Source organism: Burkholderia sp. Bp9142, from assembly GCF_003853415.1.
Lineage (GTDB): Bacteria > Pseudomonadota > Gammaproteobacteria > Burkholderiales > Burkholderiaceae > Burkholderia.
In genome coordinates, this window is sequence record NZ_QTPP01000040.1 from 1 (window position 1) to 57,671 (window position 57,671).

Genomic DNA, 57,671 nt, shown 5'->3' on the forward strand with positions numbered 1-57,671 from the left:
GCCGGATATAGAGACGCAGCCCATCCTGTCTGTCAGAAACGCAAGAAAGCTGTTGCAAACGGGACGCGTTCATATAGACGCAATGAAACTGGCGGCGCGGGATTTGGTAAGAAACAGGGTGAAGGAGAAGCTGGCACGCGATGAGGTCGCTCTATCGATGACCATCCGTATGGTTCGTACGGTCGAGATCGTCGGGATTGCACAATCGGCCGGCTTCGACTCGTTTTACGTCGACCTTGAGCACAGCGGACTGTCGTTGGAAACGACGGCCCAGCTTTGCATGGCCGGTCTGGCCGCGGGTGTGGCGCCGTTTGTGCGCTTGCCCAACATCGCGCCGGATTTCATCGCACGCGTCCTCGACGGCGGCGCACTTGGTGTGATTGCACCGCATATCCAGTCGGCGCAGGAAGCGCAGCAGGTCGTCCGCGCCGCCAAGTTTCCGCCGCTCGGCGAGCGGTCGCATGGCGGAGTGTTGCCTCATGTCGGTTTTCGCCCGATCTCGAACGCGGAAGTCGGCGATGCGATGAACGAAGCAACGATGGTCGTGATCATGATTGAGACGGCTGAAGCGCTGGCGGCAATCGACGACATTGCGGCGATCGACGGAGTCGATCTTCTGTTCATCGGTACGAACGACCTGTGCGCGTCACTCGGGATTCCCGGACAATTCGATCACGAATCGATCCGCGATGCCTATTCTCGCGGTATCGCTGCGTGCCGGCGCCACGGAAAACATTTGGGAATCGGTGGACTCAATGCACATCCGAAGCTTGTTGCGCAGTTCGTCGAGATGGGCGCTCGATATATCTCGACGGGAACGGACATCTCGTTCCTGTTGAATGGCGCGACTGCGAAGGCCGCGGCAATGCGGGGCCAGTGACACCATATGCCGGCGCACACAGATGATTTGGGGCGCCGCCTTGCAGACAATACCCGGAAGGATCTGTTTCGATCATGAAGAAAGTAGTTGTATACAAGCCGTTGCCCGATGAGGTGATCAACTATCTGCGACAGCATGCGGAAGTCCAGATCGTTGACCCGAAGGAACCTGGGGCACTTATCGAGGCGCTGAAGGATGCCGACGGTGCGATCGGTACGGGCGTAAAGATGAACGCGGAGACGCTTGAAGGTGCGACGCGGCTCAAGGCACTGTCGACCGTATCCGTCGGATATGATGCGTTCGACGTCGACTATCTGAACCGCCGCGGAATCGTACTGGCGCACACGCCATATGTGCTGACAGAGTCCACCGCAGATACCGCGTTCGCGCTGGTTCTCGCCACCGCGCGCCGTATCGTCGAATTGGCCGACTGGGTGAAGGAGGGCAAGTGGACGAAGAAGATCGGTGAGGATCTGTTCGGGGTCGACGTGCACGGGAAGACGCTGGGGATCGTCGGTCTCGGGCGCATCGGTACCGCGATTGCGCGGCGCGCGGCAGCCGGTTTCGGCATGAAGGTCGTTTATGTGGACCGTGTTCCGAATACCATTGCCGAGAAGGAATATGGCGCGAGGAAGGTCGAACTTCAGGAACTGCTCGAGACGTCGGATTTCGTTCTTCTGCAGGCGCTGCTGACGAACGAAACGCGCAATCTGATTGGCTCGGAACAACTCAAGGCGATGAAGCCCAGTGCGATTCTGATCAATGCTTCGCGAGGGCCGATCGTTGACGAGGCTGCGCTGATCGAAGCGCTGCAGAACGGGACCATTCGCGGTGCCGGTCTCGATGTCTACGTCGAGGAACCGCATCCGGTGGATTCGCCGCTGCTGAAGATGAAGAACGTTGTCGCATTGCCTCATATCGGATCCGCGACATACGACACGCGGCAGGCAATGAACTGGAACGCGGCGGAGAACCTGATTGGCGCACTCGACGGAACGTTGAAGAGCAATATGGTCAATCCGCAGGTTCTGAGCCGCTGAATCCAGCCATTTGGTTCACTGCATAGAAATATAGACTCCCCGGGTGGGCCTTGGTTTGCCCACTCGGCGGCGATATAGCGGGCGATCCAAGTTCTCCAAGTCAACACGTTGCTACGAGGACATGCGTACAGCGTATCTGTCACCCGCGGTCAACGACCGTGAACGGACCAGCGCCGCTGTCGAGTCTTCGAGGCGTCAAGCAGCCATGATTACCGCAGTGCGCGGCGAGATTGATAGATGAATACTTCCAATGTCGAATCCGACAGGGCGCGACCATTGCTGGGCTGTATCGCCGACGACTTCACCGGCGCGACAGATCTTGCGAATATGCTGGTCAAGAGCGGCATGCGTACCGTGCAGACGATTGGCGTGCCGACTGACGGCGCACCCATTGACGCAGATGCGATCGTTGTCGCGCTGAAGTCGCGCACGATTCCCGCTGCCGACGCCGTCGCGCAATCTCTCGCCGCCCATGAATGGCTGCGCACGCAAGGCTGCCGGCAATTCTTCTTCAAGTACTGCTCGACGTTCGACTCGACCGACGTGGGCAATATCGGGCCAGTCGCCGACGCGCTGCTCGACGCGGCCGGCGACGGCTTTGCGATCGCATGTCCAGCGTTTCCCGAGAATGGCCGCACGATCTTCCGCGGTCATCTGTTCGTCGGCGACGTGTTACTGAGCGAATCGGGGATGGAGAACCATCCGCTTACGCCGATGAAGGAGGCGAACCTCGTGAGCGTGCTGCAGCGGCAGACCCGGTCGAAGGTGGGTCTGATCCGCTACGACACGATCGCGCAAGGCGCGGCCGCCGTGCGTGCACGCATCGACGCGTTGCGCGCGGACGGTGCGCGCTTCGCGATCGCCGATGCATTGTCGGATCACGACCTGCACGTGCTCGGCGAAGCGTGCGCAGGCCTGTCGCTCGTTACCGGCGGCTCGGGCGTCGCGCTTGGCCTGCCGGAGAACTTCCGTCGCGCGGGGCTATTGCCCGAGCGCGACAACGCGGCATCACTGCCGAGTTTCGAAGGTCTGTGTGCGGTACTGGCCGGTAGCGCATCGAAGGCAACCAACGCCCAGGTCGCGGCGTGGCGCGCGAGTCGGCCAAGCTTTCGCGTCGATCCGCTCGCAGCTGCGCGTGGCGAACCCGTCGTCGAGCAGGCGCTCGCATTCGCCAGCTCGCATTTGCCGCAACCCGTGCTGATCTATGCAACCGCGACGCCCGACGAAGTGCAGGCCGTTCAGCAAGCGCTCGGCGTCGACCCAGCGGGCCATCTCGTCGAGAGCTTGCTTGCTGCAATCGCGAAGGGGTTGCGCGCTCTCGGCGTCCGCAAGTTCATTGTTGCCGGCGGCGAAACGTCAGGTGCGGTTGTGCAGGCGCTCGACGTGAAGTCGCTGCAGATCGGCGCGCAGATCGATCCGGGCGTGCCGGCAACCGCAACGATCGATACGCCTGCGATTGGCCTTGCGCTGAAGTCTGGCAATTTTGGCACGGTGGACTTTTTCGACAAAGCGCTGCGCGCACTGCATGCGTAATGCCCGACGGATCGATCCGCATCGATTCCGACGGACATTACCGGTTGCGCGTCTGACGCGTTCTAGATAGCGGTATCTTGACGATGCCGCATCGACTCGGGGGCGCGTCGCGCCAACAATACTAACGTTGGATGAATGGATTGCCCGGCGCGCGCGTTGCCGCTGCGAGAAATACGCTCTTGGTCTCGAGAAATTCGTGTACCGCCTCGATTCCGTTCTCTCTGCCCATGCCGGATTTCTTCATTCCGCCGAAAGGCATCGTGACGCTGTAGGTTCGATAGGTATTGACCCATACTGTTCCGGCCTTGAGTGCCCTTGTCATGCGAATGGCCCGTCCGATATCACTAGTCCACACCCCTGCGACGAGACCGTAGATGACGCCGTTTCCGTGCGTTACGGCTTCCGACTCGTCGTCGAAGCCGATGACCGACAGTACGGGGCCGAATACTTCCTCCTGGGCGATACGCATGTCGTTCGTCACACCAGTGAATATCGTGGGTTCGATGAACTGCCCGCCCGTCAATCCGGGGCCCGTGGCCGGGCGGCCGCCGAGAATGCATTGCGCGCCCTCGGTTCGGGCGATGTCGATATACTCCAGCACCTTCTTGTATTGCGGCGGCGTAGCGATAGGGCCGACACTGGTTTCCGCTGCCATCGGGTCGCCCAGTTTGATCGCCCGTGCATGTGCGACCAATCGTTCAACGAACGCGTCCTTGATGGAGTTCTGAACCAGCAAACGGGATCCTGCGATGCACATTTGCCCCGCCGCGCCGAAGATGCCCGAGACGACGCCGATGGCGGCAGCATCGAGATCGGCGTCCGCGAACACGATGTTCGGCGACTTACCGCCCAATTCCATCGATACGCGCTTCATTGATCGTGCAGCGGCCTCATAGATCCTTGCGCCCGTGACGTCGGAGCCGGTGAAGGAAATCGCGGCGACATCCGGGTGCTGGACGAGCTCGGCGCCGACCTCGTGACCCAGTCCGGTGACGACGTTCAGAACGCCGTCGGGAAGACCGGCTTCCTTGGTCAACTGGGCGAATTCGAGCGAGCTTGCGGAGGCGAACTCCGACGGCTTGACGACTACCGCGCACCCGGCGGCCAGCGCGGGAGCACACTTCAATGCGAGAAACTGGAGTGGCGAATTCCAAGCGGTCAATGCGGCCACGACGCCGATGGGTTCGCGAACGGTATAGGCGAGCAGGTCGGGTTTTTCGACCGGCATGACCGATCCCTCGATCTTGTCCGCGAGCCCGCCGTAGTAGTACCAGTACTCCGGAATCGTCTTCAGTTGGCCCTGCATCTCGGCGAACACTTTGCCGTTGTCCCGGGTTTCGATCTCGGCCAACCGGTGCGCGTGCTGTGCAACGAGATCGCCGATTCTACGCATGATCCTCCCGCGTTCCGTCGCGGACATTCGGCTCCACGGGCCAGTGTCCATCGCGCGATGCGCAGCTCCGATGGCAAGTGCGGCATCTCGTGCGTTCGCACGCGGGATACGGGCCCAAGCAACGCCGCGGTAGGGATCGACGGTGTCCAGCCATTCACCGCTTGCGGGCTCGACGTGCGCACCATCGATCCACAGTTGATACGTTTTCATTTCGGGGCTTCTCCTTGCGTCGCCTGGCACGCGTCTTCGGCGTTGGTTGAACGTTCTGCCGCGAGAAATTCGGCATCGCATCCGGTCGCGCTTCTTCGGGCGAAGTAAATAAAGGGGGATCGGCGATTTTGGTGAGGCCGGCGCGTAAAGTCGAGTTCGTTCTTCTGACTGCGTGGTCAATATTGCTGACCGCCCGGGGCTCGGTACGTGCGGGTTCCCACCGAGAGCAAATGCGTTAGCTGCGCTTACCGTGGAGACAATCAAAATCGACTGTACATGCAGATAGGCGGCGAGCAAACTTTCCGGTAAACGATGGCGGTACGCCCAGCCTAGAGGTGGAGACGCTCCCTGCGAGTCGAATTGCATCGGCATGAAAATGCGCATGAAGCGGCAGAGTGACGCCCCATCGATCGCGGACGTCATCGAAGCAGTACCGCGCACCTTGTCAACCACGCGTCATTTTTACTTTCAGAGCATCGTCGATGTCCAACACACCTGATATCTGCCACAATTTTGCCGACAACGTAGCGAACACTCGTTTCGAGGATCTGTCGCCCGACGCGATCGACGGCGCGAAAAAGAGCATTCTCGACACGTTGGGCGTAACGCTCGCGGCGAGCGGAATGGAACCGGCAGTCGGTCGCCTCGTCGAGATGGTGAAAGAGAACGGTGGGCGGCCGGAGTGTTCGATTCTCGGCTTCGGCGGACAGGTGCCGGCGGAACAGGCTGCATTCGCGAACGGCGCGATGGCGCATTGCTTGGATTTCGATGATCAGACGCCTTGGGGGGCGCATTCTGCCAGCTCGATCATTCCGGTCGTATTTGCGCTGGCGCAACGCACCGGCGGTGTGTCGGGACGTCAACTAATTACCGCAGTCGCGTTGGGCCAGGATTTGTTTGTCCGGTTGCGTTGCAACGTGGGTTGGCAGCAAGGGTGGAATCTGTCCTCGATGGTCGGCGTATTTTCGGCGACGGCGGCCGCCTCGTCCATACTCGGACTGTCCCGCGAAGAAACGGCGCATGCGCTGGGCATCGCGAGCATGCAATCGTGCTGCACGATGGAGGTGATTCTCGGCATCGGCAGCGACTTGCGCGGCATGTATGCGGGCTTTACCGCTAAAGGCGCGTTGGTTGCCGCGTTGTTGGCTCAGCGCGGTATTACCGGCATCGATTCGCTGTTCGAGGGCACGGCCGGTATCTTCAACACGTACTTCGGTGGCAAGTACGATCGCGACAAGATGCTCGAAAATCTCGGCGAGCAGTATCTGGGTGGAACGACGCTCTACAAGGCTTGGCCGGCGGTTGGCAATTCCCATACGTACATCCACGCGACGATCGAGTTGATGAAGCAACACGGTCTTTCCGCGGACGATATCGAAGAGATTCGCGTGTTCGTTGGCGACTTCACGCATCGTATGTGTATGCCCCTCGAACTGCGCCGGGCGCCGAGAACACTCGTGGACGCCAAGTTCAGCCTGCCGTTCCTGGTCGGGATCGCCGCGGCAAAGGGCAAGATGCAGATATCGGATTTCAGCGTTACTGGCCTGTGGGACCCGGATGTTCTGGCGATGGCGCAGAAGGTGGTGCCCGTCGAGGACAAGAACCAGGACTGGAAGATGAAGTTGCCCGATGGCCGGGTGGAAATCGTGACGAGAGATGGCCGCAAGTTCGACCGTATCGGCGACAACATTCCCGGTAGCCCGGAGGCGCCGCTTACCTGGGATCAGCTGTCGGAGAAATTTCGAGCGTGCGCTTCGGTTGCGGCAGTGCCGCTGTCGGCGGACGGTATCAGTGCCGCTCCGGCCCTGGCTCGCCATCTCGAGACGCTCGATGATGCGACCGAATTGATGAAGGCGTTGACCTAAGGTCGAATATCATGCGCGGCTCGGCGACATAGCCGACCGCGCATTCGGCCATGGGCGTCGTAGTTCTGGCTGGGTTTACTTCGAGAGCTCGGTGATGATTTCGATCATTTTGTCGAGAATCGGGTCGTTCTGCCGTTTTACCCATCCGAAGATGAAGCGGGGGGAGTAGTCGACGTTGGCGAGCGGCACGACGACGACGTTGCTCGGATAGCTGAAGTTCTTTCCCATCACCGCAAGTCCGATCCCCATTCCGACCGAGATCAGATTCATTTGGGAGGTGATCGTGCTGACTTCCTGGACGATCTTCGGTTCGAATCCTGCCGTCTGACAATACGTGTAAAGCTGACCGTAACTGAGGTTGACGCTCGAGCGCGGTACTGCCACGAATTCTTCGTCGGCCAGTTCCTCGAGAGTGACCGACTTCTTGCGCGCTAGCCGATGCTCTTTCGACACCGCGACGCCGAGTGCGCTCGTCTGAATGCAAAGTGAATCGAGGACGATCCCTTCGCGTGCCTGATTGATTTCAGTGCGTCGCTTGCCGGGGGTGGGGCTAGGCCCGAGATGCATGAAGCCCGCGTCGATTTTGCCGTCGGCGAGGGCTTTCGGCTGCAGCGTCGTCGACATCTCGACGAGCGACAGCGTAACCTCCGGATATTTTTCGTGGAATTCCTTGATCGCCGCGCGGAAGATCGAGTGCATGAGGGTAAGCGATCCGTAGCCGATTTTCAGCGTGCCGGTCTTGCCTTGCCCCACACGCTTGGTCAGGATGACGGCCTCATTCAGCTCGTCCATGACACGCGTCAGATACGGAAGCAAGGTACGTCCAGCGGCAGTGAGCTTAACCGTATGCGCAAGTCGTTCGAAGAGCTGCGTACCCAGTTCGTCTTCGAGGTCTGCAATGATTTGCGATACCGCGGGTCGCGTGATGTGCAGACGGACCGCGGCGCGGCCGAAATGCTCTTCCTCGGCCGCCGCGATGAAATAGCGTAGGTGCCGAAGTTCCATTGTTGTGTGTCTCCTCGCAGTGCGGGCAGTGAGTATGGTGGATGAACGTGCCCAGACGAAGAGCAGCGATCCAGCCCTAATTATAGCGAGACATAGGGTCATATGGCGGGGGCGCCCAAGCAACGCCGTCATATCGCCGTTCGCGCCGTTTCGCTGGTCGGTTAGTCTCGCTTACCGGCACTCCATAATAGCTAACTTGACCCTGAGTCGGGGCGCTTTCAAACTTTGAACCTGATGCTGACGATGTCGCGCTGCTCCTGATTCAGCTTCGAACAGGGGCGGGAGCGGCATCGAGAGATGCTGCATGAGCGACGTTCGTCTCGACTCGCGGCGCTCGGCGTGTGCGTGGTGATGAGTGGGAGTTAGAGATGGGCGCTTCTGGCAGATCTTTGCGCGCAATCATCGAACGATGGATGGGAGCGTCGGTAAGCGTGCGTATCACGCATTTCAGCCACTCACCGGACAGGCGACGCAGATTCGTTCGTGTCGAGGTGACGTCGGATAGTGGGCCTGTTGCGCTTGTCTTCTTTCGTCACGACGACGGTCGATGGTACGTATTTCCACCGGATCGCAAATTGCCTTCGATGATGGCCGCGTAGTGGTCGAGCGGTCGCGCTTCAACGCCTTCATCGGGTGACGATTGTGCGTTGCCGAAGGAGGGCGGTGCATCGATGCATAGAAGTGTGCGACGGGGCCATTAGCGAGCCGATCGAAGGCACGCGATTTCGTTGCCCGGAAATAGAAAAATAGAACGTAGAGATCGACGAAATCGCCATATGTGTGGATAGAGCGAATTTGATATGGATGCACGGTGAGGAATCGCGCATCCGGAAAATGAATCATCAGGAGGTAGGAATGAGATCGTACGAAAAGTGTTATATCAATGGAGAGTGGGTTCATCCGGTCGCACCTCGCGAATGGACGTTGGTCAATCCTGCAACTGAAGAACCGTTTGCAACGGTCGCATTGGCGGGCGCAGGTGAAGTCGATGCCGCGGTGAGGGCCGCACGCGCTGCGTTCAAGTCATTCGGTACGACGACGAAAGCCGATCGCGTCGCACTGCTGGAACGAATCATCGATCACTTCACGAGGCGTGAACAGGAACTGGCGGAAACCGTCACGCTTGAACTCGGTACGCCGGTCAGTCAGAAGATTCATGCGCCTGCCGCGCTCGCATCGTTCAAGCAAGCGTTGTCGACGCTTCGAGAGTACGAATTCGAAACGCATCTCGGACCGAACCTCGTGCGACGCGAGCCTATCGGCGTATGCGGGTTGATCACCGCATGGAATTGGCCGCTTCAGTTGCTCGCGACCAAATTGGCCTACGCGCTGGCCGCGGGATGTACCGTGGTGCTCAAGCCGAGCGAATACACGCCGCTCAGCGCGATTCTCCTCACGGAGATTCTCCACGACGCGGGTGTGCCGAAGGGCGTATTCAATCTCGTCGTCGGCGACGGGCCGACGGTCGGCAACGCGATCAGCAAGCACATGGACATCGACATGGTGTCGTTCACCGGGTCAACTCGCGCGGGTGTGATGGTGGCGGAAGCGGCGGCCCCGTCGGTCAAGCGCGTCGCACAGGAACTCGGCGGGAAGTCGGCGAACGTCATCCTCGACGACGCCGACCTCAAGGCAGCAGCCCAATGGAACGTCACGCGAGCGTTCTCGAATACGGGGCAGTCGTGTCACGCGCCGAGTCGCATCCTAGTCCATCGGGGCCAACTCGATGAAGTGGTGTCGCTGCTCGAAGATGCGGCGAAGACGGTACGCGTCGGTAACCCTCTGGATCCTGATGTTGCGATGGGTCCGGTGGTCAGCAAGGCTCAGTTCGATCGGGTCCAACAATATATCGCGATCGGGATTGAGGAAGGTGCTACGGTTTGTACGGGAGGTCTCGGTCGGCCGGACGGAATCGAGCGTGGTTACTTCGTCAAGCCGACGATCTTCTCCGATGTGACGCCCGACATGCGGATCGCACAAGAGGAAATTTTTGGTCCGGTGCTTGCCGTCATTCCATACGACTCGGAAGAGGAAGCAATCGAAATCGCCAACGGGACCGAGTATGGTCTCGGCGGATATGTGTTCTCGTCGAATCGCGAGCGAGGGCTGTCGGTAGGCCGTCAATTGCGCGCGGGTCGTGTGTTCCTGAACGGTATGGCGAGCAACACAATGGCACCGATGGGCGGCTACAAGCGCTCTGGGAACGGTCGCGAGATGGGCGTGTTTGGTCTTGAGGAGTATCTCGAGGTCAAGGCGATGATCGGCTTCGAGTAACCCATCAGTTCGACCTTGCACTTCGGTAGCCGGATGCGCGCTCATCACAAGTACGCGTCTTAACGATCACGACACCGGCACCGTCACCACATTCGACCGACGCGAGCGCTTGATTTCCCGAGTACGCGTCGGTTGTCAATTCTCCCGACTCAAGTGGCCTGCCTGGCAGCGAATGGCAAAACTGAAATGCCGCTTGGACCGGACGCAGACGGCGATTCCCGTTCGACCCACCGATGATGTTGACGGGCGTTTTGGACCTGGATGAAGCACATTGCTGAGGAGGAAGCGCGGAGGTCGAGCGGCAGCCTGATCAGGTAAGTGAAACTTACGTGTAGGTTGATCAAAACCAACTGTACACGTCGTAAGTCACTCGGCACACTTGTTGAAAACGAAGGCAGTTGCCGAAACGATGGGGACGAATCTTGAACGCCGAGCATGGCGAACGTCTGTCTCTACGATGCCCCGGACTGCTGAAACGGCGGCTCCGCAGCATGACGAGTACCAACCATAATTTCATTCTCGTCGTTGTTGCAGTAACGCGCATTGACGGCAATCAATTGATTGCCCCATGGCTGGCGTCGCGGCATTGATATGGATCGCGTTGCTCGTACACCGTTGCCGCGCAGCATGTTCGCCGACAGAATGTCGCGTCGGATCATAGCCTATCTAATACGAGTGCCCGATACGGGGGAGACATGCAGATACATCGTCGACGAGTTGCTGGCAGTTTATCCGGGACAGGCCGTGCTACTTGCGTCAACAATGCACTGTATCTCGCCCGCAGTCGGTTTGTTTTTTCCGTCGTCATCCGTGCATGTCCGTTCCTTGTGATCGGTCGCATGTCGGGCAACGTGAATCGAACAGAGCGGATATCAGTACACCTTACTGAGGAGCGAGACAAGTGATGATCAACAGGGTTAATGCGGGAGCGCGACTCGATCGCCTGCCGATCGGCACCTTCCACCGGCGCGTACTGTGGCTGGTCGGCATGGGGATGTTTTTCGATTCGTTTGACAACACATTGTCGAGCGCCGTGCTCGCGGCAATGTTGAGCAGTCACTGGTCGACGTTGCAGATGAATTCTGTGTTCATGTCCGCAACATTCGCCGGCCTCACGATCGGCGCAGCGCTCGCCGGATGGTTGAGCGATCGTTACGGCCGATTGTTCGCGTATCAGTTCAATCTGGCGATTTTTGGCGTAATGGCGCTCGCGTCGGCTTTCGCTCCGTCCATGGAGTGGCTGATTGCCATCCGCTTCGTGATGGGCATCGGGATGGGAGCCGAATATGTGATGGGCTACGGTCTGGTGATCGAGTTCGTTCCCCCGCAACAACGTGGCCGATACTTGGGGTTACTCGGAATGATCGCTGGCGCCGGCGTGTTCATCACGGCGCTGGTCGGCATGGTGGTGATTCCGTGGCTGGGCTGGCGTGCGATGTTCGTGATCGGTGGGATCGGCACATTGTGGGTTTGGTGGCTGCGCCGCCATCTGCCTGAGTCGCCGCGTTGGCTGGAGCGGGTGGGTCGCGGCGCCGAAGCGGAGGTGATTCTGCAGCGGATCGAGGCCGAAGCGGGAGTGACCGAACCGCTGCCGGCGTCTCAGCAGAGCGCAGCCTCCGAACCGCGCAACGTTCCCGTGTCGGTGCTGTTCACGCGTCCCGTGATTCGCCGCACGTTACTGGCGATTGTCGTGAACGTCACATGCCTGTTCGGCTCGTACAGCTTCACCGGCTGGATGCCGACATTCTTTGTCAGCCAGGGGATGAGCGTGACCAACTCGCTCGGGTTCCATGCGGCGATGATGGCTGGCTACGTCGTTGGCCCGCTCGTTTGTGCGTTGATTGCTGATCGTGTCGGGCGCCGTTGGGGGTTGGTGATGTTCGGCGTAATCTGCGCAAGCCTTGGCGCTGTATATCCGTTCCTGACATCGCCGCTTCCGATCGTAATCTGCGGCTTCTTCCTCGTTGCGTCGGTCGCGGTTTTCCTGACGCTCGGTCTTGGCGGTACGCCGGAATTGTTCCCGACGGAATATCGGTTCCGGGGCGGTGGCGTCGCGCAAATGATCGGCCGGCTGGGGCTGGTAGGCGCGCCTTTCATCGTGCTGGCATTGTTCCGACATTACGGCATCGCCGGCGTCGTGGGCGTGATCTCCGGCGTCTATTTGGCGATTGCGCTGCTCATGGCTGTCGCCGGCATCGAGACCAACCAGCGATCGCTTGAGGCGCTGGAGCCCGACGCGGAACCGGTCTCGCCGGACGCGGTACCGCATCCGGTTCCGAGAACCTGACCTTCCGGGGGGGGGGAGGCGCTCGCATCGACGGCAGAGCGAGGATTGTGATCGGCGCACCGCACCGGCAACGTGCCGAGCGCCACTGTTCAATTGGATGCTATTGAAAGGGAGGCAGAGGTACCATGCGCGGCATAGTTTTTCGCGGAGACTGCACGCTCGAGCTCGTCACCATTCCCGATCCGACGCCGGGCCCCGGGGAAGTCGTTCTCGAAATGAAGGCTTCGGGCATGTGCGGCAGTGATCTGCATTTCTACCGTCGTCCGCGCAATGCGTTGGCGCCGCCGATCATTGCAGGTCACGAACCGAGTGGCGTGGTAGTTGCTGTGGGGCCCGGTGTGACGAGTTCGCATGCGAGGATCGGTACGCGCGTGATGGTGCATCACTATCACGGTTGCGCCGGGTGCGAGGATTGCCGGGCCGGATGGCCGCAGATGTGCAGCACGACTTCTGCGGTGGTCTACGGGACGGATGCACACGGGGGCCACGCGCCGTACATGAAAGTGCCGTCGAGTACGTTGGTACCTCTCGACGATCGCTTGAGTTTCGCGGCCGGTGCCGCGATTTCATGCGGTACCGGCACCGCATGGGGCGCTTTTGAGCGCATGGGGCTAACCGGCCGCGATACGGTTGCGATCTTCGGCCAGGGGCCGGTCGGTCTGTCAGCAACCATCCTCGCGAAGGCACAAGGTGCGCGTGTCATCGCGCTCGATCTTGACGAGCGCCGTCGAAATCAGGCAACTGCATTCGGTGCTGAGCACGTTCTTGATCCGCGCGATGGCAACATGGCGGACGCGATTCGGGAGCTGACCGGCGGTAGGGGGGCAACTATGGCGCTCGAAACTGCCGGAGCTGCGCCGACGGGCCGGGACGCACTTGCCTGTGTGCGTCCATGGGGAACAGTGTGTCTCGTCGGCATCGGTGCGGAGATCAGCTTCTCACTTGCGAACGTGCTTCGCACGCAACTTCGCATTCTGACTTCGTGGACGATGTCGATTCAGGCGCAGAAGGCCTGCGCGGACTTCGTGGTCGAGCGCGGAATCGATCTTGACGCGCTCTTTACGGACCGGTGGACGCTAGACCAGGCCGACGAAGCTTATCGACGCTTCAATCGCCAAAGTGGCGGTAAGGGCGTATTCCTCATGTAGCGCGCTTTGGCGGCGGCACGACATCAGACGTGGTTGAACTTCTGAGTGCGCAGGCGGACGTCATTGTGAAAAAAAGCGCAACGGCAGCTGACTCTGGGCTGGAGCGCCGTTTTCTACAGACTCGAACCATCACAGATGCAGTTCGCTGCATCGCATCTTCAACGTGATCGAAAGCCCCATGAACCAGCATGTATCCACAATCGCTCTCGGCGATGCGACGAAGCGTTTCTTGTCTCGCGAGCAACATGAAATCTTTGTAAACGGGGAGATTGTCACGGCTACATCGGGTCGGACATTCGAGACGATCGATCCGTCCACTGGCAAGGTACTCGCGCGCGTCGCAGAAGGTGATGAACGGGATATCGATCTGGCAGTACGCGCCGCCCGAACTGCGTTCGAAGGTCCATGGAGCAACTGGACGCCGTACGAACGGCAGGCATTTCTGTACCGTATGCACGACACGATCGAGCGCCATTTCGACGAGTTGGCGGAAATCGAATCGATGGACATGGGTGCGCCGATATCACGCACGCGTAGCGCGAAGGGTTCAGTGCTGAAGATGATCCTGTTTTTCGCGTCGCAGTGCAGCAACATCACTGGCGAGACGCTACAGAACGGGCTGCCCGGAGAGGTGACGACATTATCGATGAAGGCGCCAGTCGGGGTCATTGGCGGCATCATTCCGTGGAACGGATCGCTTGTCAGCCAGTGGTGGTTGCTGGGAGCAGTGATTGCCACGGGGTGCACTGCCGTGCTGAAGCCGGCGGAGGACGCGTCACTGACAGTGTTACGCATGATCGAGTTGCTGCATGAGGCAGGACTTCCGCCCGGAGTCGTGAACGTCGTCACCGGTTTCGGAGGCGTAGCCGGTGAGGCGCTCGCGCGGCACCCGGGGGTCGACCGGATTGCATTTACTGGGTCGACCGTGACCGGTCGCAAGATCATCGAGGCGTCGGCCGTCAATATCAAGAGACTTCAACTGGAGCTGGGCGGCAAGTCACCCGACATCGTCTTTGCGGACGCTGATCTGGACAAGGCCGTGCCGGGTGCGGCGATGGGCGTGTTTTCAAATTCCGGGCAGATATGTTTTGCTGGTACGCGGGTGTTCGTCCAGCGTTCGATCGTCGACGAATTTTGCCGACGCGTAGCGGCCTTCACGCAGAGCCTCAGGATTGGACGCAGTCTCGATGCGGATGCGCAACTCGGACCGTTGATTTCAGCGCGCCAATTGGACCGCGTAATGAGCTATATCGAGATTGGAGCGCAAGAGGGCGCCCGGCTCGTCTGCGGTGGTGTGCGCGTTGGTGGAGATCTGGCGGGCGGGTACTTCATCACACCGACGGTGTTCGCAGATGTCGACAATGGAATGAGAATCGCACAGGAAGAGATTTTCGGACCGGTTCTGTCGATCATTCCGTTCGATACCACCGAAGAGGCGATCACTCTCGGCAATCAGTCGGAATACGGGTTGGGCGGAGCTGTCTGGACTCGCGATATCTCGACGGCGCTCAGGGTCGTGCGGGGGATTCACACAGGCGTGATGTGGGTGAATTGCTATGGGTTGATTGATCCGCTCGTCGGATTCGGTGGAACCAAGCACAGTGGATACGGGGCGAAGGGTGGCCGTGCTCATCTCGACACTTACTTGTACACGAAAACCGTCTATATCAATACGTAACGCAAAGGAGATTACGTGTACTACCAGTACCACGGCGGCGTCGAGCCGCTGGTTGTGCTTCCGTGCCAGCTTGCATCGAAGGCATTTCGCCGTCGGGGCCCGGTAAGCAAGCCTTACCAGGTAGTACGGAAAATTCGACTCGACCTCGATTGCCGACAGGCGCAGCATAACGAAATTGTCACGTAGATTCCGGCCGACGTTCCGTCGGCCGCCTGAGCGCAACGGAGGAGATACATGCGCGTTGGATATATTGGCTTGGGCGCCATGGGTGGCGCACTTGCGCGTCACCTCGTCGGGAAATTCCCGTTGACCGTGTTCGATCTCAGCCCGACGGTCGTGCAGAGTTTTGTAGATTCCGGGGCGACTGCAGCCGCGTCCCCCGCGGATGTCGCTCGAGCAAGTGACGTCGTGCTCTTGTGCCTGCCGCGAAGCTCGGACGTCCAGAAGGTCATCTTTGGAGCCGGTGGTCTGGCAGAGGGGTTGTCCCCGGGCAGTATCGTGGTAGATCAAACCAGTGGCGTGCCGAGCGAAACACGCGAGTTCGCTTGTCAACTAGCAGAGATGGGCGTCGCGTTGTTTGATGCACCGGTTTCCGGAGCGATGGCAACGGCAATCGCCGGGACGATATCGATCATTGCGTCGGGCCCGTCCGACGCATTCGACAAGGCGCTCCCGATCCTGAAGGCAATCAGCCCGAACGTCTTCCATTGTGGTCAGCGCGTCGGCAATGGCCAGACCATGAAGACAGTGAACAACATGATGAACGTCAGCTGTCGCTTGGCGACGCTCGAGGTCGTGGCGATGGGGCGCAAGTTCGGTCTGCCGCTTGAAACCATGACCGAAGCGATCAACGCGACGACCGCACGCAACTATACGTCTCAGGGGATGTTGCCGGCGATTGCGGAGGGGCGCCAGTCCACGAAGTTCTCGCTGGCACTGCAGGTCAAGGATATCCATCAGGCCATTTCGCTCGGTGCGGAGCAGGGGGTGCCCATGCCGATCGGCGGCGCGGCACGCGCGATACTGCAAATCGGATTGAACTCGCTTGGCAAGGACGCCCAGCTCGAGGAAATGATCGGTGTCATTCAATCCATGGCCGGGACGCAATTTGTCGAAAAGTCTGCCGACTCGCAAGCAAAGGAGGTGAAGTAATGAATATCGGGCTGGCAGGGACCGGCGTACTCGCGGCTTTCGTGTCGCGTCGGTTGGCAGGCAAATATCCAGTCTTTTTCGTTGACATCGCACATGGGGATTCGGATCCAGCAGTGGGTGTGGAGCGACTCGACAGTCTTGTCGCGCTGGGCGAACGTTCGGATGTCGTTCTGTTGGCCGCGGATTCCGAGACGCAGCTGGATGAACTGCTTTCGAAAAATGGATTGTTGGCAGGCTTGCGCGAAGGGAAACTCGTCGCAAACCTCGGGCAAGACGACCCGGATAGGGCACGCGAACGGGCGGTGAAGTTGGCCGGAAGTGGAATTGCGTTCGTCGATGCGCCGCTGCATACCGAGAACATGGAATCGATCCACGAAGCGTCTGCGATCTTGTTCGGCGGGGCGCCAACCGCATTCCAGTCTCTTCACACCATACTGGAAACCATCTGTCCGACGATCGTGCATTGTGGTGATGCGGGCAACGGGCACGCCACACGGTTGGTTGTTGCCGCTATCGCGGCTTGCAACCGGCTTATCACCTACGAATGCGCCGCGATGGGTGTCAGCAACGGCCTGACCATCGGCGACATGGCAACCGTACTGAACAAAAGTTCGGGCTATAACAGTGCGTCCGCGCGCGTGCTTCCGGCGCTTGCGTCGACCGGCCATACGGCCGATGCGACGCTGGGGGATTTTGCAAGCGACGTCACGTTGGCATCGGCGGTCGGTATGCGCTATGGCGCGCCGATGCTGATTGCCACACTTGTCCGTTCGATGCTGAATGCGGCATGCAACCGATTGGGCAATTCGGTCAGCATCGATGAGTTGGCCGCCGTTTGGGAAGCGGACGCTCGGCTGCCGGTTCCTCAACGCCTCTGACGGCAGAACGAGACCGCGGGCTGACGCGGAATAAAAATATCGCGGCGACGATGCCTGATGGACGCATCGCTGCCGCGTTCAAGTACTGTCAAGCGATGTTGTCGGAGGGCGCGCGTGGTGCCGAGTCGTCACCAATCGATACCATCGCCGCCGATTCGCTGCGAAGTGCGTTGAGAAAGTGCGAAACCAATGGGCTAGCGCGTTCAGCGTCCCAGATCGCACCGATGTCCGGGAATCGGATGGCGGGTTCGAGCCGCACTCGGTCCAACCCAAACGGTTTGTACAACTGGAGTTCGGAACCCAGCAGCGTCGACAGATAGTTGCCTCCATCCATCAGAAGCTGGGCTCGGATGGACGAACCAGCTTCAACACATGGCTTCGGTGCAGGAAGATGCTGTTCCGCAAATGCTGCATTGACGAGGGTCCGCATTTCCGCTCCCGATGGCGGAAGAATCCATGCTTGATCGAGGAGGTCGAGCCAACGTGGGGGCGCTTCTTCCAGGCATGGATGCCCACGCCGCGCAACGATCTGGATGCTGTCGGCGAGCAGCGGTTCGGTCGCGAATCCAGTTCCAAGTGCCTGGGCGCCGAGTGCGCCGATGATCACGTCGATGCTTCTGTTCGTCAGCATCTCGAGCAGCGTGGCAAACGGTGCTTCTACGACTGAGACGAAAATGCGTGGCCACGCTTCTTGGAGGCGGACGATAGTCTTCGGAAGCAATACGCGCGGCAGACCGCTGCCCACGTGCAGGCGACCATTCAATCCGGATTGCACCGCTTTCAGATCCGCGTCGGCACGATATACCTCACCGAGCATGCGCTCCGCGTGCGAGCGCAGCACTTCTCCGGCCCATGTCAGCTCTAGCCGGCGGTGTCGGACAAAAAGTGCATGGCCGATGACGTCTTCCAGATCGCTCAACCAGTGAGATAGCGCCGGTTGGGTCATGTGCAATTGCGCAGCGGCCGCCGTCATGCTTCCTGTCTCATGGAGCGCGAGGAATACCTCGAGATGGCGCAGTTTCAGTTTGCGCGCCCACGGAATGCTGTGAAGGGTGTTCTCCATCGATCTATGAACCTGGCCATGTGATTTCGTTTATGGACATATCCAGTTTATTCATTTCCATCCCGGCAGGCTAGCTTCGATAATCGTTCGCATACCAGACGAGCATGGCGGAGTACGGTGATCGATTGGATGGATGAGGTCGCCGCGATTACAAACAAAACGACGTACCGCGGGTCGCGATCGTCATAAGGAGACAACGTGAGTAGATCGAGCGCAAAGCGCACATTGAGTGCTGCATCCATTGGAAACTTCGGCGAAATCTACGATTTCGCTGTATTCGGATTCTCGGTTCCGTTCATCGCAACGCATTTCTTTCCTGGCACCAGCCCGGCGACCGCCATTCTCAAAACTTTTGCCGTTTATGCAGTTGCGTTCGTTGCGCGCCCTCTCGGGGGGCTGGTGTTCGGCTACTTGCTGGACAGGGTGGGGCGCGTCAAGGTGCTGGCAACGACGATCTGGCTTATGGCGGCCGGAACCGCGATGATCGGACTGTTGCCGACTTACGATGCGATCGGTATTGCTGCGCCGATTATCCTGGTACTCTGCCGGCTTGCCCAAGGCTTTGCAATGGGAGGGGAAACGACGGGGAGTACAAGTTTCATTCTCGAATCCGCCCCCGTCAAAGGTCGCGGGAGATGGGTGGGCATCATCTGGTTCTTCGCGCATTTGCCGAACGCACTCGTTGCGTTGATGTTGCTCGCGATGCAGGTGTTCATCGGTAAAGAAGCTTACCTGGATTGGGCGTGGCGCGTTCCGTTCGTCATCGGCGGCCTGATCGGCATCGTCGGATGGTGGCTCCGCAGCTCGCTGGACGATCCCGAGGAATATAAGCTCGCAACGCGCGGCAAACCGAGCACGAGTCCACTTCGTGCAATGACCCGTTCCGGCTGGAAGTCGATGATGTATGTGGCAATGATTCAGCCCGTCCAGACGGTCGGATCCTATTTGTTGCTCGGCTTCATGTACACCTTTCTCGTCAGGGAGACCGCTCTGGACTCGACGTCCGCGCTTCTGTCGAATGCCGGTGCGATCGTGGTGTTGGCCGTTTTCATTCCTGTCGGCGGCGCGTTGAGCGATCGTTTTGGCCGGAAGCCGATACTGTCAGCGGGTGCGCTTTTCATTGCGCTCGTGGCCTATCTTTCCATTCGCCTTGCCGCCAACGGAACGTTCTTCGATGCAGTCGTCGGACAGATGCTTGTCGCGATCGGTGTCGGCATTTACAGCGGCGCTTGCTTCGTGACTGCAGCCGAGTTTTTTCCGACTCATTTTCGAGCAACCGGTCATGCGATCTCGTACCAGGTCATCGTGGCTGCAATGGGTGGAACGACGCCGCTGATTAGCACGTGGCTCGTGCGCACGCTTGGATCGCCGTTGGCCCCCGGGTGGTACGTCACGGCCGTTGCCGTCGCTTGCTTGATTTTGATTCAGTTTGTACCGGAAACGAAGGATGTCGACTTGAGCAGATCGGTCGAAGAGCAGGACAAACGTGTTGAGCGTGTGCCGGGCGCCACGGCAGTTGTTCGCATTGAAACGACCAAATGAGAAAGGTAGCAGCCATGGAAATCTACGATTACATCATCATCGGCGCCGGTTCGGCCGGATGCGTCGTTGCGCGGGAACTCAGCGAGAATCCGGAAAACAAGGTGTTGTTGCTCGAAGCGGGGCCACCGTCGGACAAATTCTGGGTGCATACGCCAGCGGGGATGGCGAAGCTGTACTTCAATGACAAGCTTAACTGGAACTACTACACGGAACCCATGCCGGCGCTACGCGATCGCAAGATGTATTGGCCACGCGGAAAGGGGCTGGGAGGGTCGAGTTCCATCAACGGCATGATCTATATCAGAGGGCATCGCGGCGATTTCGACAAGTGGCGCGATCTCGGTAATCCGGGCTGGGGCTATGACGATGTTCTTCCGCATTTCAAACGCATCGAGCATAACGAGCGCGGCGCGGACGAGTTTCGAGGCGCCGGTGGCCCGCTGTGGATCAGCGACCCCGCGGTGAAGGTTCCGAGTTCATACGACTTCATCGCGGCGTCGCGGCGCGTCGGTATTCCGGAGACGGAAGATTTGAACGGTGCAGTTCACGATGGCGTCGGTTTTATGCAGCATACGATTCGAGACGGGCGTCGGCAGTCGGCGTACGTTGCGTTTGTCGAGCCGGTTTTGAATCGACCTAATCTGACCGTGAGGACCGGTTGTTTGGTCCGGCGCATTCTCTTCGACGATGATCGCCAAGCGACGGGCGTCGAAATTCAGTGCGACGGGGCCGTTCAATCCATTGCTGCCGCGAGGGAGGTAATTCTGTCGGCGGGTTCGTTGAATTCGCCCCAGATCCTCATGTTGTCCGGTGTGGGGCCCGGCGAGGAGCTTCAGCGGCACGGGATCCGGCAGGTCGTTGATCTTCCTGGGGTGGGCCGCAATCTGCAGGATCACTTCTACGTACACACCGCCTACAGATCAACGGGGCCGAGCTCATACAACCGGAACATCCGCGGGCTGTGGAAGTACTTCGAAGGGGCCCGTTACCTCCTGACACGAGGTGGATACCTGGCCCTTGGGTCGTCCCAGGTCGCGGCATTCGTGAAAAGCCGGCCCGACGTTGACTACGCCGATTTGCAGATCAGTTTTCGGCCGATGACGTTTACTTATCATCCGAGCGGGCACGTCGAAGTCGACAGCCAGCCGGGCATGGGGGTATCGGTATTCATCCTGCGTCCTCGAACGACGGGAGCAGTAACACTCCGATCCGCAAATCCGGCCGACAAGCCGATGTTCTCGCCAAACTTCCTGACCGACGAGGACGACGTGCGCGTCATGATCAGCGGCATCAAGCAGATTCGGCAGATTATGGCGACGGAGCCGATTGCATCGAGAGTGATCGATGAGCACGTGCCGGGGGCGCAGGTGCAGACCGACGAACAACTGCTCGACTTCATGGCCGAGACGGGGAACACTGCAGCGCATCAGACCAGTACCTGCAAGATGGGCCGAGATGTGCTCTCGGTGGTCGATGAGCGTCTTCGTGTCCGAGGAATCGGACGACTGCGCGTCGTCGATGCATCGATCATGCCCCACGTTACGTCGGGGAACACCAATGCGCCCACACTCATGATCGGCGCCAAGGGAGCCGATATGATCAGCCGCGATGCCGTACCGCGACGCGCTATCCGCGCATGAGCCTGCGGGAACAGTGATGTGCGCCATTGGTGGTGTTGGCGATAAGGCAGCCGGTAATCCGGCGCTTATCATCGGCATCGGCGCGTATCAACAAGTCGCGTTTTCGGGCGCCCGTGCTGGTGTTCACCTGTCATAGGCTGAATCAATTCAGCGAAGGCGCCGCCCAATCCGGGGACGATCGTCAGATAATGCCCCCGCCCTTTCCCGACTGCTTCCGAGAGGTCGATTCCACAGTTCGGGTTGCTGCTAAGCCACTCCGCTGGTCGCCCGCAATCAACTTGGTCCGGATATCTGCCGGCATTCGCTTTGCCGGTTTCGTAGCTGTGAGCATCGCCGCTGTTAGCGAAACTTACCAGGCTATCGATGAAAACGAACTGTACTAAGGCAGGGGCTACGCGCAAAATCAACAACAAGGTAATTGTGCTGATCGTATCAGGTTGAACATCAGCTCCGCCGTTTTCTCCTTACAGCGGCTCTATGGACGGTCGAGCCATACGCGCAACTTGTTCGCCATGTCGCGGTGAAGGGGGGGAGCAGGAGAGGAATAGCCAAGCGCGGCAACGAGCGTCCGGACGTTGCGACGCAAGCAGGTATCCGGACGTACGTGCCCAGAATGTGCACACATGGCAAACGAAAGTTCGGCGATGTGGCTCGCATATATTTCGGATGCCATATTGATTGAATAGTCATTGGATCGTTTTGGCCTATGAATGGCCAGACAGGTACCACAAGGAGGGGGTAAATGCGAATTTCGGAAGCTTCGTCGACGGATTACGGCCGGATCGGTAGCAATATGCGGGAAGGGGTACTCGAGCAGAAATTTCTGTTGCAGGGAAAGTCGGGATCGCCGAACAACTATCTGATCAACGTAGGTCGCACCGGCGCCGGTGGTTGGGTAGCGCCGAGTCACCGACATAACTTCGACCAGGTGCGCTACGTTATCAAAGGCGATTTTCCCTACGGGCAGGGAAAGGTTCTGCCGGAGGGCTGGGTCGGTTACTTCCCCGAAAGTGTGTACTACGGGCCGCAGGAACGTCCTGAAGGTCTTGAAGTGATGGTTTGCCAATTCGGTGGCTCCACCGGTTATGGCTTCGTGAGCGTGGAAGAGCGCGAGGCGGCAAACCAGGCACTGAAGAGCAAGGGCGAGTTCAAGGAGGGCATTTTTACGTGGTACGACGAGTCGGGCAAAAAGCACAATCAGGACGGTTTCGAGGCGTGCTTTGAATATGTGAAGGGTCACAAGCTGGAGTACGCGAAGCCGCGGTATGAAGATCTCGTACTGATGAACCCGGCGAGCTTCGAATGGATCCCGAGCGGTACGCCGGGGGTTTCCACGAAGTTGCTTGGCTCTTTCACGGAACGCAATACGCGGATCGGTTTCGTGAAGCTTGAAGCCGGTGCTTCGTTTGCGGCAGGGATGCAGTCTTCGGTCGAATTGCTGTTCCTCAGCAAGGGGAAAGTTGTCGTTGAGGGCAAGGAGTTTGGTCTTCATACCGCGTTCGAGTTCGAGGCCAACGAAGGCCCGGTGTCGATCAAAGCGGTCGAGGAAACGGAGCTGCTGAGTCTGGTGCTTCCGACGTTCTGATGGTGTGACGAGAGCACTGCGGGTGCTGAGTCAACAGGTAAGCCGACGCCAATAGGGCGTCGGCATCCGTGCTCGCACGGTCTTAAGTTTTCAGTGAAAGTTGGCTCTTGGAGACTTAGGGAATCGATAGTGGATCTGGTTACGATTCCAGTGAAGGGTAGCTGCAGCAGTCATATGGTTTCCAGCAGCTAGTGCCCTCGCTGTCGCCACTCAAGAGATCCTCGGATAATCCTGTTGGTCCGGTCTTGCAACCGTGGGGTGCGGCTATCTACACGGGCGTGGTGTATTTCGCGGTTTTGCCTGCGAGGGCGTTCAACGTTCGTGGCTTTCTTGCAGCACGGACGTCTTTTTCTTCAAGCGAGCACAAGTCGTCTTACCAAGGCGCCCGCGGCGAAAATTTCGCGTGCATCGGTACTACGTGGACCAACTGCTCCGCATCGTATATCCCTGCGAGTCAAAATCTAGCGTCCCCTGCAGACGGACTGTCGATATTCGTTCGAAAGATGGTGGGTACATTAAGGAATAAGCAACGCGAATGGACCAGCAACTCAAACAAAACGCACTCAACTATCATCAGTTTCCCCGCCCCGGCAAGATTTCGGTCACCCCGACCAAGCCGCTGTCGAACCAGCTCGATCTGTCGCTCGCATATTCGCCGGGCGTCGCCGCGGCGTGCGAGGCGATCCACGCCGATCCGCTCGACGCGCAGAAGTACACGTCACGCGGCAACCTCGTCGGCGTCATCACGAACGGCACGGCCGTGCTGGGCCTCGGCAACATCGGCCCGCTGGCCGCGAAGCCGGTGATGGAAGGCAAGGGCTGCCTGTTCAAGAAGTTTGCGGGCATCGACGTGTTCGACATCGAACTGTCGGAGTCCGACCCCGACAAGCTCGTCGAGGCGATCGCGATGCTCGAGCCGACGCTCGGCGGTATCAACCTCGAGGACATCAAGGCGCCGGAATGCTTCTACATCGAGCAGAAGCTGCGCGAGCGCATGAAGATCCCCGTCTTCCACGATGACCAGCACGGTACCGCGATCATCGCGTCGGCCGCGATCCTGAACGGCCTGAAGGTCGTCGGCAAGAAGCTGTCCGAAGTGAAGCTCGTGTGCTCGGGCGCGGGCGCCGCGGCGATCGCGTGTCTGGACCTGCTGGTGAACCTCGGCCTGACGAAGTCGAACATCCTCGTCGCCGATTCGAAGGGCGTGATCTACGAAGGGCGCGGCAACCTCGACCCGTCGAAGCAGCGCTATGCGGCGACCACCGACGCGCGCACGCTCGGCGACGCGATCGTCGGCGCGGACGTGTTCCTCGGCTGCTCGAGCGCGGGCGTGCTGAAGCAGGACATGGTCAAGACGATGGGCGACCGCCCGCTGATCCTGGCGCTCGCGAACCCGGAACCGGAAATCCGCCCGGAAGACGCGAAGGCCGTGCGCCCGGACGCGATCGTCGCGACCGGCCGTTCGGACTACCCCAACCAGGTCAACAACGTGCTGTGCTTCCCGTTCATCTTCCGCGGCGCGCTCGACGTCGGCGCGACGACGATCACGGAAGAAATGAAGCTCGCGTGCGTGCGCGCGATCGCCGAGCTGGCCGAGGAAACCGACCAGAGCGAGGAAGTCGCGAAGGCGTATGAAGGCCACTCGCTCGAGTTCGGGCCGGACTACCTGATTCCGAAGCCGTTCGATCCGCGCCTGATCATCAAGATCGCGCCGGCCGTCGCGCAGGCCGCGATGGATTCGGGCGTCGCCACGCGTCCGATCCAGGACATGGACGCATACCGCGAGCAGCTCGGCGCGACCGTCTACCGCACCGGCATGGTGATGCGCCCGGTGTTCGCGACCGCGAAGAAGAAGCAGGCACGCATCGTGTTCGCCGAGGGCGAGGACGAGCGCGTGCTGCGCGCCGCGCAGTTCGTGCTGCAGGAAAAGATCGCGAAGCCGATCATCGTCGGCCGTCCGTCGGTCGTCGAGATGCGCCTCGTGAAGATCGGCTCGAAGCTGAAGGCCGGCGTCGATTTCGAGATCGTGAATCCGGAAGACGACACGCGTTATCACCGCTACTGGCAGGCGTACCACGAGATCGGCGCGCGTGACGGCGTCACGCCGGAAGTCGCGAAGGCCGCGCTGCGCAAGTTCAACACGCTGATCGGCGCGATGCTCGTGCACCTGGGCGATGCGGACGGCATGATCTGCGGGATGATCGACACGTACCACACGCACCTGAAGTTCATCGAGCAGGTGCTGGGCCGTGCGAAGGGCGCCGAGCACTACGCGGCGATGAACCTGCTGATGCTGCCGGGCCGCAACCTGTTCCTGTGCGACACGTACGTGAACGAACTGCCGAGCGCCGAACAGCTCGCCGACATGACGATCCAGGCGGCCGCCGAGATCGAGCGCTTCGGCATCGCGCCGAAGGCCGCGCTGCTGTCGAACTCGAACTTCGGCAGCGCGCCGTCGGCGTCGTCGCGCCGCATGGCCGAGGCCCGCAAGCTGATCAGCGAGCGTGCGCCGAACCTCGAAGTCGACGGCGAAATGCACGGCGACGCGGCGCTGTCGGAAGCGGTCCGCAAGGCTGCGTTCCCGGGCACCACGCTGTCGGGCGAAGCGAACCTGCTGATCATGCCGAACGTCGAAGCGGCGAACATCGCGTACAACCTGCTGAAGATGGTCGGCGGCGAAGGCGTGACGGTCGGCCCGTTCCTGCTCGGCGCGGCGAAGCCGGTCCACATCCTGACGCCGGCCGCGACCGTGCGCCGGATCATCAACATGACGGCGGTCGCATCCGCGAATGTCGATCGGTGAGATGTTGGTGAAATTCGAAGATCGCTCCGAGTCAACGATTCTCGGTCTGGATAGATACCGCAGCCACCGTCGAGGTGGTTGCGCAATTTGTAATAGCGGGAGTATGACGGGTGCGTTGCGTCAGCAGGATAGCGGCTTGTTCGCAGTCGACGTGCCAAGTATCTGACGATGGATGGTAGTTGCTGACGCTTTTGTCGCAACTCTCGATGGATACGACTGAACAGTTGTGGGCGATCCCAACAGGTCGGAATCAGACGGATTTATTTGACATAATTAATACGTTCCGGCCGCGTGCGGGGCGTCCAACGACGAATGGGCGGCCGCGCGCGTAACTGTACCAACGGTATCAAAAGGAGACAAGCGCGCACTCGACTGAACGTAGACCGAGCCCAGCACTGCCTCTTATACCGGCGCTGTTTTGCCGTCAGCCTGTTCCGGACGGCTCGTACGGCTACCGGGTCGGCCGGGGAAGGTACTGGCGACACGATCCACGCGGCGGACGCCGGAAGACTGCGCCGATCTGGCGCGCGCGTTTCGCCTCTTCCCCATGCAGATAGGTCGAGGTGGTTGCCACCGAGGCGTGGCGCAAGTTGTCTCGCACGACCACGAGCTCCACGCCGGCGTCCAGTGCGTGGGTGGCATGTGTATGACGCAGCCAGTGGGGACTGGCGTGCCGTAGCTTTTCGGCAAGCGCCGGATTGCGAACGTCCATGCGTTCCGCGGCCTCCCGAAAAAACTCACCCAACACCTGCCGCAACCGCGCCGCGCTAATACCGGCGTGGCGTTCCGCGCGATGTTCCGCAGTGAGAGCAGCCACCAACGGCGTGGCCGGCTGCCAGCGGGCGCGCCTGACCGGCAAGCCGCGCGCCTTCAGCGCGCGCCGCAGCGCGTCGCGCGCGAGCGGCGGCAGCGCCACGCGCCCGGCCTTCGCGCCTTTGCCGGTGACTTCCAGCCATAACGTACCGCGGGCGTCCGCCGTGATGTCGCCCAGCGTCGCGGCCACCAGTTCCTGCACCCGCAACCCCGTCGAGTAGCCGAAATCCAGCACAAAGCGCAGCCGCTCTGCAGCCGGTACGGTCCAGCCGGTTCGCTCGAGTTGGTCGGCTGCAGCGCGCACGAACTTCCACTCTCGGCCAGGCAATGCGCGTCCGGTATCAAATGGCGCACGGACTGCGCCGCCGCGCACCGTCACCCCCGCAAACGGGTTGAGCACCACATAGTGCTGGCCGACCAGCCACGCGAACAGCGCGCGCAGCACCGCCAGCGCGTAGGCGGCCGACCGCGGCGTGAGCCCCCCCGCGAACGGCCGCCAAGCGGGCGTCGTGCGCGGGCACGGCGGCCCGATCCAGCGCGAGGCGGGCGTCGGATGGCGCAGGAAGGTGCGATACGCGATCGCGTCGTCGGTGGTGAGCGACGACAGCGGCTGGCGGCGCGCCACGATGGCCCACAACAGCAGCCGTTCGGCCTCGCGCCGGTACGCGCGCGCGGTGTGCTCGGACTCATGCAGCGCCAGCCACGCCTCGATCGCCTGGTAATCGTTGGTGGCGGCGAGGCCACAGGTGTCGCGCGGGGCCCGGAAGCGGCCGCGGGAGCCATCGAGGGCGGCGGGCAGGGCGTCCAGCGACCCCCGTGGGACCAACTGCGCCGCGGCGGCGGTGTAGGGCATCCGCGTGGCGGCGCGCCGGGTCAGGTCGGGGTGCGCGGCGACGAAGGCGGCGACGTGGTGCGCGCCCTGGCGCCCCAGCCCCGGGATCGGCCGCCACCAGCCGGGGCGGTGGGCGATCCGCACCAGCAGGTCGGCGCACGAGTTGATGTCGGCGGCGGCGAGCGCGCGAGCGATGCGTGGCAGCAGCCAGCGGTGCACCGGGTCGGCCGGCCGCGGCGCGGGGATCGGCGTGGCGCGCAGCGCGTCGAGCGCGATGACGACCTGCGCCGCATGACGGATGCGGTCTGCCGCCGGATGCGTGAACAGCGGGATCAGGTCATCGCGCTGGCGGGCGATTGCGCACGCGACGAGCTGGCGGCGGATGCGGCCCAGCAGGCCGCGTGACGACTGGCCGTCGTCGCGCGCGTGGTCGAGGTAGCGTGTGACGGCCGCGCGCGCGGTGAGCCCTTCATGCCAGGCGCGCAGCGCGGCGAGCGACGCGAGCTCAGGCAGGGCAGCAGGCAGGGCAGCAGGCAGGGCCGCGGGCGTGCCAGCGGAGGAGGGTCCGCGCCCCGGCCTGGAGGGCGGGATCGACGCGGTATGCATGAGATCAGTTTAGGTCGCGCGCAGGGCACTCGCGATAAGAGTATTTATCGCAAGCGACCTACTTGAGCATCGACCGCGGGACGCGTCGCTCAGTCGCTGTCGGTCTGGAAATGGTGTTTTATCCAGGCTCGGTGCACTCGCTCGGTAGATTGAGTGCCGTCCAGGCGTACCGTTAGGCAGTCAGTGCTTTCCGATGGCTAGTCCGTGTGGTCGACGAGCGCGAAGCGCGCGAGTTCGGAATCGAAGAAGCGAGCCTTATTCGATGCCAGCTATGCACCGACGGAGGCTTTCGCCTTTTCATATTCTTCTAAATTTGCAATGACAACTGGCGTTTGTTTAGGGTCGTCAGTCAACGTGATTGGTCCTCGTAGCGCAAATTCGTTTCGCATTCGTTTGTCGAAGTAATAGAGCATCGCCATGCGTACCTGCAGAACCACGCGTCCGTTGAACATGCCGTAGTCGAGCTCGATTGCTTTCTGCTCCCACTCAGTCAGGCGAGGGTTCGGCACAAGTTCAACAGCAAAGTTTGTGTGCCACAACTTATCGTCTGCGGCGTTCGCGCCGGAGGCGCGCTCGTCACGCGCATCACGGCATCGAGACAGGAGGAAATCCTTGAACCGATTGTCGCGATGGCAAAACGCTCGCATGTGCCACCTGAATCCGTCAGATGCAAATGCGTGCGGCGTAATGCGACGCCAGACGGCGGTCGGGCCAGCGCTGCTGAGCGACTGATATTCAATCTCGAGAGATTGATTCGTCCGGATCGCTTTCAGCACGGCGCGCAGTAAAGGTGCGTCAACGCGTCGAGACGGAATGGGTAACGTAGCCGTGACCGGAGCGTCGCCTAGCCACGTTTCCTCCTTGTCTACAGTATTCGCCGTCAAGGCACCCAACTGCGCGAGATAGCGTTCGGCGTCTGGCTTTATGAAGGCGCAATGAAAGCTTTCGGTGGCGAGGTAGCGCTTGGAGCTGAGGTCGTAACGCAGGTTCTCGGGTGCGACTTTTTGGTATTCGGTCAGATCATTCGACGCCTGCTGGGCCGACACACCGAAGTGGTCGACGATATGAGACCTATTTATCGAACCCTGCCAGTACGCCGTAAAGTCAATAAATTCAAGGCGTTGTTCGATTCCCCAGCGCTTCTTGGGAGATGCTTCGTTCATGCCATTCCTCGATACGTAAAGAAACTTGATCCATCGTGTTTGTTTGCTGTATCATGAAATTGTACCTGTCGAAGTCCGCTGTAGGGTAAAACCTGTGCTGGCAGCATGGGTGGTACGGGGTAGACGGGGGGCGTAGCCATTCCATATCCGAGGTGACCAACATGGCTGAAGCAAATCAAGATTTTAAGTATCTGATTAATGGGAAATCGGCGAGCGTGGACGACCCGACGCCGACCAGCGCGCAGATTTTGGCGGACGCCGGGTATGAGCCGGCTGACGACTACCTGCTGATCCAGCGCACCAAGTTCGGGTCGCGCGTGGTGGCATCGGACGACGTTCTGCATGTCGGCGACGGGCACGCCGAATTTTTCGCGTTCGAAGGCGGTGAAGCGTTCGAATTCACGGTGAACGAGCATTCGGTTTTTTGGGGCGAACAAACGATCCGCGTCGACCAGATCCGCTCTCTCGCCAACGTGTCGGAAGACAATGACTTGGTGTGGATTCGCGACGAAGCCGGCAATGAAGTCCTGAAGTCGAGCGATGTCTTTGAGCTGGGCAAGCAAGGTATCGAACACCTGCGCACGCACAAGCGCCCGCCGCCGTCGCTCTATATCTTCTTTGTCGACGGCGTCGAGTACAAGACCGAACACGAACGTCTGACCGGTGCTCAGATCACCGCGATGATTCCGGGTTGGGATCCGACGAATTCGCTTGTGCTCGAGGGCGAGGGTTCTGAGCCGGATGAGGTGATTCACCCGGCAACCGTGGTTGAGTTCAAAGGGCGCGCAACCCCGGCGCACTTTGCCATCGTCCCCCCGGCGACGTTTGGTGACGCATGAAGAGCGTCGAGGAACAATTCGCCGACCTGCAACGGGTGTACCGCGCGGCAACGCTCACGTCGCTGGGCGGGGGCATGTTCCTGGTGCGAATTCCGCAGGTGTCTTTGCCCGACGGCTGGTCGCAGGTTTGCACAGAAGTGCGATTCATCGTTCCGAATGGCTACCCGTATGCGCCACCGGACTGCTTCTGGGCCGACAGCTCGCTGCGCCTGAAGAACGGTGCGATGCCGCAGAACGCGAACATCGGGCAAACGATGCCGGGCCAACCGGACGCGAACACGTTGTGGTTTTCGTGGCACGTCAATCAGTCATGGAACGCGTCGAAGTGCACACTGACGACGTACGTGAACGTTATCCTCAATCGCTTTAAGGCGGTGCAATGAGCGAACTCGTCATCAGTGCACCGACACTTCATTATCTCAATGAGTCTCTGGGCGCTGCTGTCGAGCGCGGAGCGGTCCTCTATCTGACGCGTGACTTCGACGGGGACCGCTACCTGGTTAGAGAGGTCGAACTCGCTCAGCCCGAGGACTGTTTGCACGCCTCGGCTAGCGAGATCACGTTTGCGCCGCAATTCCTCACGCGCGTGACGAGGCGTGCACGTGAGAGGGGATTTTCGCTCGCGCTTTTGCATACTCATCCGTCAGGCTACAACGATTTTTCCCCCGTCGATGACGAGACCGAAGCCGGTCTACAGGGGTTCATGTGCGATCGCAACCCAGCGCATGAGTGCTTTTCAGTTGTGCTTTGCGATGGCCACGTTATCGCACGGACGTTTGGCGCAGCCGAGCGCGTCAATGTACGCATCGTCGGCGCGGAGGTGCTGCTCCCTGGCCGTGCGGGTGAAATCCAGCAGGACGAACGCTATGACCGCCAGATGCGAGCATTCGGCGAGGAAGGCCAGGCGATTCTCAGCTCTATGACAGTCGCAATTGTCGGCCTCGGCGGGACCGGGTCAGTTGCCGCGCAGCAACTGGCGCATCTGGGCGTGGGCTCCTTTGTGCTCGTCGATTCTGACGTGGTCGAGAAAACCAATCTGAATCGCGTGGTCGGAACCATGGAGCAGTCGGTGGGCCGCAAGAAGGTCGATGTGGCGGCGCAGATGATAGAACACATCAATCCCAAAGCGCGCGTCAGCTGTTATATCGGCTCAGTTATCTCCGGCGAGGCGTCGGCGCTGCTGCGAAAAACCGACTGCATCTTCATTTGTACCGATTCCCATTCGAGTCGGGCGTTTGTTTCCGAGTTTTCCTATCAATACCTGGTGCCTGCCATTGACATTGGTGTTGGCATCAACGCACACGACGGCAAGGTCCGGGCGATGACCGGGCGCACGCAAATGCTCGCGCCCGGGTTGCCTTGCCTCGTGTGCAGCAACGCACTCGACTCGCGACGTATCCGCGAAGAGCTGATGACTGATGCACAGCGCGCTGCTGATCCGTATTTCAATGAGGGTGGCGTGAAACAGCCCGCGGTTATATCACTGAACAGCGCGATCGTGTCATTGGCCGTGACGATGCTTCTCGGCGTATTCACTGCAGTTCCCGCGCGCGCGCGGTGGCAGTCATACGACGCGGTAACCGGCACCGTCCGACTGCTGAGGACCTCACCGCAACTGGATTGTGGCGTCTGCGGCCCAGATGGTGTTGTTGGTGCGGGCGACTCGCGTCGCCTGACCTTTCTTCCTTCGGAGGACCAGTGAGCGCTGCAACCAACCTCATCTGGTATGGCGTTGCGCCACTGCCTGGCACGCGGGAAAAGCTCGAACTCCGCGGCCTCCAGATCATGGAGAACCCACCGTCCGAGTCTGTTAAAGACCCGTTGCTTGGCACGACATCGGTCGTCGTTGTCAACCAGCTGTCAACAGATTCGAACGAAATTGCGGCGCTCTGCAAGCTGATTCCGAGGTTCATCGATCACGGCATCCGCATTGTGTTCCTGGCGGAGGACCGGGCCGAAAGACTGCGGATTCGCGAACAGACTCTCATGCAGGTGAGCCCCGTTTATCCGTGGGACAACGAGGTTCGCTTCGCGCCCAACCTCAAAGGGATACATTTTGACCATATCGTTCGATTCGAACGTGGACCGAAGTGGACGGGCTGCCACATTAAGGAGATCGGCCCGGAGGAAAAACTGACGGAGGAAGAGCGGCGCCTTGTCGACCGGGCGTTCCCAAAGGCGCAGGAAATACACTTGCGCAAGATCGCTCCAGGTTTCTCCGGTTCGAAGGTGTTCATGGCGTACGAGAAGCGCCTCGAAGCCGAGAGCTCGGTCGCCCACTGGACGCAGCCTCGACTTGTGAAAATCAACAAGCGCGAACTGCTGGGCAAAGAGGTTCGCGCGATGGAGGTGGTCTCTCCGTTTGTCCCGTTTGAATTGCGGCCAAACCTTGAAAGATTCGTCGAAGGGTTCCATAAGGCCGTGTATGTTGCCGATTTCGTGGACAAGTCAGAGTCCCTGCTTGACGCGGCGCGCGCTGGGCGCGCCGAGGCTGCTATTTCGAACCTCTTCAACCGGACGCTGCATCGATGGCGGGATCGGGCAAGACAGACCATCATGCCAGATGAGCCGCTCGTCACTGCTGCAGAGCGGTTGAAGATGGTCTCCCCTCAAGAGATTCAGCATGAGTATCTTGACTCGGAACCCATCCAACGGGAGCAGATCGACCCGTTGGCGTTGTGGCAGTCTTTACAGGATATTAAATTTCCGCATCGTGTCGCGACAATACATGGCGACCTGCATGGCGATAACGTGCGGGTACGAGGAGATGACGCAATCCTGATTGACCTTGGTGCGGTCAAGGGGGATACCGAAGTGGGGATGGGCGCACCGCTCTGCTTTGACGTCGCGATGCTCGAAGTTGCCCTCGTCTTTACTTATCGAGGTTCCGAGGACGGACCAGATGTCTTTGATCAGTCAGAATGGAAGAATGAAATAGCTCCGTACTACACTCTAGACGCGATATTGAGCAGCTGCGCCCACGCAGAACTCGAGCCGAAGCCGGACTCATGGCTTTTTGGGTGTCTCCAGCGTATCAGGGCATTCGGTATTTATGAGCAGAGCGATAGTTTCGAGTATCCGATTGCACTGGTTGTGGCGATGTGGCGTTGGTGCAAATTTCCGGCAGCATCCAATGCAGACAGGGGCCGTCGTGTCGTCGCGTTGGAACTCGGCGCAAAGCTTATCGAAGAAATTACAAGGAAGAGGCATCGTGACTAAGGCACTACGAGTTCGCGACCGAGGGACCGTCACGCACCGGCATGCGGCAGACGCGTTACTGGAAAGGCCGGGAGATTTCGTGCTTGTGGACCGGGGCGTGCCTCGGTCATTGGTACTAGCATGCCCCGATGGTTGTGGCGAAACGCTCACGATCAATCTTGATCCGCGTACAGACAAAGCATGGCGCCACTACCGAAAGCGCAATCAGCTGTCAGTGTTTCCGTCGGTTTGGCGCGACACGGGTTGCCAGAGCCACTTCATCATCTGGCATCACACTATCCTTTGGTGCGACGGCTCGGACGATGGCGAAGAGGTTGTTGTCGAAGACGAGATCGAATTGCGCCGGCGTGTGCTTCCCGTGTGCACGGATGATTGGCAGCACTTCACAACTCTAGCCGAGGCATTGGAAGAAGTGCCATGGGATGTGAATCGTGCTTGCATCCAGCTCGCGCGAAGAGGTTTTCTCGAGGAAGGGCAACGGAAACAGCGCGGGTTTTTCAGGCTTACCGCGAAGGAGTGAAGCTCAAATCGTCCTCGCGCGCGTCGCGGGGACGATCTGACTCTATCGAGCGGCATCGTTCGCTGCTTTGCGTCTCCGACAGGCCTGCGCAATCCCAGGGCTTTGTCGAGCGCAATCGTCTCCGCATCGACGCACGCCAGCCCAGTTGGCCTCTGGAACGATAGAGGCGTGTATCGGAGGAACTGGGGCTTGTGTCAATGAATGTCGTCGTCAGGCGGAGCTTTCAGGGGATTTGAATGAGTCGTGTTTTTCGTGAGGAAAAATTCGTTCAGTACAACGGATTTTATGGGAAGCCTCACTGCAGGTCGGTAGTATTTCACCTGTACGAAGGGGAGTGCGTCACTTGCCGCCGGCAGATTGAAGGGGATAATTTTCACGTCGCGCACATAATCGCGCGGAGTCATCCAGCGTTAATGGAGAAATACTTTTCCTATCTGGATGTCGATAATTTGCTCAATCTGAAGCTGTCTTGCCCTCGTTGCAACAGCAAAGAGAGCAATTTCGTTGTGGACGCGCTCATGCTGCAAGGCGCTTTCAATTCGTCAGCTAGGGTCATTTCATCTCGTCTTGATACGGTCCTGGAGACGTTGCAGGCGGTCGTAAAGCGAATTGAGATGAACGGTGCAGACCCGAGGATTTGTACAGACATGCTATACATCGATGCTAACGAGATTCGGACATTGGCGTCTGACTGGCACGGGGCTCTGGTCGTCCCAAGAGCTGAGCTGGACACTCGCGTTGCAGAAGCGATGAGGAGTAAGCTTGGGAATGATGGCGCCGAGTGGGATACCTACCACGCGGTGGAAGAGGCTATTGGGCTTTTTCGAAACCGTATGGAGATAAGGAGCTGCTGTAGCTACTCGATTCATTCTGATGGAAGTCTGCCTTGGTTGAATGAGGCAAAGGGGAAACTATTCCGGGAGGGGGAGTTTCGGCCTATTCGAGAGACGGTGCAAGCGGCTGGCCTGATTGAAGGCGTTTACCTGGACCCAGATGAGCTGAGTGAGCGCGGGGGCTTGTTGTTTCCACTGCGGACGGAAGTTCAACGGTGGTTTCGCGATATATTCGCCACGATAATACAAGCGAAGCATAAACTCGATCGGGGAGCGCGCAAGAAGTACCACGTATTGGACGAACATGAATGGCGTTCTATTTGTGAGTGCTTCGACAAGCTCAGCATCATTGAATCCGGCATCGGGAAAGTCGGACGGCGCCTAAGGATTCCCGACATCATCGCTCATTTCGGGATGCAACAAAACAAGCTGTGCTTTGGAGATGACAATATCTCAATTCCGGACGAAGTAAGGCACATGTGCCGTGCAGTTGCAACAGACTCGGCCTGGGGCGACGGCGCTTTGATACTTAAGTCCAAGTTTCGACCATGGCTGGCGCGCGCATTCTCAATTGCAGACCTAGCGGTGGATCAGGCTATCGGATCGCGGTTGGTGCTCGTCGGTGATGAACGGTCGTTCTGCCGTCGATGGATGCCGAGATTGCCAAAGCTCGACGGAAAGACCCGAGAGGAGGTCCGTCTTGAATCTTCTACGCGGTCGACTCGACTGAGAAAAAGGGCAGCCCACTGAGCCATCGGATGATCGGCGACGTACGTATGCGCCACCTCTCTTCGAAGACGCAGGACACCTATTTACTGTGCACGAGTTCGCCCGGTTTCTTGATCGCTCGCCCAATAGAGCCACCGGACCACCGGTGCTATCAACTCTGTCTGGTGGATCCCGGCAAGCCGCTGCAGCGGCCAGCGCCGACCGCAACGTTGGACGCGGCAGAAAAAACCGGCCGCAGCCGGCTTCCAAATTATTAGTATCGTGGCGCTGCGAGCTGTTTCTGCAGCCAAGCACCATCGGCCAGAGCAAGCGCCAGTTCGGCGGGGAACGGCTTCAGTCCCAGCCAGTCGTCGCTGGACGTGTCGCCGGGCAGGCTTCGTCCGCCGCATATCGCGTCGAGCTCTGACCGCTTGACGTGCTTGGGGCCGGCGCCGACTCGCTGCACAAAAAAATAGCTCGCCCGCCTGGGCTCTGTGACGCGGATGAGCCACCCGCTTCCGTGGCGGCCTTCCGCTATCTCCCACCCGGCAGCGGCTGCTTTTGCTAGCAACTCGACGGCCTCATGATTGAGGGTTCGATGCGACACGCGTACTTTTCTGAGTTCGGCCTCGCTTCCCTTTCTGGCGGCAAGCCAGCAGACGGCGGCAATCAGGCGGTGGGCGCCGTTGTCACTGAACACGGCGCCGTTCCATGCGGCAAGCTGGAGCGCGGTACCCGACGCAGCATCGCACGGGAACCGCTGGTCGCCGATCTCGGACTCGAAGTATGCGAGAGCGCGGTCGTCCCATTTGCCCCCGTCTTTGTCTTCGCCGGTCAGGGCCGTAAGTCCATGCCGCCAAGTCCGCGCGTCGGGATCGAAGTTCAGATGCTGCGTCCCAACGAAAGCGCGCAGCGGAACGTCCAGATAGTGCGACGCCATGGGCCGGTCGGCGAGGAACTCCAGAAATACCGAGTAGTCTGCGGAGCAGAACAGCGGCCGGTCCAGCATAAGTGGATTCGCCGCAACGGCCGCCCTGAGGATTTTCAACAACGCGGGCTCATTGCTTCCGACGAAGGGGAATTCAGTGGTGCGTGCAGTCGGGGTTACTTCCTGTCGTGTCATGGTGATTCGTCGTTGTGGGTTGGAATGGAGCAACAAGGAGCCCATATAGGCATATGGGTTTTATCGGCACTCCAAGTACACATATTAAGTTCAGAAAATGGGAGGATTGCAACATAGCCAGCCGGCGCGGAGATGGGACACGAGCCGCATTGCCGGCGGCCGAGTCAGTGGGGCAGTACGCAATGGCGGATTCGAGGTGAGTCGCGTGAGGACATGGTTAGCAGATTTCGCCTATCAGGGCTCGTGCAACCGCACTGCGAGCCATCAAGGGCGGCCGGGAGGGCTTTCAGCGAGCCCCATAGGACTAACTGGGTCGGGCTGCCTCGTACGGCATCAGTGCGGCGGCGCGCCGGGGCCGGGTCGGGGTGCGCCGCGATGAAGGCTCCGACGTGGTGTGTCCCCCCTGGCGCCCCAACCCAGGGATCGGCCGCCACCAGCCGGGGCGGTGGGCGATCCGCACCAGCAGGTCGGCGCACAGGTCGACGCCGGAGGCAAGCGCGCGGGCGGTTCGTGGCGGCAGGCAGCGGTGCGCTGATTCGGCCGGCCGCGGCGATCGGCGTATTGCACAGCCCATCGAGCGTGGCGACCACCTGCGTTGCATCGCGGGTACGCGCTGTGGTCGGGGGCGTGAAGGGCGGGACCAGGTCGTCGCGCCTACGGGCGGTCAGTTACGTTAGCTCGAAACATGCAATTTCCTTAGCGAAAACTGGCACTTTAGCTGCACAGCTAAAGTGCCAGTTTTTGCTAAGGAAAGCCTTATTCCTGGATCAGGAGTTGGCTGCGGATCTTCGCATCCTTCATCCACGCCGGTGCCATCATCAATGGTGACCAAGAGGTTGACCCTGTAGTGCGCCGCTAAATTTATCTTGGTTGGGCAAGGATTTTACATTGACTTGCGACGATAATTTACATTGACTTGTGATATGCCCCTATTTGTAAGTCCATGATGTCACATACGAAATCCGTCATAAAACTCTTGTCCACCGACAGCATCTCCGGGCCAAATTTGGGTTCGTCGCGCAATTCCGCAGACGTTTGTGCGCGGCCCCGGGGAACGTGATGCTAAGCGATTGCGGGCCTAATTCGACTCAAGTCGCGAGTCGATTACCGACCCGATTCGACTCGCGATTGGGGATGGAATCGTGGGCGACCTCGGTGGGTTCATGACGGCGTTTCAATGGGGGCGGGGGATGGTCGCGCGGCTTGTCGGCTGATCAATCGGTTATCCGAACCTAGGGCTGACGTATTCGCGTCAAGGGGCAGACCAGGAGGAGAACGGCGCGATTGGACTGATCGACATGATCGTGCGAGCCCTCAACAACCGATTTTCGTAGATAGCGTCAAGCAGCTTGGCCGGTTTACCGACAACCATCTTGGCCGGTCGACCGGGTGATTGTCGGTGGTTATTCGGCCATGTTTGTCGCTCCTTCCTGATGATTGTCGCTGGATGATTGTCGGCGCCGGCTGGTCTGTTTGTCGCTGGCCGTGCGGCGGCGGTAGCTTTCGACGTTCATCTCGAAGATCGTCGAGTGATGGACGAGCCGGTCGATTGCGGCGACGGTCATGCCGGGATCCGGAAACACGTCGTTCCAGCCCGAGAACGGCTGGTTGGCCGTAATCAGAAGGCTGCGGCGCTCGTATCTTTCGGCGATCAGTTCGAACAGCACGCTGGTTTCGGCCTGATCCTTGCGGGCGTACGACAGGTCGTCCAGGATGATCAGGTCGAAGCGATCGAGTTTGGCGAGCGCTGACGGCAATTGCAGGCTCTGACGCGCAGCCTGCAGTTTCTGCACGATCTCACTGGTCCGCGTGGCCAGCACGCGGTAACCGGCGTCGATCAGCGCGTGTCCGATGGCTGCCGCAAGGTGACTCTTGCCGACCCCGGGCGGGCCGAACAGGAGCACGGTGGCGCCCTTCTCGAGCCACGAATCGCCGGTAGCCAGTGCCATCACGTGGGCTTTGGAGACCATCGGCACCATGCCGAAGTCGAAGGTGGCCAGTGTCTTGGTCGGATCCAGATGGGACTCGGTGCGGTGTCGTTCGATGCGCCGCTTGGCGCGCTCGGCGAGTTCGTGCTCAAGCAGTGCACCGAGCAGTCGTGTGGCCTGCCAGCCTTCCTTGTCGGAGCGTTGGGCAAACTCGGGCCACAGGCGAGCGATGGTCGGCAGGCGCAATTCATTGAGCATCAGGGCCAGACGGCCGGCATCGTAAGCGGGCGTATTCATGCTGCCACCTGCTTGCCCAGCAGCGCGTCATAGCAGCTTGCCGGCGGAATCTCGACATTGACCACCGGGCAGTCGACCTGGCGCGGCGCAAATTCCTCGCGCAACGCCTTGAGATCCGGCAACCTGCCGTCCACCAGCAATGCGTTGAGGCGTGCGGCCAGCACGGCTTCGACGCCATCGAGTGCGGCAAGCTCAAGCAGACCGACCATCGTCTTGCACGCGTCGCGCTGCGTCAGCCGTGCCTCAAGCTGTTCCCACGTCCGGCGATAGGCCTCACGCGGAAACAGCTCGTCGCGAAACGCGAGTCCCTTGAAGGCCTGCGGCTTGCGCTTGAGGCCCTCGATGAAGTGCCGGTAATCGAGGGCGCGGCGGTTGTCGCCGGCACGCGAGCCGCGTGGGGTGCTGTGCACCAGCGCGCCGGACAGATAGCAGTCGAGCCGGTCGCCGTAGACCCGCACCTTCAGGCGGTGGCCGATCAGTCGCGACGGCGCGCTGTAGAGGATGCCGCGCACGGTGAAGGTGCTGCAGCGTGTGACACGTGCTTCCTCCTCAACGAAGTCGGTCGTGCGCCGCAGCGGTAGATCGATGAGCTGCTCGCGCTCCAGGCGGAACGCCGCCGCGTTGCGCCGGTTGCGGCGCATGACGATCTCGCGCAGAAACTCGTCGTAAGCCGCGCGATCGGCGAAGTCCCGGTGACCGCGCAACATCAACGCTTGGTCGATGGCCTCCTTCAGATAGCGATGCGACGACTCCACGCTGCCGTTCTCGTGTCCCTGACCGCGATTGTTGCGCGTGCCGACCATGCCGTAATGCTCGAGCAGCGCGGCGTAGCGCACCGTGAAGTCCTCTTCATCCTGCAGATTCTTGAACGCCGCCGACAGACTGTCGGTGCGGTGTTCACGCGGGCAACCGCCGGCTTGCCAAAGCGCGTTCTGCAGGCCCGTGGACAGCGCTTCGAAACTCTCGCCGCCTTCGACGACATTGGCGTATTCCCAGTGCGAGAAGGCCAGCACGAAGTGGTACAGCCGATGAGCGAATGGCGCGCTGGCGATGGTCACGCGCAGTTCAGCCATGTCGGTGAAGTCCGACAGGCCACGCACGCCGGGCTCATGCTGCTGCGGGAAGAAGACTTCCTTCGGCGGGCCGGACATTGCCCGCCAGTGCCTGACGCGCCGCTCGAGCGTGCGGCGTGTGCTGTCGGGATACTGATCGGGATGATCGTCCTGCAGCTTGCGCAGGATCGTGATCGCCTGCAGTTGCGGTGCGTTCATGAGCATCGGAACGACTTCGGTGTCCCAGACGTCGGCGAACGGATCGGGGCGCGAGCGCCAGTAGCGACGTGGCTTCTGGGACGGCAGCGAGGCTTCTCGTTCTATGCGCCGGGCACTGCGCACGCTGATGCCGGCCTTGGCGGCGGCGATCTCCTGAGAGTGTTGTTTGCGTTTGGACATGTAGAGGCGAACCTGTTGGTCGGTAATGCGGGTTCCGGACATGCGGCTGATCGCTTCTTCTTGATTTGATCAGCCATCGTAGAACCCGGCCGACTCGGCGCCGCCGGTGGGGAGAAGTCTCCGGCGGCTACGCCGCCTCCGACTTCTCCCCACCGGCCAAAACCTCTGTCGCTATACCGGCCAAAATGATTGTCGCCGCGCATTTCGTTTATTTGACGGGTTAGGCTATGTGCGTGCCCTGCATCTGCTTGGCTGCGTTAATCAGGATATCGCGTCGATCGAGTGCATCCATCGGAGCAACTGGCTGACCTTCACGGTCCCCGGTGCCCGAGATCCATCCATTCTGGAAATGGAACCAGGCAGCGATTTTCCACGAGTCGGCGACGGGGCCGAGTGCTTCCAGAATTTCCTTGATGATCGGCAGCGGCTGGCATGTTGCGTCGAATTGGTAGGCGGCAAAGTATTCCTTGCCGCCGATGGACACGCTGAAAATGCGACCGCGGCGCCTCCAGTCGCTGGCCGGCTGCGCCCTGTTAGCGGGGGACTTGGTCTGGAGCGCATTGATCTGCTCTGCGGTGAGCCAGTCGCCTCGCGCAAAGACCGCGCGCATGGTCTCTTGACGCCGAATGCGTTCCTCGATCAGGGGCGCGGCCGGCGCCGACAGTCCGGTGATCGCGGCGGCAAGATCGTCCGCCCGCTGGATAACTACTTCTTCGAAAGGTGTTGTCGTCAGCACGGCTGCCACCAGATCCTCCAAGCCTCGTTTCAGGGACGAAACGATCGCTGGATCGGTGCCGGCCGGCAGGCTTAGGCTGAGCACAAAATCCGCAGTTGGGATATCGGCGGTCTTTGGGTCTTGGACTTGGATCATGGTTGCCTCATTTGATTACTTGCAGCCCCTGGTATTTCGGGGTTGGGGTCATCCCGGTCATCCAACACGTGCATTGCCAGCAAGTCGCGAACACGCTTCATGATCCAGGCGATCTCGGCCGAGGAAATATCCCACTGTCCCGAGGAGACCTTCTTGGTCATGTCGGTTTCGACGTGGGAAAGCGAATCGGACAGTGACTGCAACGGGTCCTTGGTGAGTTTCCTGCGGGTGTAGGTCGCGAGCTGTCTGGCGAGATCTTCACAAGCATCGTATCGCGTGAATAGTTCTTCGTCGGTCGGCCGTGAGATAAGCTGGCCGCCGGCACGCCGGAGTAAGAGTTTCGGTCGATACCCGCCAATGGCACCTTGGGGGGACTCCCGAGGAAAGTCTTCAGGAATGGTTGGGTAGCTCATCGTTGTGATCCTCTCGACAGCGCTTCGGATTATTCATGTAAGTACACGGCGGTGCGATTTGGTAGGGATCAGATTCGATGCCGGTAGCGCCGGTGGCACCACCAATCGGTAGCAATCTGCTTTATCAGAACAATGAACTGCCACGCGAACACCACCGCGAATATCAAAACCGAGGCGAGTCCGATGGAGCGCGGCAGGACCCAGGGTGTGAAGAAATCTGCAGTTGCCGCGGCAATACAGGCGATAAACGCGTCTACGTCGGGCGAGCTTCTCTCGTTTGTGCTGGTCGATTGTATGGGCGTCGCTTGCTAATACGGGGCCATCGGAGCCTTGGGTTATTGCTTTGTCGTCCCCACCAGTTCCGATCGGGTGCGTTCCTGGGTAGGTGGGGAAAGCTCGCCCTTCCGGTCGAGCGCAATATATTAGGCGCCAGACAATCCGGTGATGACGTTCTCGCACAGGGAACCAGCGGTTCGGACGGATGCCCGGATGTTTTGGCCTAGATTTTATTTGCTGCCGGTCCTTCTCATCTCGCCATCATGGAATCGCTCCACCATGGGGTTCTGTGCCCCCGGAATGTCTTCCGTAACGGCCTCGCCGCGATGTAGATCAACTGAAGTCATCCCGGTGGGGGGCAACCTCGAGAGACAGTGTATTTGGCAATTAATTAAAAATATGGTGGTGAAGCAAAAATTCCACCTTGAGGAGTTTTTGCAGTGCAGCAAGGCGAAAGTGCCATCCTCGCCGGAGATCGATATTCGATTCTGGAGTACGCTTCATATGGTCATCGTTTGCCTTGATGCGAAGCCGACGCGAGACCACGCGCGATCATGAAATGACCGCGACAGAGAGGGCATCATCATAGTTCTATGAATATTAATGCGCGTGCATATCCGCGACATCGCTGCCGCTGACTTCGGCGCCAGTTTTATATTTTGGGGCATCGACTGCATTTCACGGTGGTTTGCCGATCACGTTGTACCGAAAACAAGACAATGAAAGAGAATTTCAAGGAATTGGTGGTGGTGGGAAAAATGGCATTCGTCCCCGTGTGATCCGGGTAACGTAATGAGGCATTAAACCCAGTGAAGCGGCCTCTGTAAAATTTTGAATTTTATAGGTGGGTGATCGAGAAAATCATGACGTGCAGAATAAAGAAAAATATGGATTTATAATTGGTCTAGTATTTTAAGGGTGTGGTGTTGAATATTTCTTGATAAGAAGTAAAATGGTTACACGCCGGAAGTACAGGAGCGTATTCGGGCGCTTAAACGATGCCCTCATCGCATCGATCAGAGTACCCGGCGGGCACGCAGTGATTCCAGCCAAGAAGTGGCTAAGGACGGGAGCTTGCAAGTGGCGCGCAAGCTGCCTGGTGCGCAGCTATAGCGTGCGCCGAATTTTGCGGTGGTATGGTCGACTGCTTGATTCACACGCTCAAAACACAATGCGCGCATCGTCCTCACATTGGAAATGCCATTGCATGCAAGTTGTGCAATCACGCACGCAATCAGTTCCATCGCATTCACGTTTCAATGGGCGAGAACGCCGGCCGACGCATTGCTTTTGAACAGGACCTACGCGTTTCTTGGCGTGCTGACACATTCCAGCTATGGTCAGCAGTGGTGCGCGTAGCGATGTATTTGCGCAATTGTGGTAGGGAAGCTTTATGAAGTGAATTGCGAACTGGACCGTAGTTAAATGCGTTGCATGATGGCCTAAACATCATCCGAAGAAGCCAGCTGCATTCTCAAATCATGAGTTATCTAGTCGGTCCGAAGAACAAGCTCGTTGAATTAAGCTGCGCATCACCCGGCACCATCTCTCACGCCGTTGCAGCAACTTTTTCGCCTTGAAATGCGGATAGATGTACATAGACTCCGACCGGTGGAAAAGGTCTACGGTCCACGTCTGGAGTCTTGCGGTCGCATCTCGCCCCGCTGTTTTTTGCTGCTGATCTAGCAGAAGAGGAGCCAACTATGAGTCAGGGCCGTGAGAAACGGCTGCGAAAATTGATTGCTTGAAATTAAACGAGCTCCCGGTTTGCAGACCGGGAGCCCGTTCGTCTCGGCCTGAGCGGCAGAGCACTGTGAACTCACTTTCTATGAGTCATGCTCTGCCTAATCGGCCCGTTTGTCAAGAGCCAAAGAGTGGAGGCAGGTATGAACACGTCTATGCATTCCGTGAGCGATGAAGTATCGGCGACACGCCAAACGATCTGCGGCAAGTTCGGCGGGTATGTCGCCGCGGAAGTGGTGTCAGATGTCACGCGATCGTCGATGATGCGGCTACCAAGTCCCGTACGCACTCCATTTCCGAAAGCGCCAAAGCAGGTGTTGCCCGATGACGGCGCACCTGACGATCAAGGCCTTCCGCCCACAGGAACGCACGTGGCGTGCAGCGACTATGAGCCTCGATTTGTTCGATTCATCACGGGCCCCGACTTGCCTATACGACGGGAACGGCTCCAACTTCGCTTGGCCGAACTTGCAACTGGATGTCGTCACGCGCTTCTGATGCTCCGCAAGCCGGACGACCTGGGCGCCCAGCTTCGCGCCGCGATCTGGACCGCAACGCTGCGCGCTCAGTTTCCAGGGCGATCGATCTTTATCGGTATTGACGGAATCGACCAGCGACTCACATCACCGAGTTCCGTCGCGTCTCAACTGGCAACGTTAGTAAATATCGGCGCGACAATCATCTGCGCCGTCGATGGTAGATATAGCGATGCTCATTTGCTGACGTTTCATCTCCGCGTCCTTGGTATCACAGTGGTTCGGGAGGGGCAGTGCTCCTCTTCCATAACGGAAATAGGCGTAACTCGGAGTTTTCCCACTGTCCACACTCCGGCGCTGACCACATACGCGTATCGAAAGCACGCTGAATCATTTGCGCAGATTGACGTCGCCGACGGCACAGTGCCTGACAAGAGGCCGAAATCGAAGCGAGGCCGGCTCGATGAAGATGCAGTGTGTTTCGCTGCGGCCTACCGCAATCCCTTTGCCATCAGCCGCCTTCTGGCAGAGAGGAAGCGGTAGTTGGGTCTGCCCGTTACGACATCGAGTGTGACGGGCCGCTTGCGCAGCCGCGACAAATTGCAGTCCGTCCATGCACGGTCTCAACGTCGAGCTCATTCAGTGCGAGGGCGAAACAGTCAAGTGCGTGAAGGTCGACGGCACGGCCCGCTGCTGTCGGCCCGCAGCTAATGCAAGCCTGGCGGTCGCCGAATTATACAAAGGAGGCTGGTCATGACTAGTAGAACCGTTGGTATGCGTCGGACCACGAGGGAGCGCAAATTGAAGGAGCAGGAAACGGCGAAGAGGGAGGGGAGGCACGAGCGCTGGATTGGGACGCGCGATATGCCGGGCGTTGGTATGAAGACGCGTTTGACTTCTTCGAAAACCGGCCTGCGAGCAATTCATCTGCTATCGGATGGAGAGAAGGCTTGTTTCCTCGAGCTCTGGTGGGATCTAGGCATATTGACCATATACGACCAGGTAATGCTCGAACCGGAAAAGACATTGCGGGCAGCTGCGCGTGCGGGCGTGGATCATCCGCGGTATCCGGATACGGGCGATCCAGTTGTACTCAGCACGGACCTTGTAGCGATAGGTGAACGGAACGGTCGGCTCTACAAGCGTGCCATTTCGGTCAAATCCTCAGAGAGGTTCGGTACGACTGACAAGACGCCCAAGCAAAAAATTGAAGAGCAATATTGGCTAGGTGAGGGGGCGCGGTTTGAGATCTTCAAGGTCCATGGGATGCATGCAGCACGACACAAGAATCTAGGCTGGTTACTGAAAGCCGAGAATGACATGCTGGGGCGGGAACTGTCGGAAACCGAAGAGATCGCGCAACGGGAGCTGTTGCGACGTCTACGAAAGTGTATGGACGCTCGTGTTGTTGATGCCTGCGAGGCGGTAGAGCGCCAGTTTTCGCTGCAAAGCGGTGCCGGCGCGCAAGCCTTTCGTCAACTGGCGGCAAAGAGAATTGTCAGTTTTGACCTTGAATCAAAAAATCCCGTGTTTGTAATTGTTAAAGATTTGCGTGTGAACGTTCGACTGTAAACGTTAGCACTCTGAAATAATGCGAAATTGAGAGATCGAAAAGGAGGTTGCTATGCTGAAAAAGGCGACCTGTCCATCGTCCATTGCAATGGGAGATGTGCTGAAGGAGCGCAATGGAGACACGATTTATATCGTCTTGAAAACGGGCGACGGACAGAGATGGACGCACCTGATTGATATCGAGCATGGGAAGCCGGAAAGTAGGCATCGTGCTAGCCCGTTCAAACTGAAAACCGATGAGGTGCTCAGACGACTGTCGTTCAACGTCGAAGACGAGAATGCACTCGACATCATTTCGAAGTTGCCAGTGAGCGTTGCAGAGAGGCGCCGAGCCGCGACACACGTCCCGAACCGGCGGTCGAAGGAAAGCCTCGAACGCGTCGAGGAACCTGAGAGGTATCGGGGGTGGGTACTCATCCGACGGTTGCTTACGTTCGATAGACATACTGACGGCGAGGTGCCACCAGAGCCGTCGCTCCATGATGATGAGCATGAGGCGCTGCTTGAGCGGTCGACTCGTGCTAAGCGGATTCACCGTTTTATCGCGATGTATCAATATTCCGAGGCTACAGTACGACGCGTGCTGCGGCGCTTCTGGCAGCGCGGTATGACGCCTGCCGCCGCCGGAGACGACTATGACCGCTGTGGAGGGAAGGGAAAAGTAAAGAATTTCGAATCGAAACCGGGCCGGAAGTCACGCGACAAAAGCTTGAGCGGTCCCGCACTTGATGAGGAGGGTCGAAAAATACTGGCAATAACGGCGGATTACTATTTTTCTGCTGAGTACAGGAAGGGGCCTCGAGCGTCTAAGTCGATGGCGGCGGCAGTTCGTTGGGTCAAGACCTTGTATGCGCGTCGAAAAGTCTTTGATGCAGACGGCCGGCTGGTGGACATGGAGTTTGCCGAAGGAGCCAGCATAACGCCAAGGCAACTGCAGTACTACATTGCGCAAAATTATTCGTACAAGGACCGTCGGGTGCGCAAGGTGGGAATTCGACGCTATCTGCTGCATGAGCGGCCACTGACTGGTCGACTCTCGGACACGCGGGGACCTGGTCAACGATTCCATATTGATGCGACGATCATCGACGTATATCCCGTTTCTCGCATCATGCGCAGCATCGCGCTTCGCAGGCCGACGTTGTATCTGGTTGTCGATGACTATTCCCGCATGATTGTGGGCGTGCATCTGACGTTTGACCCTCCTTGCTGGAACGGGGCAATGATGGCTCTCGTCAACGCTATTAGTTCCAAGGTCGAATTCTGTAAAAGGCTCGGACTCGACATCACAGAAGGTCAGTGGCCTTCGGAGATCCTCTGCGAAGAACTGTACGGTGACCAGGGTGAGATCAGTAGCGTGCACAAGGCGCAGCCACTCCATCGAGACTATCGGGTGGAGATATTGAATCCCGCTGCGTTTCGACCCGACCTGCGAGGTGTCATGGAAGTGCGATTTCACATTCTGCCGGCGACGTGGATGCCTTTGGTCCCGGGCGCAGTCGAAAAAGACTCATTTGAAAGAGGCCGGGCACACCCGGCTCTCGACGCGGCACTGGACATCGGACAACTTCTTCTGATTGTGGTGATGGCGATACTTAGTTACAACTGCCGAGCGGTGACAGGCTATCCGACTCCACCCGAGATGGTCGAAGCGGGCGAAGCGGCGACCCCACTGAACCTCTGGAAATACGGTATTAAAGTCAACGGGCGTGGGCGTAAGGTCGATGTTGCGGAGTTCCGCTCGAAAGTCATAGCCCCTGAGAAGGCGGTCATCGTAGCCAACGGCATTAAGTTCAAGCGCGTCATGTACGCGTGCCCCCTGTCCTTGATAGAGAGGCAGGCCATGTTTCGCGCGGAGGGGAAAGAAACGGTCGTTGACGTCACTCCCGATTCTTCCGACGTCAGCAATATCAACCTGCTCGGTCTTGGGGAGCCGATCGCATGCCCTCTGCAAGAATCTGAGCCAGACTGGGTGGCTGGATTAACTTACCACGAACTTGAAGTCTATCGATCTGTCAATGCAGCGAACATTGGATGCCACGAAGCCGAAGTGCAGAAGAGTCTCGCGATAACCGAATACAACATCGCAGCTACAGCCAACCAGTCGGTGAAGCAGACGAAAGCGGCATTGCAAGCGGCCGGCCTGAGGCATCCTGATATAAATAATCTGGATACCGAAACATTACGTGAACGTGCGAATGAGCGAACTGAACGTGAGATGGGCGAACGTAGCGAAGCACAGGAGCCTGCATTAGGCGCGATGGGCATTCAACAAGCAGATGCCGCCATGAATGGCAAGGATCGTAATAGCTCAATAGCCGAAAAGCGTAGTAAGCCATTCCGGCGTGTGACCGGGGGCCTTACCCGTTCGGCGCGCCCTCAGGCGGAGGAGCATCGTGGCATTGATCCTCAGAGTGCAGGCGCCGACACCACTGACTCGTCGGAAGGTAGAGATAGCTCAGATTTCGGGGCTATTTCAGAGCAGATTGAGGCCGGCATGCGCGACCTGTTCGATAAGGTTTGACTCGTAGACGAAGTGCTTGAAGTTGCAGCCGAAATGGATGTTGCTGTTTCGAGCGATGCATGAGCGAGCGCGGCGCGTCCTGGCGTGATTCGAAATAGTCGCGCGGTATGCATTCGCAATGTCGTTGAGAAGATGTCTGATTTTCTTAAAGGAGGGGCGGCCGGTAGTCTCTGAATCTTTTTGATTGGACGGTTTATGGCGATGTCGCATCAACATGGCCTTAACGGAGGTTGCGATGGTAAAGCGTACCGAAGCAAACGTGAACGAGGTTCAGGTGGAGCATCAGCCGGTAAAGCAATGTATCGAAGCAGTCGAGGCTCAATACTATGAGGGTGATCTACTTCCTGAGCATGCAAGCAACCCCTTGATCTCTGCGCTGGGCCCATACTGGCGCATCGAAGATATCGTCCGCGAGTTGAGCGTTCCAATACCATTCTCTGAGGAGGAGAGGTGCAGGTCAAAAGAGTACCGGACAAATGCGGTTGCGCGGTTGGGAAACTTGATCGTGGGGTTGCCGTCTCAGGTTGAAGTGGTTTCAACGGTACATCTACTCATCAGGCAGCACTACTCTCAGCAGTCTATTCATAAGAATGGAATTGACGGGATCAAGGAACGTTATGGAGTCTCGGCGGACGGTCAACTGACGGCAGTCTATCCCCACGAGAGAAGCCATGCGTACTGCGCAGGGCTCTTTGGTATATCCGGCTCAGGAAAAACTACCGTCCTGCATTCTGCGCTCAGGCTTCTGCCGAAGGTTATTCACCACTCGAGATATGGCATCACGCAGGTCGTCCGTATCAAGATTGACTGTCCAAGAAGCGCCAGCCTGAAGGACACGCTCCGGCTTCTGCTCGCAACCTACGATGACCTTCTCGGAACGCACTATGAGAAAGAAGTTGGCAGTCGCGCAACGGTTGCCGATTTCGCCAACAAAGTCCATCGCGTTGCGCGAAGACATTTTACGGGACTGATCGTACTCGACGAAATCCAGAACGCACTCTATGCAGTGGCATCGCACGACCCACTCTTCGATTTCTTCGTCAACTTCACAAACGTCGTTCAGGTTCCGGTCCTTGTCGCAGGAACACCCCGCGCGGAGCGTCTTTTCCGTCGGACACTACGATTGGCGCGGCGAGCAAGCAGTGGGGGGATAATCAATTGGAAGGGGATTACCAATGAGAGGGATTGGGATCGGTTCTGTAAGGAGTTGTCGAAATATCAATGGCTATCTAAGGCGGCGCCGCTATCCGCAGCCGAGCGAAAATGCCTGTGGGGGCTGACTCAGGGGCTCGCGGGATTGGCAGTTCCGCTGTTCCAGCTTGCGCAATATGCAGCCATTGCGTCCGGCGAGGAACGCCTCTCGGCACGCATGTTTGTGCGGGTGTTTGACGAGAAAATGTCTTCCCTGAAGCCGATCATACGCGCCATTCGTTCGGGCAAGAAGGTGGCAATGATGAAATATGACGATGTGCTGGGCGATACGTTGAAAGATGTCGTTGCCGAGATGAAGACAGAAATGCAGCATAACCTGTTCTACGATGAGTCAATTCGACATGACAGGTTGGAGACTAGCCTCGATGCTGTGTCGTCCTTGATGCTTATTGGCATTCCCAGGGAGACGGCATCGTCGATGACTGCGCTTGTGCAAAAACACCACCCGAATGCATCTCGCGAACAACTAATCCACGAAGTTTGCGTCAAGTACTACGGCACGAAGTCTTCAGCGTTGTCACGCAAGTCGTCCAGCACGTCGGATGAGGAAGCATCGGTTATTGGCTGATTGAGGGTGATGGGGGGACGGATGTCGGGAGCAGTCTTGATCTACCTGATCTCAGTACCCCTTGTCGATCGGAGAGGCGACTATGGCTATCGCATTGAGAAGGCCACGAGAAGATGAGCTTCTCGTCAGTGTCTTTGCGGAGTATGTCAGCGATGAACGCGTTGCGCACCAGGACGCTTTTTTGCGTCGTCTGCTGGGCTATTGTGCCACTTCCCTGTTCGATATGGCTGGCGGACTGGACAGGCTTGCGGAGGAGACCGCCGACTATTGGCAACTGAGCTCCGGCGAGATTACGCGCTGCCACACAAACTATCCCTATCACACGGCAAGTTGCTCGGCGGAGGTGGCGGAAGAGGTGCGCTCAGCGATGAAAAGCCGGGTCGCAGGGGTGAGGAACAGAAGAGGTCTGGGCTTCGGAAGGTTCAACCGGCTGGACGCTTTCCGGTACTGCCGTAAGTGTGCATCGGATGATGTGGCGGCGGGCTATCGTCCATTTTTTCGAAGGTCACAACAACTGCCCGGCGTCGCATATTGCGCCCGTCATCAGGTCCCCCTGTTGATATCTCGAGTCGCGGCGAGTTCGCCCTTCAACGAAGCGAAACATTTCAATGACTATTTCGAGGGAGGGCGGTCGATCGATATTGACGTGCCTGACGTCGAGACGATGAGGCGCCTCGTTCGAGTCGCCGAGTTTTCGGAGGAGATATTGCGCGGACGCGTCGGAGAGGCTGGTTTTTTTCAAAAACAGGATATGTACAGGGAGCGGCTCAGGGCGCTGGGCTATTCGTGGAGAGGTGCATCTGTACATATCGACCGGCTCTCTCAAGATTTGGTCGAGTTCTATGGAGCCAGCTACCTCGGGTGGGTCGGGCTGTTTCGCGAGGGGCAAAAAACGCGCGATTGGGTAGTTCCACTGGTGTGTGCGGGGCAAGCCGTTCCGCCTACAGTTGCTCATGTGCTCCTGGAGGTATTCCTTCAGTCCGCGGAGCGGACAGAACGCAGTGCATTGAACAGTGTAGTCGTGCGATGCCCGGCTAGGTTCGGCAAGCATGCGGATTCGAGCTTCGAAGGGCGCGTTCAATTCGACACAGACCTCAGAACGGGACGGGCTGTGTGTGTCTGCGGAACGAAATTTACGTTTGACGTACGAGATCGGCACGCGGTCGTGCGTCGCATTTCTAGCTATGGGGAGCCATATCGCAGCGAAGCCAGAAAACTACTCGCACTGGGTGAATCTTGCCGGGCAATTGCAGAGCTGCTGGGTGTCAGCATCATGACCGTAAGGCGTTGGGCGTCGCATACTCAGGCTAAGGTTGACCGTGCTTCGTATGACAACATCCGGACATGGCGCGCTGAATGGGTGGTTGCTCTTGCCAGCATGCCCGGCTCTGTAGCCACAGTGTGCAGGAAGCAGCATCGGCCACTTTACCGGCGGCTTCTGCGATATGACCGAAAGTGGTTACAGCAGTGTTGCCAGAACCAATACACGATCAATTCAAAACGTGTCGACTGGGCAGCTCGAGATGCGGCGTATTTGCCGCCAATGAAGAAGGCGTGGAAGACGCTCACAACCACCGAGCCTCCGAGATGGGTAAGCAAAATAAGTATCTTGATGCTGTCCGGAGTTCCACAAGGCACCAGAAATCAGCTTGCCAAGCTGCCGGCATGCAGCAGCTTCCTCAAGGCTCATACGGAGTCTCGCGGAGACTATTTGCATCGTCTAGGTCAATGGCGCGCTGGGCATTGCCGGCAGATCATGAAACTAACGTGCCTAAACGATACCGCATATTAGGCGGAGAGAAGTTCGGCAGGCTTTGTTGAAATTTGAAAATAATTACTCTTGTCCGAGAAGGAGGATGTCATGGCGGTGGCCTTGAAGCAATTCCTTGAGGGGGAGACAATCTATAGCAATATTAGTCGGTACGCAGACGAGGTAGGTTCGCGAGCATTCGTTACTATTTTGCCAATATTATTCGGCTCACCTCAAAGAGCAGTTCTAAATATGCCTCGAGGTCTTCAACATTTTTCGGAGCAGACGTCAGCATACATAGGCCTGAGTGGGGAGGAAATTGCTCGGCGACATACCCGGTACAACTATCTGATGGCGTTGGCGAACGACCATCTGCGTGCTGAAACTATGAGAAAAATGCTGTCGCGGCAGGACGGTACTCCGACGGGGGTTCGGAGTCCAGATATGGCGAGTGAAAAAATGAAAGCACTGCGATATTGCGATGAATGTGTGACCGAGTGCCGTGAAAATGACGTCGATCTGTACTATCGCGTGGATCAGCAACTGCCGGGCGTATATGTTTGTCCGAAGCACTCCAGGTTGCTGCGCGTGGTAGCCGGTACCGAGAAGATAGATTTCTCGTGCTCAGGTAGTCTTGAAACTTTAGGATCTCGGAGAGACAGGTTGATGTTTGAAGGACTAAAAGCGCTTGAGTTGCAAGCGATGATTGATGTCGCTAGGCGCAGCTCGCACGAACTTGTTTCGCCTGATTCAAACTTCAGAAATTTTCCTTACAGAGAAATTCTTAAAAAGGCAGGCTTCGTGTCCAAGGGCGGGACGGTTAAAATCTCTGCTTTGGCAGAAGCATGTGTCCATTATTTTGGTGTCCAATTTTGTGGATTGACTGGCTTTGACGACGCGTGCATGGCCCGGATACTGCACCCGGAGTTTCAGCGCGCTAGAGTACGTCATCCTTTTTTCTCGATAGCTTTCCAGTCGATTCTTTCATATCTGGCATCCGGTGAAGGCACTTTCCGCCCGCAGATCGAAGAGAAATCCGTTACATTGAACGAACCTTTGATTTGCTCGGGAGCGCTGCACCGTGACGGAGACAAAAGCGGCGCGTTGCGGTTCGTAAAGGCGAGTGGACGATACGTTACAAATTGCACGTGTGGTGTGTCGATAAGCGTCAGGGTTGATTGCGAAGGGAAGGTTCTCAGCCGTCGGGCGGTGGGATACGGACGTCGATACAAAGCCGCGTTTAGAACGCTCGTTCGCGGTGGGATGGATGCGGCAGCAGCAGGGCGAGAAATCGGCATCACCAAAACCGTTGCGTACGCTTGGAAGCAGGCGGATCTGGCGGGGGCATCCGAGCTTTCCAGGTCCTGCCGCACTGCCCTACGGGCGAAATGGCGTGCTTGTGTCGAATCAGCGCCGTCAAAGCGCAGATTGACCGTGGCTCGTCAGATTGAACCCAACCTGTGGCTGAAGTTGCAAACTCACGACAACAAATGGTTCCTGCGTTTCAATTCTCGGCATAGGGGTTCGAGGCGGCATGGCGATGAGCACCTCTTGGAAACCTTCGCGAGGCTCGATGACGCTCGCAAAGTTGTCGCGGGCAGACTTCCGCCTGAACAGGTTACGCGAAAAGCGCTGTTTACTGTTGCTCGCGCCGAACTGAACGGTTGTTTGCCAGGATGTCAAACTGTTTCGGTAAAGCGACACTTGTCGATGTTGGTGGAGGAGCGGAGTGTGTTCGTGGACCGCTTGATTGACTACTGGCTCGAACGATTGCCCGGAAATCGGGTCGCTAACATGCGGCAGTTCTTCCGCCACTGCGGTATGTCTCGACAGATGATGACAGGGGCACAAAGGGCTCGCGTCGCACGCTGTCTATTAGACGACTCCCGGTAACGGAAGGCAGTATGTCGGTTCGGAAGGGCACCCGTATCAGCATCGGTGGACGGTGTACCTTACAGATGGTGCGATGCAAAGTCGCTGACCCTGCCCCTAAATAATATCGGCCCTGGTGCCCCACAGCTGAGCCCTTTCAATCAATCTTTGCGTTTGCGGGAAAGTAATTCGAACCTTGCGTTTGCATAGGTCGTGCAGACAATGTTTATTTCGGGATCTCGCGCTTGCTCGACAACAACGGATTTCCTGCGGCGAGATCCTGCAAACTGTGTTGCACGGGATTACCGTCGTCCGGCAGAAGGCCCCGTCCGCCGCGACCGAAAGACCGCCGTTTCGAGACAGCCAGGTTCGCGGTTGGGGCGCTGCCCGGTTGCCCGGCCCACGATTCTAATGAATTTCGGCGCCCGGGACGATTTCCGGAATGCGCCGTCAACCGGCCGTCCATCCGCCTGCGACCCGATGATGCGCCGCGCGGCCGGCGAGCCGATCGCCCGGCAGCCCCGGCACGCGCGAATCCGTGCGACTCGCCGATTTCCCGATTTCCCGATTTCCCGACGCTTCGATGCTCCGATGCCGCTCGCGCCCGGCCGGTTGCCGCGCGCGCACTCGCCGCCGTACTGAGCATGACGCACCCACTCGCCGGGGCCCCCCTACGCAAAAGTAGGGAGGTGACCCATCCCGGCGCACAGCGCTCTTGTCCAGAATTCAGCTACGGGCAGCGCTCATGATCCGGCCAGCCCGCGTTCGCATCAGCGCATGACTTCCAGCGCGAATCGCGCTGACTGGCCCCAGGGACGGAGGTCATATGTCCAGTACCCGCGCGTATGTCGGCAGTGTTGCAGCACTGCTGATGCTGTTGTTCGCCATTCCTTCATTCGCCCAGTCGTTCCGCGTCCAGTGTCCGCCCACCACGACGCTGCATCCGACGGCGCTGCAGCCCGGTGCCGGAGAGCCCGCCTACACCGGGCCCTCCAACACCGGACAGAATTCCGCGCCGACCGGCGTCGTGAACGGTGCCATCAAATGCCAGCAGATCTCCGGCGGCGACGGCTACGCGACGATGGGCGACGGCACGCAGACGTACCTGTTCGCGTTCGGTCCATTGTCGGGGATTTCCGACATTCTGCGAGGACTGCCCGGCACCGAGTTCGCGTCGACGTTCAACACCGTCGGCGATCCGCGCACGGATCCGGCCTACAACGGCGCGGTCGGCCTCGTTCCCGATCCGGAATCCTCGCCGCCCGGCCAGCTGGACGGACATGTCGACCCGCGGCCGATCATGGACGTCGGCGTGATGAACGGCAACATTCCGGCGCCGACGATGGGCATCGACGAAGACGACGAGTTCTTCCTCACGCTCACCAACGTCGGGATGATCATGCGGCCGGATCTGTTCGAGCAGCACACGGTGCACTTCCACGGCTATCCGAACGCGTCGGCGTTCTACGACGGCGTGCCGGACGCGTCGGTCGCGATCAACATCGGCGGCAGCTTCACCTACTACTACCTCGCGCCGGATGCGGGCACCTACTTCTGGCACTGCCATATCACGCCGCCGGAACACCTGCAGATGGGCATGGTCGGCCAGATCTTCGTGCGGCCGCGCCAGAACCGCGTGCCTTACGGCGCGTCGCTGTACAACGCGCTGTTGCAGCAGCAGAACGACCTGCGCACGAAGTGCGGCAACGACATCCTGTGCTCGACGCCGCTGCCGCAGTCGAACGGCATGCTGCATGCGAGGAACAGGAGCGGCTCGCCCACGCTCTACGCGTACAACGACGGCGACGGATCGACCGCCTACGACGTCGAGTATCCGCTCCAGATACACGGCTTCGATCCGAACTTCCACTTCGTCGGCATGACGTTCAACCCGGAACCGTTCACCGACATGAAGGACAAGTACTTCCTGCTGAACGGGCGCAGCTATCCGGACACGCTGAACACGGCGGCTCCCGGCACCGCGGGTTCGATGCAGACGCCGGTCGCGGACGGCACGACGCACTTCTCGCAACCGTTGCCGGCGCTGATCAACATTCCCGCGGGCGGCAGGGCGCTGCTCAGGATCTCGGATCTCGACGTGAGCGAGTACCAGACGCTGGCCTCGCTGGGCATCCCGATGCACGTGATCGCGATCAACGCGCGCCTGCTGCGCGACATGGCCGGCAACGACATGACCTACTACACGAACTCGATCACGCTGGGCGGCGGCGAGTCCCTCGACTTGCTCCTCGACGCGAGCGACACGACGAAGTACGCGCCGGGCCAGATCTTTTACCTGTACACGCCGAATCTCGATCACCTGTCGAACGATGCCGAGAACTTCGGTGGCCTGATGACCGAAATCCATATCTGCCGTGCCGTAGACCCCGCCACGAAGGCGTGCTCCTAGGAGAACAACCGTGGGCCACATCATTCACCTCCTGCGAAGCGCCACGCTCACCCGTCTTGCTCGCGTCGGGCGGTTCGGCGCAGCGGCGCTCGCCGCACTCGTCTGCCTGCACGCGCAGGCCGCTGCGCCGGGCATCACCGGCACGCACTTCGACCTGAGCGCCGAGGCGGCGCGCATCAGCCAGCCCGACGGGTCGAGCGTCTACTCGTGGGGCTACGGCTGCCGCACCGCGCCGGCCGGATTCTCGCCGTCGAACATCGCGGGCGCGAACTGTCCGAGCATGCAGATTCCCGGTCCGACGCTGATCGTCAAGCAGGGCGACGTCGTCACGATCACGCTCACCAACAACCTGCCGGCGGCCGCCGGCAACACGTCGATCCTGTTTCCGGGGTTCCAGGTCTGTGCGGCGGCGATGAATCCGGACGGCACGTGCCCCACGGCGTTGACCGGCACGCCGGGCCTGCTGACGCGCGAGGCCGCGCACGGCGGCACGGTCACCTACAGCTTCGTCGCGTCGACACCCGGCACGCACAGCTACTACAGCGGCACGCAGGGCGACCTGCAGATCGAGATGGGCCTGTATGGCGCGATCATCGTCCTGCCGACCAGCGCGCCGGGCACGCTCGCGGTGCCGGCGGGCTGCCGCGCGGTGGCGGGCACGCTGCCTGACGGGCAGCCCGACTACCGCAATGCGGCGGCGGCGTACAACCTCGGCGCGGCCTGCTACGACCGCGAGTACCTGTTCCAGTTCTCCGAGATCGACCCGCGGATTCATACGCAGGCGGAGGAGCAGGCCGCCAACCCGTGCACGCAGCCCAACGGCTGCATGACCGTCGCGACGGAGCCGTATCGCCCGGCCTATTTCATGGTCAACGGCCGCTCGATGCCCGACGACATGGACCCGAACTACGCGGTGCAGTATCAGCACCAGCCATACAACGGCAACCCGCACATGCACCCGGGCGAGCTCGTGCTGTTGCGGATCATCGGCACCGGCCGCTGGCAGCATCCGTTCCACGAGCACGGCAATCACGTGCGCGTGCTGGCGCGCGACGGCAACCTGCTGCTGAGCAAGTCGGATCCGACCAAGGTCGCGGGCCCGCTGCTGTTCACCACCACGACGACGCCGGGCCAGGCGATGGACGGCATCTTCTACTGGACCGGCAAGGGGCTGAACTGGGACGTCTACGGGCACAAGCCCGGCGACGGCAGCGTCTGCATTCCCGATGCGAACGGCTACTACACGCAGGACCCGACCGCGCCGAACTACTACGAGTGGTGCGCCGATCACAACAAGGCGCTCGAAGCCCATCCGTTCGGCAACGTCGGCAGCGGCGGCCCGGTCACGTTGCCGGACGCGAACATCCTGACGAACGGCGCGTGGTATGGCGGCAGTCCCTATCTCGGCCCCGACGCCACGATCCGGGCGACGTCGCCTACCGGCACGACGCCGCCGAGCGGAACGATCGCGAATCCGCCGGGCAGCGAAGCGGGCTTTGCATTCATGTGGCACTCGCACAATGAGCGCGAGATCACCACGAACAACATCTTCCCCGGCGGAATGATGATGATGATGCTCGTCGATCCACAAGTCTTCGTGATCAACGAAGGGAACTAGAGGCGGGGAGAGTTGCGATGAGAGCCAACCAGTTCAAGGCGATGCTCGTCGACCTGCT

The 57,671-nt window shown here is 59.2% G+C and carries 41 protein-coding genes (1 of these 41 running past the window's edge); 29 read left to right on the forward strand and 12 right to left on the reverse strand.

The genetic code is table 11. The annotated features are described in order from the left end of the window. The 3 genes from DIE22_RS30970 to otnK all read left to right on the forward strand — a co-directional run. On the forward strand, positions 1-880 hold an 880-nt coding region (locus DIE22_RS30970; protein WP_260426805.1), incomplete at its 5' end, for an HpcH/HpaI aldolase family protein. A gap of 74 nt (positions 881-954) precedes the next feature. Beyond that, the gene (locus tag DIE22_RS30975; protein WP_124606821.1) at positions 955-1,920 is read left to right on the forward strand and encodes a 2-hydroxyacid dehydrogenase; all 966 of its coding nucleotides are present in this window, start codon (positions 955-957) and stop codon (positions 1,918-1,920) included. A gap of 237 nt (positions 1,921-2,157) precedes the next feature. Next, complete coding sequence (gene otnK / locus DIE22_RS30980; RefSeq protein ID WP_124606822.1) at positions 2,158-3,453, forward strand: 3-oxo-tetronate kinase; 1,296 nt, start codon at positions 2,158-2,160, stop codon at positions 3,451-3,453. Positions 3,454-3,574: 121 nt separating this feature from the next. Here otnK and DIE22_RS30985 read toward each other — a convergent pair whose 3' ends face one another. Further along, positions 3,575-5,056: an aldehyde dehydrogenase gene (locus tag DIE22_RS30985; protein ID WP_124606823.1), complete on the reverse strand. Its 1,482-nt coding sequence runs from the start codon at positions 5,054-5,056 to the stop codon at positions 3,575-3,577. A gap of 482 nt (positions 5,057-5,538) precedes the next feature. Here DIE22_RS30985 and DIE22_RS30990 point away from each other — a divergent pair, with 482 nt between their 5' ends. Further along, positions 5,539-6,921 (forward strand): MmgE/PrpD family protein, encoded by a 1,383-nt coding sequence (locus DIE22_RS30990; RefSeq protein WP_124606824.1) that lies wholly within the window; start codon positions 5,539-5,541, stop codon positions 6,919-6,921. Positions 6,922-6,996: 75 nt separating this feature from the next. Here the strand turns inward: DIE22_RS30990 and DIE22_RS30995 are convergent, their stop codons facing one another. Together DIE22_RS30995 and DIE22_RS38365 are read right to left on the reverse strand one after the other, a co-directional pair. Beyond that, positions 6,997-7,926 (reverse strand): LysR substrate-binding domain-containing protein, encoded by a 930-nt coding sequence (locus DIE22_RS30995; protein ID WP_124606825.1) that lies wholly within the window; start codon positions 7,924-7,926, stop codon positions 6,997-6,999. A gap of 447 nt (positions 7,927-8,373) precedes the next feature. Beyond that, positions 8,374-8,826, reverse strand: coding sequence for a hypothetical protein (locus DIE22_RS38365; RefSeq protein WP_185640729.1), 453 nt, complete (start codon positions 8,824-8,826; stop codon positions 8,374-8,376). On the opposite strand from DIE22_RS38365, the gene DIE22_RS31005 reads away from it, so the two are divergent. The 6 genes from DIE22_RS31005 to DIE22_RS31030 all read left to right on the forward strand — a co-directional run bounded on the left by DIE22_RS31005 (position 8,782) and on the right by DIE22_RS31030 (position 17,343). After that, a complete protein-coding gene (locus DIE22_RS31005; RefSeq protein WP_124606827.1) occupies positions 8,782-10,200 on the forward strand; it encodes an aldehyde dehydrogenase family protein in 1,419 nt (472 codons plus the stop codon). The genes DIE22_RS38365 and DIE22_RS31005 overlap by 45 nt on opposite strands. A gap of 904 nt (positions 10,201-11,104) precedes the next feature. Next, positions 11,105-12,487, forward strand: a complete 1,383-nt coding sequence (locus DIE22_RS31010; RefSeq protein WP_124606860.1) for an MFS transporter — start codon at positions 11,105-11,107, stop codon at positions 12,485-12,487. Positions 12,488-12,612: 125 nt separating this feature from the next. Beyond that, complete coding sequence (locus tag DIE22_RS31015) at positions 12,613-13,635, forward strand: zinc-binding dehydrogenase (protein WP_124606828.1); 1,023 nt, start codon at positions 12,613-12,615, stop codon at positions 13,633-13,635. Between the two features lie 178 nt (positions 13,636-13,813). Then, positions 13,814-15,313 (forward strand): aldehyde dehydrogenase, encoded by a 1,500-nt coding sequence (locus DIE22_RS31020; RefSeq protein ID WP_124606829.1) that lies wholly within the window; start codon positions 13,814-13,816, stop codon positions 15,311-15,313. Positions 15,314-15,547: 234 nt separating this feature from the next. After that, the gene (locus DIE22_RS31025; RefSeq protein WP_124606830.1) at positions 15,548-16,465 is read left to right on the forward strand and encodes an NAD(P)-dependent oxidoreductase; all 918 of its coding nucleotides are present in this window, start codon (positions 15,548-15,550) and stop codon (positions 16,463-16,465) included. After that, on the forward strand, positions 16,465-17,343 hold the full coding sequence (locus DIE22_RS31030) for an NAD(P)-binding domain-containing protein (RefSeq protein ID WP_124606831.1): 879 nt from the start codon (positions 16,465-16,467) through the stop codon (positions 17,341-17,343). The genes DIE22_RS31025 and DIE22_RS31030 overlap by 1 nt, the downstream gene beginning before the upstream one ends. An 88-nt stretch (positions 17,344-17,431) precedes the next feature. Here DIE22_RS31030 and DIE22_RS31035 read toward each other — a convergent pair whose 3' ends face one another. After that, positions 17,432-18,406: a LysR substrate-binding domain-containing protein gene (locus DIE22_RS31035; protein ID WP_124606832.1), complete on the reverse strand. Its 975-nt coding sequence runs from the start codon at positions 18,404-18,406 to the stop codon at positions 17,432-17,434. Between the two features lie 198 nt (positions 18,407-18,604). Between DIE22_RS31035 and DIE22_RS31040 the strand changes: the two genes are divergently transcribed. The 4 genes from DIE22_RS31040 (at position 18,605) to DIE22_RS31055 (ending at position 25,976) form a co-directional block, all read left to right on the forward strand. Next, a complete protein-coding gene (locus tag DIE22_RS31040) occupies positions 18,605-19,948 on the forward strand; it encodes an MFS transporter (RefSeq protein WP_124606833.1) in 1,344 nt (447 codons plus the stop codon). 14 nt (positions 19,949-19,962) lie between these two features. Continuing rightward, positions 19,963-21,588 (forward strand): GMC family oxidoreductase, encoded by a 1,626-nt coding sequence (locus DIE22_RS31045; RefSeq protein WP_124606834.1) that lies wholly within the window; start codon positions 19,963-19,965, stop codon positions 21,586-21,588. Positions 21,589-22,330: 742 nt separating this feature from the next. Then, complete coding sequence (locus tag DIE22_RS31050; protein ID WP_124606835.1) at positions 22,331-23,173, forward strand: hypothetical protein; 843 nt, start codon at positions 22,331-22,333, stop codon at positions 23,171-23,173. 535 nt (positions 23,174-23,708) lie between these two features. Further along, positions 23,709-25,976, forward strand: a complete 2,268-nt coding sequence (locus tag DIE22_RS31055) for an NADP-dependent malic enzyme (RefSeq protein WP_124606836.1) — start codon at positions 23,709-23,711, stop codon at positions 25,974-25,976. Between the two features lie 451 nt (positions 25,977-26,427). Here the strand turns inward: DIE22_RS31055 and DIE22_RS31060 are convergent, their stop codons facing one another. Both DIE22_RS31060 and DIE22_RS31065 read right to left on the reverse strand, forming a co-directional pair. Then, positions 26,428-28,227, reverse strand: coding sequence for a phage integrase family protein (locus tag DIE22_RS31060; protein WP_124606837.1), 1,800 nt, complete (start codon positions 28,225-28,227; stop codon positions 26,428-26,430). Between the two features lie 269 nt (positions 28,228-28,496). Then, positions 28,497-29,390 carry a WYL domain-containing protein gene (locus DIE22_RS31065; RefSeq protein WP_124606838.1) on the reverse strand — a complete coding sequence of 298 codons (894 nt, stop codon included), beginning with the start codon at positions 29,388-29,390 and terminating at the stop codon, positions 28,497-28,499. Between the two features lie 161 nt (positions 29,391-29,551). On the opposite strand from DIE22_RS31065, the gene DIE22_RS31070 reads away from it, so the two are divergent. The 6 genes from DIE22_RS31070 to DIE22_RS31095 all read left to right on the forward strand — a co-directional run bounded on the left by DIE22_RS31070 (position 29,552) and on the right by DIE22_RS31095 (position 35,551). Beyond that, positions 29,552-30,229 (forward strand): multiubiquitin domain-containing protein, encoded by a 678-nt coding sequence (locus tag DIE22_RS31070; protein ID WP_124606839.1) that lies wholly within the window; start codon positions 29,552-29,554, stop codon positions 30,227-30,229. Continuing rightward, positions 30,226-30,612 carry an E2/UBC family protein gene (locus DIE22_RS31075; RefSeq protein WP_124606840.1) on the forward strand — a complete coding sequence of 129 codons (387 nt, stop codon included), beginning with the start codon at positions 30,226-30,228 and terminating at the stop codon, positions 30,610-30,612. Before DIE22_RS31070 ends, DIE22_RS31075 begins: the two co-directional genes overlap by 4 nt. After that, positions 30,609-31,931: a HesA/MoeB/ThiF family protein gene (locus tag DIE22_RS31080; RefSeq protein WP_124606841.1), complete on the forward strand. Its 1,323-nt coding sequence runs from the start codon at positions 30,609-30,611 to the stop codon at positions 31,929-31,931. Before DIE22_RS31075 ends, DIE22_RS31080 begins: the two co-directional genes overlap by 4 nt. Then, entirely contained in the window at positions 31,928-33,448 is a 1,521-nt protein-coding gene (locus tag DIE22_RS31085) for a hypothetical protein (RefSeq protein WP_124606842.1), read from the forward strand. Before DIE22_RS31080 ends, DIE22_RS31085 begins: the two co-directional genes overlap by 4 nt. Beyond that, entirely contained in the window at positions 33,441-33,968 is a 528-nt protein-coding gene (locus tag DIE22_RS31090; RefSeq protein WP_124606843.1) for a DUF6527 family protein, read from the forward strand. The genes DIE22_RS31085 and DIE22_RS31090 overlap by 8 nt, the downstream gene beginning before the upstream one ends. Before the next feature lie 236 nt (positions 33,969-34,204). Continuing rightward, positions 34,205-35,551, forward strand: coding sequence for an HNH endonuclease (locus DIE22_RS31095; protein ID WP_124606844.1), 1,347 nt, complete (start codon positions 34,205-34,207; stop codon positions 35,549-35,551). Between the two features lie 232 nt (positions 35,552-35,783). On the opposite strand, the gene DIE22_RS31100 is transcribed toward DIE22_RS31095, so the two are convergent. From DIE22_RS31100 to DIE22_RS31130, 6 genes are all read right to left on the reverse strand, one after another. After that, positions 35,784-36,632, reverse strand: a complete 849-nt coding sequence (locus DIE22_RS31100) for a hypothetical protein (protein ID WP_124606845.1) — start codon at positions 36,630-36,632, stop codon at positions 35,784-35,786. A 304-nt stretch (positions 36,633-36,936) separates the two neighbouring features. Next, positions 36,937-37,233: a phage integrase family protein gene (locus DIE22_RS31105; protein WP_124606846.1), complete on the reverse strand. Its 297-nt coding sequence runs from the start codon at positions 37,231-37,233 to the stop codon at positions 36,937-36,939. Between the two features lie 802 nt (positions 37,234-38,035). Next, positions 38,036-38,857, reverse strand: coding sequence for an IS21-like element helper ATPase IstB (gene istB / locus DIE22_RS31110; protein WP_124606847.1), 822 nt, complete (start codon positions 38,855-38,857; stop codon positions 38,036-38,038). Further along, positions 38,854-40,308 (reverse strand): IS21 family transposase, encoded by a 1,455-nt coding sequence (gene istA, locus DIE22_RS31115; protein ID WP_409410204.1) that lies wholly within the window; start codon positions 40,306-40,308, stop codon positions 38,854-38,856. Before istA ends, istB begins: the two co-directional genes overlap by 4 nt. Positions 40,309-40,528: 220 nt before the next feature. Next, positions 40,529-41,179, reverse strand: a complete 651-nt coding sequence (locus tag DIE22_RS31125) for a hypothetical protein (RefSeq protein WP_124606849.1) — start codon at positions 41,177-41,179, stop codon at positions 40,529-40,531. Further along, positions 41,176-41,592 carry a hypothetical protein gene (locus tag DIE22_RS31130; RefSeq protein WP_124606850.1) on the reverse strand — a complete coding sequence of 139 codons (417 nt, stop codon included), beginning with the start codon at positions 41,590-41,592 and terminating at the stop codon, positions 41,176-41,178. The genes DIE22_RS31125 and DIE22_RS31130 overlap by 4 nt, the downstream gene beginning before the upstream one ends. 2,162 nt (positions 41,593-43,754) lie before the next feature. On the opposite strand from DIE22_RS31130, the gene DIE22_RS31135 reads away from it, so the two are divergent. The 9 genes from DIE22_RS31135 to DIE22_RS31175 form a co-directional block, all read left to right on the forward strand. Next, positions 43,755-44,630, forward strand: a complete 876-nt coding sequence (locus DIE22_RS31135) for a hypothetical protein (protein WP_124606851.1) — start codon at positions 43,755-43,757, stop codon at positions 44,628-44,630. A gap of 210 nt (positions 44,631-44,840) precedes the next feature. Then, complete coding sequence (locus DIE22_RS31140; RefSeq protein WP_124606852.1) at positions 44,841-45,659, forward strand: TnsA endonuclease C-terminal domain-containing protein; 819 nt, start codon at positions 44,841-44,843, stop codon at positions 45,657-45,659. 52 nt (positions 45,660-45,711) lie between these two features. Continuing rightward, positions 45,712-48,183 carry a DDE-type integrase/transposase/recombinase gene (locus tag DIE22_RS31145; protein ID WP_124606853.1) on the forward strand — a complete coding sequence of 824 codons (2,472 nt, stop codon included), beginning with the start codon at positions 45,712-45,714 and terminating at the stop codon, positions 48,181-48,183. 235 nt (positions 48,184-48,418) lie between these two features. Beyond that, a complete protein-coding gene (locus tag DIE22_RS31150; protein ID WP_124606854.1) occupies positions 48,419-49,963 on the forward strand; it encodes an ATP-binding protein in 1,545 nt (514 codons plus the stop codon). An 82-nt stretch (positions 49,964-50,045) separates the two neighbouring features. Next, positions 50,046-51,755: a TnsD family Tn7-like transposition protein gene (locus tag DIE22_RS31155; RefSeq protein WP_124606855.1), complete on the forward strand. Its 1,710-nt coding sequence runs from the start codon at positions 50,046-50,048 to the stop codon at positions 51,753-51,755. 69 nt (positions 51,756-51,824) lie between these two features. After that, positions 51,825-53,606, forward strand: coding sequence for a TnsD family Tn7-like transposition protein (locus DIE22_RS31160; protein WP_124606856.1), 1,782 nt, complete (start codon positions 51,825-51,827; stop codon positions 53,604-53,606). 805 nt (positions 53,607-54,411) lie between these two features. Beyond that, entirely contained in the window at positions 54,412-55,995 is a 1,584-nt protein-coding gene (locus DIE22_RS31165; protein ID WP_124606857.1) for a multicopper oxidase family protein, read from the forward strand. Positions 55,996-56,005: 10 nt separating this feature from the next. Then, positions 56,006-57,613 (forward strand): multicopper oxidase family protein, encoded by a 1,608-nt coding sequence (locus DIE22_RS31170; RefSeq protein ID WP_185640731.1) that lies wholly within the window; start codon positions 56,006-56,008, stop codon positions 57,611-57,613. Positions 57,614-57,630: 17 nt separating this feature from the next. Further along, positions 57,631-57,671: the start of a choice-of-anchor Q domain-containing protein gene (locus tag DIE22_RS31175; protein ID WP_185640732.1), read on the forward strand. Its footprint extends 8,191 nt past the window's final position; only the first 41 of its 8,232 coding nucleotides appear in the window; the start codon lies at positions 57,631-57,633; its stop codon lies off the right edge, out of view.

Bases quoted from the DNA above. Each gene is read 5' to 3' on its own strand.
- DIE22_RS31095 (WP_124606844.1), top strand. From the start codon at position 34,205: ATGAGTCGTGTTTTTCGTGAGGAAAAATTCGTTCAGTACAACGGATTT.
- istA (WP_409410204.1), bottom strand. From the start codon at position 40,308: ATGTCCAAACGCAAACAACACTCTCAGGAGATCGCCGCCGCCAAGGCC.
- istB (WP_124606847.1), bottom strand. From the start codon at position 38,857: ATGAATACGCCCGCTTACGATGCCGGCCGTCTGGCCCTGATGCTCAAT.
- DIE22_RS31045 (WP_124606834.1), top strand. From the start codon at position 19,963: ATGGAAATCTACGATTACATCATCATCGGCGCCGGTTCGGCCGGATGC.
- DIE22_RS31075 (WP_124606840.1), top strand. From the start codon at position 30,226: ATGAAGAGCGTCGAGGAACAATTCGCCGACCTGCAACGGGTGTACCGC.
- DIE22_RS31025 (WP_124606830.1), top strand. From the start codon at position 15,548: ATGCGCGTTGGATATATTGGCTTGGGCGCCATGGGTGGCGCACTTGCG.
- DIE22_RS38365 (WP_185640729.1), bottom strand. From the start codon at position 8,826: ATGAACCCACTCTCCATTGATATAACACTTTTCGTACGATCTCATTCC.
- DIE22_RS31035 (WP_124606832.1), bottom strand. From the start codon at position 18,406: ATGGAGAACACCCTTCACAGCATTCCGTGGGCGCGCAAACTGAAACTG.
- DIE22_RS31155 (WP_124606855.1), top strand. From the start codon at position 50,046: ATGGCTATCGCATTGAGAAGGCCACGAGAAGATGAGCTTCTCGTCAGT.
- DIE22_RS31165 (WP_124606857.1), top strand. From the start codon at position 54,412: ATGTCCAGTACCCGCGCGTATGTCGGCAGTGTTGCAGCACTGCTGATG.
- DIE22_RS31005 (WP_124606827.1), top strand. From the start codon at position 8,782: ATGAGATCGTACGAAAAGTGTTATATCAATGGAGAGTGGGTTCATCCG.
- otnK (WP_124606822.1), top strand. From the start codon at position 2,158: ATGAATACTTCCAATGTCGAATCCGACAGGGCGCGACCATTGCTGGGC.
- DIE22_RS31065 (WP_124606838.1), bottom strand. From the start codon at position 29,390: ATGAACGAAGCATCTCCCAAGAAGCGCTGGGGAATCGAACAACGCCTT.
- DIE22_RS31145 (WP_124606853.1), top strand. From the start codon at position 45,712: ATGCTGAAAAAGGCGACCTGTCCATCGTCCATTGCAATGGGAGATGTG.
- DIE22_RS30990 (WP_124606824.1), top strand. From the start codon at position 5,539: ATGTCCAACACACCTGATATCTGCCACAATTTTGCCGACAACGTAGCG.
- DIE22_RS31135 (WP_124606851.1), top strand. From the start codon at position 43,755: ATGAACACGTCTATGCATTCCGTGAGCGATGAAGTATCGGCGACACGC.
- DIE22_RS30995 (WP_124606825.1), bottom strand. From the start codon at position 7,926: ATGGAACTTCGGCACCTACGCTATTTCATCGCGGCGGCCGAGGAAGAG.
- DIE22_RS31140 (WP_124606852.1), top strand. From the start codon at position 44,841: ATGACTAGTAGAACCGTTGGTATGCGTCGGACCACGAGGGAGCGCAAA.
- DIE22_RS30985 (WP_124606823.1), bottom strand. From the start codon at position 5,056: ATGAAAACGTATCAACTGTGGATCGATGGTGCGCACGTCGAGCCCGCA.
- DIE22_RS31030 (WP_124606831.1), top strand. From the start codon at position 16,465: ATGAATATCGGGCTGGCAGGGACCGGCGTACTCGCGGCTTTCGTGTCG.
- DIE22_RS31020 (WP_124606829.1), top strand. From the start codon at position 13,814: ATGAACCAGCATGTATCCACAATCGCTCTCGGCGATGCGACGAAGCGT.
- DIE22_RS31060 (WP_124606837.1), bottom strand. From the start codon at position 28,227: ATGCATACCGCGTCGATCCCGCCCTCCAGGCCGGGGCGCGGACCCTCC.
- DIE22_RS31125 (WP_124606849.1), bottom strand. From the start codon at position 41,179: ATGATCCAAGTCCAAGACCCAAAGACCGCCGATATCCCAACTGCGGAT.
- DIE22_RS31050 (WP_124606835.1), top strand. From the start codon at position 22,331: ATGCGAATTTCGGAAGCTTCGTCGACGGATTACGGCCGGATCGGTAGC.
- DIE22_RS31055 (WP_124606836.1), top strand. From the start codon at position 23,709: ATGGACCAGCAACTCAAACAAAACGCACTCAACTATCATCAGTTTCCC.
- DIE22_RS31130 (WP_124606850.1), bottom strand. From the start codon at position 41,592: ATGAGCTACCCAACCATTCCTGAAGACTTTCCTCGGGAGTCCCCCCAA.
- DIE22_RS31070 (WP_124606839.1), top strand. From the start codon at position 29,552: ATGGCTGAAGCAAATCAAGATTTTAAGTATCTGATTAATGGGAAATCG.
- DIE22_RS31160 (WP_124606856.1), top strand. From the start codon at position 51,825: ATGGCGGTGGCCTTGAAGCAATTCCTTGAGGGGGAGACAATCTATAGC.
- DIE22_RS31010 (WP_124606860.1), top strand. From the start codon at position 11,105: ATGATCAACAGGGTTAATGCGGGAGCGCGACTCGATCGCCTGCCGATC.
- DIE22_RS31150 (WP_124606854.1), top strand. From the start codon at position 48,419: ATGGTAAAGCGTACCGAAGCAAACGTGAACGAGGTTCAGGTGGAGCAT.
- DIE22_RS31105 (WP_124606846.1), bottom strand. From the start codon at position 37,233: ATGCAACGCAGGTGGTCGCCACGCTCGATGGGCTGTGCAATACGCCGA.
- DIE22_RS31015 (WP_124606828.1), top strand. From the start codon at position 12,613: ATGCGCGGCATAGTTTTTCGCGGAGACTGCACGCTCGAGCTCGTCACC.
- DIE22_RS30975 (WP_124606821.1), top strand. From the start codon at position 955: ATGAAGAAAGTAGTTGTATACAAGCCGTTGCCCGATGAGGTGATCAAC.
- DIE22_RS31080 (WP_124606841.1), top strand. From the start codon at position 30,609: ATGAGCGAACTCGTCATCAGTGCACCGACACTTCATTATCTCAATGAG.
- DIE22_RS31100 (WP_124606845.1), bottom strand. From the start codon at position 36,632: ATGACACGACAGGAAGTAACCCCGACTGCACGCACCACTGAATTCCCC.